Raw genomic sequence first — 57,671 nt, 5'->3', positions numbered from 1 at the left:
TATTATGTCACAGACCGCTATCACGCTGGCGTTTGAGCAGTGGAAAGCGCAGCAGGCTGCAACGGGTGAATCTGTTCTGCTTGATGAGTTCGTTTTTGCACTGGTGCCGGGGCTTGACCCGGATTTGCCTGTCGATCGTAGTGAAACGCTGCCACCTGCTGCGCAAATTGTTCACCGCGAATCAGTCACCCGTAAAGGGGTGGTAAATGAAAATGCTGTGGTGCATTCCGCTGTACTGGGCGCGGATGTGGGCGATTTCTCCTTCAACTGGATCGGGCTGACGAATAAGGCCAGCGGTACGCTGGCAATGATTGTTCATGCGCCGGAGCAGCAGAAATTAAAGACGAAAGAAGGGCAGCAGGGTAACGTTCTGACCCGTTCTTTCCTGATGGAGTTTGCTGGCGCACAGGCCGAAACGGCTATTAACACCCCGGCTGAGACCTGGCAGATTGATTTCACGGCACGTATGGCGGGGATGGATGAACGTCAGCGTCTTGAGAATATTGATATCTATGGTGCGGGAGCATTTTTTGATAATGGTTATCTGGTGGCTAAAAGTGGCGATCAGTACTTTGTTACTAAGGGGACGGGGTATGTTGCAGGGCTGCGTTCCGTGCTGGCAGCTAACCAAAATATCACTGTAACCACGAAACCGGTCAAAGTCTGGCTGGATGTGTGTTGGTCAGGCGCACTGACTAGCGTCTGGGCGGTGCAGAGCAAAGTGACTGTGGCCGCTAACCTGGTGGACTACGAGCAGAGCGGCGTGAAACATTATGTTTTTGCACTGGCCAGCATTGATGCCAACGGGAATATCACGGATTTGAGACCAAAAGGTACTCTTGATAACCAGCAGGCAAATAGTAGCTACCTGGTAAAGAGTAAAAACCTGTCAGACCTGGCTGATTCTGCAAAATCCAGAGATAATCTTGGTTTAGGCTCCGGGGCAACCGCTAATATTGTCACGTCCTTAACAGATGCTACGCCTAAACGCATTCCTGTTGTTGGCTGGATGGGACTGGGTGCGACCGCAGATACAGCAGCAGGGACGATGGGGTCGATAACCGTTACTCAGTTTGATTATTTTGACCCTGCTGATAACGTCGGAGCATTTCCCGGTGAATGGTCAGGCGGATTGTCTTTTGCCAACTCAGGCGCGACAGGCTGGCAAATGGTTGGATTATCACGTGGGGCCGTACCACGATTTAGATTTCGAACAAAAGCTAACGCCTCGGCATTTAGCGGATGGGTCGAAATGTATCATACCGGGAATAAACCATCCGCCAGTGATACTGGTGCACTTGCAATCGCGAATAATCTCTCGGATGTTGCTAGTACATCGGCATCGCGCAATAACCTGGGGCTAAAAAGCGCAGCGGTGCTGGATGTAGGAACGACAGCTGGCACTGTGGCTGCTGGTAATGATTCACGTATCGTCAATGCTTTGCAAAAAAGCAATAATTTGTCGGATTTAACCAACACTGCTACGGCCAGGAATAATCTTGGATTGGGGAGCGCTGCTACTTATGCTGCGGGTAAATCATCTGGTCAGATACCCGCGATGGAAACTGCGGGATTAGGTGGCTGGGGGCTTGGTGTTAACTCTGATAACGGTGTTACAGGGACACCAAATGCTGTTGGTGTAAACCGATTTGCGTGGTTTTTACCTTCTGAAAACTCAGGGCCATATGCGGGGGCATGGACAGTAGGGGCATGCTTTGGTTCGTCTGGTGTATTTGGCTGGCAATTAATGGGGAAATCCAACACGGATACTCCAGCCGTAGCTGTGCGTTCGCGAACAGCATCCGGAGGTGGGTTTACACCGTGGTATCCGGTCGTGCTGGGCATGCGGTGCGGTGCTGTTTCTCAGATGGCAACCAGCAATGTATCGACTGGTCAGATAAAAACGTATGACGTACCGGAAGGGCATTTTTTATCTGGTATCGTCCAGTCCAGTAATAACCAGTATATAACCGTTAACGCGATTCGCTATCGACCAGTTCAGCAGTTGGTTAATGGTTCATGGATTACACTGGCGTCATAACAGGAATATAAATAATGAGATTAAATAATTTTCAACGCTATTACCCTGAGAATAACAGCGGTGTGCCAATTGCCTATCTGCAATCTGACAGCGGTGCAGACTGGTATGATTCACAAAAATTATTTTCTGATGATACATGGAAAATAGTGTTTGATTCTGATGGCGTGATTGTCTCGTTTAGTAACGATATTTCCATGTTATTTCCTGTTGGAATGTCAGTTGCTGAGGTTGATGATATTCCTGATGGAGTCGATATTAATGGTGGATGGATGTTTGATGGGGAGTTTATAACACCAGTACCAGAGGGGGCTGATACTGCGGCTCAAAGAAAAACTGCACTAATGTCTGTCGCAACGGCTGTTATTGCGCCGTTACAGGATGCTGACGATATGGATATAGCCACAGATGAGGAAAGGGAAGCACTGCTGCTCTGGAAAAAATACCGTGTTCTTTTAAGCAGAGTTGATGTAAGCAAAGCCCCGAATATTAAATGGCCGGAAGTACCCGAAAATGTGGCGTGAAGCAAACCTGGTGTTTAATGACAGCGTAACGGCTATCAATTGTACGGTTGTGCCGGCGCATCCGTGGATATACGGACTGGGGCAGCAGACAGAGAATGGTGCATATCTCAGCCCGGTTAACGCCATTTCTTACCTGGCTGAAAAGCTGGCCGGGACGGGTGGAAACGCGGATGTGGTCATTATGATGGTTGCTGGTCAGACGCATGACAGTTTCATAAACAGTCTTAATCAGTTGGTTGATGTTTTTCCAGCGCCGGCGTTCACTCAGGTAAAGCGCCTGGCGCTTTCTGCGGCAGAACTGGTGATGGAAAAGATGCAAATTCCGGCAAAGTACAGCGCCGGGCTGGCTGATGTGCTTCCACTGTCAGTACCAACCAGTCGAACAGTTCTTGCCGCAGCGGCAGTCAGGAAAGCACAGGAAGAAGCGGCCGCAATGGTTGATGTCGGGGCGCTTAAGAAGCAACTCGACGACTTTACCCGTCTGCGCGATGGTCTGCTGAGCGATATTGCCGGTGGACTGGCTGATTTACAGGGGAAAAGCGCCAGAGCCTGGGTATTCACTGCCAGCGGTGATTTGGGTACCACATTGCTGGATCTGGTAAAAGGCATCCCGTTGCAATCGGCGGTTTACTCTGCGGCCATGATGCTGACTGGCGATAATCTCGATGGCATAAAAGGAATGATACATGACCTCGAATCCGACGCTGGCGCTTAACGGAGAAGCGATCCAGCTGAAAAACATGCGTGTAACGATAACGCAGCAGTTTCAGGACAAAGACCAGTCCGGACAGACCAGCTCTACCACGAAGTCCGAGCAGGGCATGAAAGGTAAAGAGCTGCGCGTATCAGGCGAAGTCCCTTTCAAGAATAAAGAGATATTGCGCCGCATCTTTGAGCTGGCCAGCGCTACAGATGCCAGCGGCCAGCGTCAGAAATACCGCGTCGCCCATGAGCAGGCGCGTGCTGTCAATTTTCGTGAAGCCACCTTCACCGGCACGCTGGATGCCCCGCAGCAGGACGGGAAAATGTCATGGCTGGTGACATTTACGCTGACCGAACATATCAGTGTTCAGGAAAAGCGTGAGGCGAGGGCAAGCAGTAAAGTGTCAGCGAAAAAGCAGGGAAACTCTTCCAGTGGCGCCCCCGGTGGGGCAGGTCAGTCCGCTGATGAAGATGATGAGAAAATGACGTGGTTTGAACGCAAAGTCCTGAAACCCGTTAACGATGCACTGGGGTAAGGATGAAACCGATAAAACGCCTGTACCTGTCAACGGACGAAGTGCATCTTGCTGATGCCAGTCTGGTGCTGGAGCTGAACACCTGCGGCCGGGGATTCATTACGGCCGAAACTGACCAGGACTATACCGGCAAGCTGGTACGACTTAATGTCGGGTATACCGACCTTCTTTTGCGGTGGTTTACAGGATATGTGGAACGGTCGCAGCCAGCTGATAACGGCTTCCAGCGGCTTTTTGTTCGTGAGCTGGTTGGTGTGTTTGAACGCCTGTGGCCATGCTCACTTCAGCACCCGACACTGCGCAGCGTGGCCAGCTGGCTGGAAGAGAACAGCGGCATTACGGTGATGGTACCCGATGCCGGTTACGCTGATAAACCGATCCCCCACTTTACCCACAGTGGCAGCGGGTACCAGCTGCTGAATAATCTGGGTAAAGCCTTTGGCATCACGGATTACATCTGGTACCAGTTACCGGATGGCGGGCTGTATGTGGGAGGTGCAGAAAAGTCCCTCTTTGCCGGTAAACCGGTGGATATCCCGGCCGGGTTCAGTCAGGGGGCTGCTGGCGGCAATACCATGACGTTGCCGGTTGTCCAGAGCCTGCGGCCCGGGGCTGAAATGAACGGCGAGCGCGTCACAAAGGTTCATCTGACCAATGACACGATGGCCGTTACCTGGACACCCCGCAACCGCGCCACCGGTCAGCCATTGCAGAAATCACCGGTACAGCGGCAGATTGAAAGTCATTTTCCGGAGCTTGCGTCCGGGTTACACCTGCCGAAGTTTGCCAGGGTCATTGCGCCGACAGAAGCCGTTAAGAGCGGCAACTTTGCGGATCCATTTCGTCCACGCTATGCCGTGGATGTGCAGCTGCTTGACGCAGACGGAAAGCCTGACGCACAGACGCCGACCTATTCCGCCGTACCGCTACCGGTGCCGATGGCCGGTAATGATTCCGGAATGTACCAGTTTCCACCTGAAGGAACGCTGGTAGAAGTTGCGTTTACTGACGGCCGGCCGGATAAGCCATTTATCCGTCAGACCGTGCCGGATGGTACCAGCCTGCCGGATATCAAACCCGGTGAGCAGCTCCAGCAGCAGCGAGCGGAAGTCTCTCAGCGCGTGACGCAGGCCGGGGACTGGGTGCGACAGACTGACCAGACAATCAGCGAAACATCGATGGCCAGAACCGTTAAGGCCGATACGGAAAACCGCGAGGTGGTAAGCCGCGAAACGACCGTTAAGGCTACGGATAAAACCAGCGTTATCGGTACGTCCACGCTGATGGCTGGAGCCATTCAGCAGGTCAGCGCCGGCAAATTTAGCCAGGCGATTCAGGGTAGTCGCCTGGCCACTATCGGCGGCAGTGATGAAATGGTCGTGACCGAAAACGCCACTGTTACGATCGGGAAGAACCTGACGGAGCAGATAGGCCAGATTCGAAAAAGCGTTGCGGCCGTACAGCAGCAGATTATCGCGCCGGTGGTGTGGATAGGTTCCGGCAGTATTAATGTGGCTCAGCTGATGCTGGATACGCTTGATGTGGTCAAGCAGCTGGCAGAACTGACTGCCAGCCATACGCACAGTAATACTGGCGCCCCGACGAACGCCGGCGAAATTCGCAGCACCGGCACGCAAGCCGATACGCTGAACGGTAAATACTCCCCCGTAATCGGTAAGTAAAACATCCTTCCTGCCCGCTCACTGTAGCGGGTTTTTTGTACCCTTCTCAAACGTCGCAGAACGCTCTCATAGCGTCGCGTTATCACGCCTGAGTAAATCCATCCCCTCATTCAGCACAGCGGCGCACGCTTGCGCCTGCGAATCCTGACGGTGACGAAATAACGGCGGAAGTGACGAAAACGGCGCTACACCGCACCCGCCTGCGGTTTTCGTGTTGAGAATGATTTCAGTTTTTCCGGTGGTACAAAATACATCGGCCGACCGCGCCAGCGCTGGGGCTTTGACGTCAGATCCTAAACTGAAATGTGTGAAACAGATTTCAACGATTTCAGTTTTTGTGCGATGGCCAGCTGGGCGTCACAGAAGGTAAAGCCTTGAGCCATGCGGGATGAGTTGTGATTACGTGATTTTTTACGTAATGGCCAGCGCGAGATCTCGTAAGCGTTTAAAAACAGAAAGCCGCTGCTGGCGCGGGTTTGCGGGGAGCCGTACGAACCGGCACAACTGAAATACTTTGCACAGATCCGTCTGCGCCCATCCCTGTGCACACATGCTGCCACCAGTGACCAAATCAGTAACAGAGAGAGATACAAACTCACCAACAAATCAGGGCGATTTCTGACCATCCTATGCTTTTTCAAAAATTGAAGGGGGGCATCGGAAAACCGTCACAAACGTCACAAGATTTAAAATTATTATCTATCTATATGATATTTAATAATAAATAAGCATATTACAAACCATCACAAAAGCATCACAAGAGCATCACAGTGTGACGGTCTATAATCATCACAATTCTGTTTTATAACTTACTGAATTTATTAGGTGTGACGGTTTGTGTTGCGTTTTGTGATGGTTTTACCGTCACAAGATTTATTTAGCTAAATCATATGGATAAGAGGTGTTTTTGCGGGGTGTGATGGTTGTGACGGTTTTCCGATGGCCGACTTAAATATGAGGTGAGGATAACTGCATAACTTTTAACATATTGTGGGAATTAAAAAGCCCCAGAAGTAACGCTGGGGCTTATGGTCGATGTGGACGTTTTGTGGACGTAAAATACAGTGAAAATATAATAAATTCAGATGGTTAGTTGTTGAGGAACAACACCATCCCTGTCTTCCCCCACATGATGTGGGGGTTTTTTTTGCCCAAATTTTACCATCGCCTCCGCTATACTAGCCGCAGAATGAATGGCAGGAGCGTTTATGAATCAATCATATGGCCAGCTCATTAGCCGCGCAGCACTTGCTGCGACGGTGATGGCCTCTGTGTTACTTTTGATTAAAATTTTTGCGTGGTGGTATACCGGTTCCGTCAGTATTCTGGCGGCGCTGGTGGATTCCCTGGTGGATATCGCGGCATCGTTGACTAACCTGTGGGTGGTGCGTTATTCGCTGCAACCCGCCGATGACGAGCACACCTTCGGCCACGGCAAAGCAGAATCGCTGGCAGCGCTGGCGCAGAGCATGTTTATTTCCGGTTCGGCACTGTTTCTTTTCTTAACCGGCATCCAGCATTTGGCTCAGCCGCAGGTAATGAATAAACCAGGCATCGGCATCATTGTGACGATCGTTGCGTTGGTGAGTACGTTAGTGCTGGTTTCTTTCCAGCGTTGGGTGGTGCGAAGAACGCAAAGTCAGGCGGTAAGGGCGGATATGCTTCATTATCAGTCTGATGTTATGATGAACGGTGCAATTTTGGTCGCACTGGGGCTCTCCTGGTACGGCTGGCATCGCGCAGATGCGCTGTTTGCTTTAGGAATTGGCATCTATATTTTATATAGCGCATTACGTATGGGTTATGAGGCGGTTCAGTCTTTGTTGGATCGCGCATTACCTGACGGAGAACGCCAGGAAATTATCGACATCGTGACCGCCTGGCCTGGGGTATGCGGTGCACACGATCTCAGAACGCGGCAGTCAGGGCCGACCCGCTTTATTCAGATCCATCTGGAAATGGAAGATAACCTGCCCCTGGTTGAGGCACATGTAATTGCCGAACAGGTGGAGCAGGCAATTTTGCGTCGCTTCCCCGGATCCGATGTGATTATTCACCAGGATCCGTGCTCGGTTGTTCCGGATGGTGGCAGGAGCGTTTGAACTTTCGTAAGTCGTTGTAAAAGTGTGGGGTCGATCGGCATTTTTTGTTCAAATAACCGCCATTCGGCCTGACCTGAATCAATTCAGCACGAAGCACTTGATATACTATCTGTAATAAGGTCGTTCTCTCCCTACAGGGAGCGCTTCGGGCAGAAGAATTAATTATTAGCATTCCTAAGTTCAGAGGTAGTCATGATTAAGAAAATCGGTGTGTTGACAAGCGGCGGTGATGCGCCGGGTATGAACGCTGCCATTCGTGGTGTTGTGCGCGCTGCGTTAACGGAAGGTCTGGAAGTTTTTGGTATCTATGACGGTTACCTTGGTCTGTACGAAGACCGTATGGTTCAGCTCGACCGTTACAGCGTCTCCGATATGATCAACCGTGGTGGTACCTTCCTCGGTTCAGCGCGTTTCCCGGAATTCCGTGATGAGAACATCCGCGCTGTGGCTATCGAAAACATGAAAAAACGTGGTCTGGACGCGCTGGTCGTTATCGGCGGTGACGGCTCCTACATGGGTGCCATGCGTCTGACCGAAATGGGTTTCCCGTGCATCGGCCTGCCTGGCACCATCGACAACGATATCAAAGGCACTGACTACACCATCGGTTTCTTCACTGCTCTGAGCACCGTGGTTGAAGCGATTGACCGTCTGCGTGACACCTCTTCTTCTCACCAGCGTATTTCCGTGGTGGAAGTCATGGGCCGTTACTGCGGCGACCTGACCCTGGCGGCAGCAATTGCCGGTGGTTGTGAATTCATCGTCGTACCTGAAGTTGAATTCAAACGCGATGATCTGGTTGCTGAAATCAAAGCGGGTATCGCGAAAGGTAAAAAACACGCTATCGTTGCCATCACTGAACACATGTGTGATATCGATGAGCTGGCGCATTTCATTGAGAAAGAAACAGGCCGTGAAACGCGTGCAACTGTTCTGGGCCATATCCAGCGCGGCGGTTCCCCGGTGCCTTACGATCGTATTCTGGCTTCCCGTATGGGTGCATACGCTATTGAACTGCTGCAGCAGGGCTTTGGTGGTCGTTGCGTCGGTATTCAGAACGAAAAACTGGTTCACCACGACATCATTGACGCTATCGAAAATATGAAGCGTCCGTTCAAAGGTGACTGGTTAGACTGCGCGAAAATGCTGTACTGATTCGCGTGTGTTGGCTACAGCCTGCATTGAGTAAAGCCTTCCCTGTCGGGAAGGCTTTTTAGATCAAGGGTTAGCGTTTACCGCAGAATCCAGAATAGTTTTGAAGGCCGCATAATCTTTTTCGAAGTTATCTTTATTGATAACTACCGTTAGCTGGATAACGCTTTCTTTATCCAGTAGATAGACATAGATAATCTCTTTTTTGTGTTGTTCTGACGACACGGCCTGGAAAGCGCAGCGAAAATTTTTCGCTGTACACTTATAGACCTGGTACAAATCCTCATCATATGCGTCGCCCAATAATTTCTTCGAGAATGCTTTGATATCGTTGAGGTTGTATATATTTAATTCAGCCTGCGAGTGCCGCTCAGCATAGATCGCGATACGATAGTTACCTGAAAAAAGCATCTTGACCTGACGACCATTACTTTTAGCTTCTTCAAGTTTCCAGCCGCGATCTGGAACGGTGAATGTGACCTGCGCCTCAGGGAGGGTTTTGTAATGAGGTGTGTTAAAGGTAAGTGCATACGAAATATTTGATAGCAACATAACGCCAAGCACCCAGTTGCTACAGCGTAGATAATTGGTTTCTTTATGGCGGCGAAAAATTTTCACGATGAAAAAGATAATCGTGGGAAGTATCAGTGGTGAAAGAAATACTGCACCAATATATTCACCAAACTGTCCAGGTTCGCTTTCCATTTCATGGAGTGAAATGCCACTTTTAAAATGCCCTACGACAAACGAAACTATCAGCAGAATAAAATAAATAACATAACGCATATATCGTCCTTGTATACTTGAGTGGTTTACTCTGCGATAGGTTTAGCAGAATTAAAAATCGTCATAACTTCTTCGTAATACTCATCAGCATATTTCTGATCGATAACCGCCGCCACCTGGATAAAATGGGTATTATCCAGCAGCGTCATCAAAATAGACCGTTTTTCATCGCCATCATCGGTTGTGGCGATATAGTCCTGATAGGCGCAGCGGAAGCCGTCAACCTGACAGGGAAAAAGCGTAAACGCATCCGCCTGATAGCTACTCTTGAAGCGAATCTGCTGTGATGTGAGTAATTCATCAAAGTTATGAACGTTACTGGCATCCTGCATGCTGGACATCACGGAGATCGCGACATGGGCATTTTTCATCACCACTGTCATACGGTAGCCACGAGGTGTGGTCACCGCCGTTTTCCACTCGTTACTCGGGAACGTCAGCGTGATGGGCGCATTCGGCGCGGTGTACTCCCAACTAAAGAATTGCCAGAAGTGTGTGGCGCAACTGAACAGAAGTATTATCCCCATCACCCAGCTTGTACCGTTAATAATTTGCTGCTGCGCCGTTTTACGAAATATCACACAAAACGCGGCGGCTACAAGACAAGCAGTCCCTAACGGATAAAAAAAGACGAGATTCACATAGGCGATAATATTACCTGTGTCGTCCGTAATCAGGTTTTTCCATTGCAGATGCTTGATAATAATAACTGCAATATATAAAACACCTAAAACTATAAACCGCATATATACATCCGTGTATAAAAAAAGGGGAAATAAATTTCCCCTTTATCATATGCGAATTATTTACTCGATATCCAGCGGATCTTCAGAAAGGATAATGCCGGTGTTATCAGCATAGAGATGGTCGCCGGAGAAGAAAGTTACGCCGCCGAAATTGACGCGTACGTCGCTTTCGCCAATGCCTTCACCTGCTGCGCCAACCGGAATGGCGGCAATGGCCTGGATGCCGATATCCAGCTCTTCAAGGTCATCAACCTGACGCACGGCGCCGTAAACCACAATGCCTTCCCATTCGTTCTGGGTGGCGATACGCGCCAGTTCCGCATCAATCAGCGCGCGGCGTACAGAACCGCCGCCGTCAACCAGCAGAATGCGGCCACGGCCATTCTGTTCGAGCAGATCATACAGCAACCCGTTATCCTCGAAACATTTCACGGTGGTGATTTGCCCACCAAACGACAACCGCCCGCCAAAGTTGGAGAACAGGGGTTCCACGACGTTGACATCTTCCTGGTAGATGTCGCAAAGCTCGGAAGTATCGTATTTCATAGGATTAACACTCAGTTGCTGCGAGTGATTTCAGTATATCGCGCTCTGTGCACTGTTGGCAAAATCATCAATTGTTAATTGATATTTGTCAGTTAACCCAGCGCCTTGCTCAGGATAATCCCAACGATAAACAGGACGTTAGTGAGCAGCGCGCCTTTGACCGTGCGTTCAAGCATTGGTCGCATCGCGACCGGTTCACGCTGCGTCATGACGTAGCGCGCCTGTTTGAACAGCAACGGTGCGGCGAGAATAAACAGCCAGCCCCAGAGACTTTGCAGTGAAATCAGGTTAAACAGCGCCAGACACACCAGCGTGCCGCCAAGCAGGCAAGCGTGATAGCGACGTGCACCGACCGGGCCTAAACGTACCGCAAGTGTGTTTTTGCCGTTTTCGCGATCGCTGTCGATATCGCGCAGGTTATTGATATTTAATACTGCCGTTGCCAGCAATCCGCACGCTGTGGCGGGAAGAATCAGCGTGGCGCTCAGCATATGCGCCTGTAAATACCAGCTGCCAATAACGCTCAGCCAGCCGAAGAAAATAAGCACAGAAATATCACCCAGACCGATATATCCGTAAGGACGAGTGCCCACGGTATAGGTAATTGCGGCGACAATTGAGAGCAACCCCAGCACCAGGAAACCGATAAAGTCACCGATGTTTTGATATGCCGCAAACAGCAGCCCAAGGCCGGAAAGACAGATGAGCGCGACGGTAATCATCAGCGCGCGTTTCATCTGCGGCTGGGTGATGGCGCCTTTTTGCATGCCGCGCAGCGGCCCGATGCGATCGGGTTTATCGCTGCCCTTCACCGCATCGCCATAATCGTTCGCGAGGTTGGAGAGGATTTGCAGCAGGCCCGCAGTCACCAGCGACAGCACCGCCACAGTTGCATCGAAGTGCCCTTGCCACCAGGCGAGCGTAATACCCACCAGGATAGAGGCGAAGGCCAGAGGTAACGTTTTAGGGCGCAGGCTCTCAAGCCATGCCTGGGTGCGGCTGATTTCAGTCATAGTGATTTTTTGCCAATAAAAATGGGGCTTTTCAGCCCCATCAACAGTGATGAATATGCATTGAACGCGATTATAGGATAAAACGGCTCAGATCTTCATCTGCAACAAGTGCATCCAGGTGTTTGCTCACGTATTCCGCATCAATTGTGATGCTTTGACCATTTAAATCACTGGCGTCATAGGAGATATCTTCCATTAAACGTTCCAGAACCGTGTGCAGACGACGCGCACCGATATTCTCGGTGGTTTCGTTAACCTGCCATGCGGCTTCGGCAATACGCTTAATACCGGATTCGGTGAACTCAATGTTCACGCCTTCGGTCGCCATCAGCGCTTTGTACTGAACGGTAACGGACGCATTCGGTTCGGTCAGGATGCGTTCGAAGTCGCTGGTGGTCAGCGCCTGCAGCTCAACGCGAATCGGCAGACGTCCCTGCAGTTCCGGGATCAGGTCAGACGGTTTTGCCACCTGGAATGCACCGGAAGCGATAAACAGAATGTGATCTGTTTTTACCATACCGTGTTTGGTGGACACGGTGCAGCCTTCAACCAGCGGCAGCAGGTCACGCTGTACGCCTTCGCGGGACACGTCCGGGCCGGAGGATTCGCCGCGCTTACAGATTTTGTCGATTTCGTCGATGAACACGATACCGTGCTGCTCAACCGCATCAATGGCATCCTGTTTCAGCTCTTCCGGGTTCACCAGTTTTGCCGCTTCCTCTTCAATCAACAGCTTCATCGCATCTTTGATTTTCAGCTTACGCGGTTTCTGTTTCTGCCCGCCGAGGTTCTGGAACATCGACTGCAACTGGCTGGTCATCTCTTCCATTCCCGGAGGCGCCATGATTTCAACGCCCATCGGCGCAGCGGCGAGGTCGATCTCAATCTCTTTATCGTCCAGTTGGCCTTCACGCAGTTTCTTGCGGAATGCCTGACGCGCGGCAGACGGTTCAGCCTGCTGCTCCGCCTGACCCCAGTTGTTCTTAGCCGGTGGGATCAGCACGTCGAGGATGCGCTCTTCGGCCATCTCTTCCGCGCGGAAGCGGTTTTTCTCGATGGACTGCACGCGCACCATTTTGATCGCGGAATCGGTCAGATCGCGGATGATGGAATCCACTTCTTTACCCACATAGCCCACTTCGGTGAATTTGGTCGCTTCAACTTTGATGAAAGGCGCATTAGCCAGCTTCGCCAGACGGCGAGCGATTTCGGTTTTACCGACACCGGTCGGGCCGATCATCAGAATGTTTTTCGGGGTTACTTCGTGACGCAGCTCTTCATCAAGCTGCATACGACGCCAGCGGTTACGTAAGGCGATCGCAACGGAGCGTTTGGCCGCGTCCTGACCAATAATGTGTTTGTTCAGTTCGCTGACAATTTCGCGTGGGGTCATTTCAGACATGGTCAATCCTTACGCTTTAGACGGTAATTCTTCAATGGTGTGGAAGTGGTTGGTGTAAATGCAGATATCGCCTGCAATATCCAACGCTTTCTCAGCAATGTCGCGCGCGCCCAGTTCGGTGTTTTCCAGCAGGGCACGGGCTGCGGCCTGGGCGTATGGGCCACCCGAACCGATAGCAATCAGGTCATTTTCCGGCTGAACGACGTCGCCGTTCCCGGTAATGATGAGGGATGCGGTTTCATCCGCGACGGCAAGCAGGGCTTCCAGCTTGCGCAGCATACGGTCGGTACGCCAGTCTTTCGCCAGCTCAACGGCGGCTTTCACCAGATGACCCTGGTGCATTTCAAGCTTACGTTCGAACAGCTCGAACAGGGTGAAGGCATCAGCGGTGCCGCCAGCGAAACCGGCAATCACTTTGTCGTTGTACAGGCGACGGACTTTCTTCACGTTGCCTTTCATCACGGTATTGCCAAGCGTAGCCTGTCCATCACCGGCGATTACGACGTGGCCGTTACGGCGAACACTTACTATTGTTGTCACGAGCAGACCCCTTGTTGCAAATACGGAATAGGGGCCCCGCAAGCTTTGCGGGGCAGAATGACATTATAGATGGGGGGTATTTCGGGGGTTTCAACCCCCGGAAGCGAGTCTTATGCAGTTTCCGTGACCGGCCATTTTCAGGCGGTTGAGGGTGCCATCGGCATTCTCTTTGCCTTTGATAGGCCCGATGACGACGCGGTTCCAGCCATTGTTGGTGGTAATGCGTGAATCAAACCCTTCGAACGCCAGCTGTGCACGCACGGTTTCGGCCTGCTCTGCACCTTTAAACGAACCACACTGTACCATCCAGCGGCGCTCGTCTTTTTTCTCGGTTGCCTTAGGTGGCGTGGTCTCACGCGTCACCGGCGCGGCGGCCTGCTGTTTAGGTGCAGACGTTGTGGTGTGCGCAGGCGTTTGCAGCAGATCCTGATACGGCTGCTGATTAGTGGCAGCCGCTTTTGGCTGCTGCGTCTGACGCGGCTGCTGCTGTGTGGTTTGCGCCTGGCGTACCGGTTGCTGTGTCTGCTGTTGCGCGCGCGGCTGCTGCACAGGTTGCGTTTGCGCCCATTGCTGCTGCTGTTGCGCTTGCTGAGCCTGCTGCGCTAAACGCTGACGTTGCAGCGTTTGTTGGCGTTGCTCTGGCGTTTGCTCGTTCCACGGCACTTCCGTCAGCTGCGTCGGCTGCTGGCGCATATCCGCCTGCATTTGCGCAAGCAGTTGGCGCTGTTCGTCGGTCAACTGGTTCGGATTCATCACTTCCCCGCCTGCAGACGGTTCCGTTGGCGCACGCACGCCTGGCTGGCGGCTTTCCAGCTCTTTAATGTAGCGCCAGCGCTCTTCCGGTTTCGGCGGTAGACCATTCCCTGTCATCTGACGGCTTTGCAGCGTTTCAGACTCTTCTTTTTTATGATGGGTAATAAAGTACAAACCACCGATAAAGGCGACGACCACCGCGGCGGCAATGGCCACCATCGCCGGTGATACCGCCGGGAAGCTACTTTGATTTTTCCGCGAACTCCGTGAGGTGCTCTTTTTGCGCCGCGAAGGAGCCTGTTGGCTGCGGCGTACATAATCTCGTTGTGCCACTATCGTTTCGCTGTATTTATTCGTTCGTGAACCCGACATGTTACTTAAGCGACGAGGCTTTGACCAGACAAGCAAGTCCTAAAGCCCCACACTTTTATGTCATATTTTTTGTGTGCTGCCGCGAATGACCAGTTCACAGTCCAGCAGACGCGAACCGCTGTCGACATATTGCCCACTTAGCTGATTCAGTAACAACAGCATCGCTTCCCGGCCAATGTCGAAACGCGGCTGAGAAATGGTCGTGAGCGGTGGGTCGCAGAACTCCGCAAGCGAAATGTTATCAAAGCCGATAATCGACAGGTCGTCCGGAATTTTCAGACCGTGACGTTTGGCGCAGGAGAACGCGCCGAGCGCCATGATATCGCTATGGCAGAACACGGCGGTCGGCGGTTGCGGCAGTGCCAGAAGCTGCTCAAGCGCTTTAGCGCCCGCTTCGTAAGTGAAGTTGCCGCGCGTGATGTAGGCCGGATCGACCGTGATACCGCTGCGGCGCATTGCCTGCACGTACCCCTGTAAGCGGTAGTGGCACAGCGGCATCTCTTCCGGCCCGGCGATGCACGCAATGCGTTTATGACCCAGCTCGTGCAGATAGTTTACGGCATTGAACGCGGCGGTAAGGTTATCGATGTGTACCGTCGGCAACCCTAGCTCTGGGGCGAATTCGTTGGCCATCACCATCGGTGGCAGATTGCGCTGCTCTTCAATACTGGCATCAAACGGCAACTGCGAACCGAGCAGTAACATACCGTCGATCTGCTTGGTAATGATTAAATCGATGAAGGTTTTTTCCTGCTGATTCTGATGCGCGCAGTCGCCAATCAGCACCAGATAACCCTGCGAAGCGGCGGTGACTTCGATTCCACGAATCACTTCGCTGAAGAAGGGGTCGCAGATATCCGGCACGATAACCAGAATGGTGCGAGATTCATTGCGTTTCATGTTACGCCCCTGCACCTGCGGGAGGTAACCGACTTCCAGTGCGGCCTGCTCAACGCGAGTTCTCGTTGCCTGTGAGACCTTCTCGGGGTTCATTAATGCGCGTGATACGGTTGCCGTAGAGACTTTCGCCTGCATAGCAACGTCTTTCATGGTTGCGGCCACAACCGGTTTTTTAGCCTTCACCTGATTTCTCCTCGCTGACTGGCGCAGACACCTCCCCTGTGTCTGACATCAGACACACTTTTATCAGATAGTTAATCCGATCTGTTACAGAATTTTCATAAAAAGTGTGACGATTGTTAGATTCCTCGATCTTGCTCGCAACCTGGGCATTAACCTTCAATCGGGTCAACGTCGAGGACCCACTTTACTTTGCGCGCTTCCGGCAGCGTATTGATGAGGACTAGCGCGCCGTTGACGATATGCTGCAGGCGCACGCGGGAAGGGTGTTGCAGCAAGATTTGCCAGCGATAACGTCCGCCGCGTTTCGGCGCGAGGGCGGGAACCGGGCCGAGAACCCACAGTTTGTCATCTGCCAGCGGGCTGGCTTGCAGCAGATTACGCAGTTGTTGCAGGAACACTGGCGCCTGCTGGTTGTTGTGATCTTCCGCGCGAATTAGCACGTGGCTGGTCCACGGCGGAAGCTGCATGGTCTGGCGCTCGGCCAGCGCCTGTTCAGCAAAAGCGTCGTAGCCTTTATAGAGCAGCGTTTGCAACAGAGGGTGATCCGGATGGTGCGTTTGTAAAACCACTTCGCCCTGCTTGCCCGCACGCCCGGCGCGCCCGGAAACCTGGGTATAGAGCTGGGCAAAACGTTCTGCCGAGCGGAAATCCGCCGAGAAAAGCGCGCCATCGACATCAAGCAGGGCAACCAGCGTGACGTCCGGGAAGTGGTGGCCTTTTGCCAGCATCTGGGTGCCGATCAGAATACGTGCGCCGCCGCGATGCACTTCCGCCAGATATTGCTCCAGCGCGCCTTTGCGGCTGGTGGTATCACGGTCGATACGGGAAAGCGGCACGCCGGGGAAAAGCGGGGCCAGTACCTGCTCCAGTTGTTCGGTTCCCAGGCCAACCGGCACCAGGTGTGTTGAACCGCAAGAAGGACACTGACGTGGAATCGGGCGCTGACTATCGCAATGGTGGCAGCGTAAATGGTGTTGCGATTGGTGTAGCGTGTAGTAGCTGTCGCAGCGCGGGCATTCGGCTATCCATCCGCAGTCGTGGCAAAGCAATGTGGGCGCGAAACCGCGGCGATTGAGGAAAAGGATCACCTGATTATCCGCCTGCAAATGCTGGCGCATACGGTTGATGAGTGCCGGAGACAGCCCCGCCTGCAACTGCTGACCTTTTAAATCGAGCACGTGCTGTGTTGCTGGCCGCGCATTACCGGCGCGGCGCGTCAGGCGCAGCATATGATATTTATGCTGGCGCACGTTGAGCAGGGTTTCCAGCGCAGGCGTCGCCGACCCAAGAATAATCGGGATTTGCTCGCTGTGCGCGCGCCAGACCGCTAAGTCACGGGCATGATAGCGCCAGCCTTCCTGCTGCTTATAAGAGCTGTCGTGCTCTTCGTCGATAACAATCACGCCGAGATTTTTAAACGGCGTAAACAGTGATGAGCGTGTGCCGATAACGATCGCCGCTTCGCCGCTTTTGGCTTTTAGCCAGGCGTTCAGGCGCTCGCTGTCGTTAAGCCCGGAGTGCAGCACTTCCACGGGCGCGTTAAAACGTTCACGAAAGCGAGCGATGGTCTGCGGCGTCAGGCCGATTTCCGGCACCATCACCAGCGCCTGTTTCCCTTGCGCCAGCACGTTTTCCAGCACGCTGAGATACACTTCGGTTTTACCCGACCCGGTTACGCCCGCTAACAGCCACGCAGAGAACCGGTCAGACGCGCTATGGATCGCGCCCACGGCGGTAGCTTGCTCGGTGTTAAGCCGTAGCCGCTCGCCGATGGCGGAGTAGCCTTCGCGCCAGTCGCTCAGCGCGGGGGCTTCGCTCGCCAGCTCGCTTAACCCTTTGCTGCGCAGAGACTGCAACGCCGCTTCGGTAAATTCCAGTTCAGCCACCTGATGACGCCAGATTTTCCCCTGACGCAGCGCAGCCAGCGCCTGTTGCTGCTTTGGCGAACGTTTAAGGCTGTTGATATCCACCGCCTGGCCCTGCTTGGTGGCAAACCAGTACCACAGCGGCGCGTGGTTGGCGGGTTTCCCCTGGCGTAACAAAATTGGAAGCGCATGGAACAGCACATCGCCAATCGGATGATGGTAGTAATCTGCCGCCCAGAGCAGCAATCGCCATACCGAGGAGGTAAATACCGGTTCGCTGTCGAGCACGTCGATAACCGGTTTCAGCTCATCCAGCGGTAGTTCGCTTTTTTCGCTGACTGACACCACCATGCCAACGCGTTCCTGTTTGCCGAACGGCACGCGTACGCGACATCCCGCTTTGGCGCTAAGGCCTTCAGGCAGCAGGTAGTCAAACGTTCGCGGTAGCGGAACGGGCAGGGCGACGTGGGCAACAGGCATTTTTTCTTCCTGGACTTGAAAAGGAGCGGGTTAGTATACACATTGTACTCAGGTGAAGAACGGATCAGTTTGCATACCCTGTTCAGATTCTGTATGATCCGCCGCCTTTGATGCAGAAAAAATGCGTCGAAAGCCGAGAAGTTTACTATCAACATCGCGTGGTGTCTGGCGTTAGGGCTGGAAGAGCGACGCGGCCTTAACTGAGGTTTCCCATGAAAAAAGGTATTCACCCGAATTACGTAGAAATTACTGCAACTTGTTCTTGCGGTAATGTTATCAAGACTCACTCCACTGCGGGTCATGATCTGAACCTGGACGTTTGTGGCGCATGCCACCCGTTCTACACTGGTAAGCAGCGTGACGTTGCTACCGGTGGCCGTGTTGACCGCTTCAACAAGCGTTTCAGCATCCCGGGCAGCAAATAAGTTTTGCTTCTCAGAAAAAGGCGCCGAAAGGCGCCTTTTTTGTATCTGTAAGAAATGAAAGTTACAACGTCGACTAAGGTGCACTTCGTCGGGTGGCGCTGCGCTTACCCGACCTACGGATTGCAGAATTTGTAGGCCTGATAAGCGCAGCGCCATCAGGCAATTTCTTCAGCGTGCACTACCACGAAAATAACGGCCACTTTTTATCAACCGTTTCCAGCCCCGGCGCATCAAACACGGCCTGCGGGGAGATAACGGTTTCATTGAGCGGCACATTCTTGCCGTAGCGTTCTTTCAGTTTGGCCTGCACCGCCGGATTACTGAGATCGAAATCCTTCAGTTTTTGCAGCTTACCCAATTTCATTCCCAATGCTTTGTCATACACCTTCCACACCACTTCAGAGCAGTACTGGCGGTCATCGCTCCAGGAAAAGGCCAGATCGTAAGGTTTACCGAGATAGCGCTTCGCGGTTTGTGCCAGCTTCTTTTTTTGCTGAGCTGATAACCCGCCGTCCACACGACGCACGATATATTTCCCGTCTTTTCCGTGCTTTATCCATTTTTGCAGCGGCGTATAGATAACCGGACCAACGGCCTCGAAGACATACGGTTTTTTCTCGCGGATAACAATCATGCCGGTGTGGCTATAGTCAGAATGGGTGGCCAACTGAATGGCTTTACTTTGTGAAGATTGAGAAATTTGAAAGATGATGTCGCCGGTTTGCGGCTCCCAGGCATAAGCCGGATAAGCCAAAACCAGGCCGAATGCCAGTAAACAGGGTTTCATGGCACAACCTCCGTGTCATCACATTAAAAAGCGCGGCTCGTACTCCGTGAGCCGCGCTCCCTGAATCAGTATTCCCACGTCTCCGGGTCAATCCCCAGCTCACGCATGATCTCTTTTGCCGCTTCCGGGATTTCATCGCTGCGCTCTTTCCGCAGGTCTTCGTCGTTTGGCAACGGTTGACCGGTAAAAGCATGCAGGAACGCTTCACACAGCAGTTCGCTGTTGGTGGCGTGACGCAGGTTGTTCACCTGACGACGCGTGCGTTCATCGGTGAGGATTTTTAACACCTTCAGAGGAATGGAAACCGTAATTTTTTTTACTTGCTCACTCTTCTTACCGTGCTCAGCGTATGGGCTGATATATTCGCCGCTCCATTCAGCCATGAGATACCTTAATCCTCTTTATCATTAATAAAAGGTCGAGCTTCGGCTCTGACCATAATCGCACATAGTTTACCGTAGTGATGCGGCCCTGACACGATATGAGCCGCCGCAGTTGTGCGCTAATGCATATAATTTTAACGGCTATTCGTCTTTTGCTCAATCTATACGCAAAGAAGTTTAGATGTCCAGATGTATTGACGTCTATTGTGACAATGTTTACTCTGATGCCTGACATTTCACCGATTAAGTCAGGAACGAATCACCATGACCCGTAAACAAGCCACCATCGCAGTGCGCAGCGGTTTAAATGACGACGAGCAGTATGGCTGTGTTGTCCCGCCGATTCATCTTTCCAGTACCTATAATTTCACCGGTTTTAATGAGCCGCGCGCTCATGACTATTCTCGTCGCGGCAACCCAACGCGTGATGTGGTGCAGCGGGCGCTGGCCGAGCTGGAAGGTGGCGCGGGTGCAGTGATGACCAATACGGGCATGTCGGCGATTCACCTGGTGACGACCGTGTTCCTGAAGCCGGGCGACCTGCTGGTGGCGCCGCATGACTGCTATGGCGGCAGCTATCGTCTGTTCGACAGCCTGGCAAAACGCGGCTGTTATCGCGTGAAGTTTGTCGATCAGGGCAACGAGCAGGCGCTGCGTGCGGCGCTGGAAGAAAAACCGAAACTGGTGCTGGTTGAAAGTCCGAGTAATCCGCTGTTACGCGTGGTGGATATCGCGAAAATATGTCGCCTGGCGCGTGAAGTCGGCGCGGTCAGCGTGGTGGATAACACCTTCTTAAGCCCGGCGCTGCAAAATCCGCTGGCATTGGGCGCGGATCTGGTGTTGCATTCATGTACTAAATATCTAAACGGCCACTCTGATGTGGTTGCCGGGGTAGTTATTGCAAAAGATCCAGAGACGGTGACGGAGCTGGCATGGTGGGCGAACAATATCGGCGTGACCGGTAGCGCCTTCGACAGCTATTTACTGCTGCGCGGTTTGCGCACGCTGTCGCCGCGCATGGAAGTGGCGCAACGCAATGCGTATGCGATTGTCGACTTCCTGAAAAACCAGCCGCTGGTGAAAAAACTGTATCATCCTTCTTTGCCGGAAAATCAGGGTCACGAGATTGCCGCCCGCCAGCAGAAAGGGTTTGGCGCGATGCTCAGCTTTGAACTGAACGGCGACGAACAGACGCTGCGCCGCTTCCTGAGCGGGCTGTCGCTGTTTACGCTGGCAGAATCGCTGGGTGGGGTTGAGAGCTTAATCTCCCACGCCGCTACGATGACCCACGCGGGCATGGCGCCGGAAGCGCGCGCCGCCGCCGGGATTTCTGAGACGCTGTTGCGTATCTCAACCGGTATTGAAGATAGTGAAGACTTAATTGCCGATCTGGAAAATGGCTTCCGGGTTGCAGCCGAGGGATAAAAATGAGTGTGATTGCGCAGGCAGGGACGAAAGAACGTCAACTGCATAAATTTGGTGGGAGTAGTCTGGCGGATGTGAAGTGTTACCTGCGTGTTGCCGGGATTATGGCGGAGTATTCTCAGCCAGGCGATATGATGGTTGTTTCCGCAGCCGGTAGCACCACTAACCAGTTGATTAGCTGGCTGAAACTCAGCCAGAGCGATCGTCTTTCTGCGCATCAGGTTCAACAGACGCTGCGTCGCTATCAGTCAGAGCTGATTAGCGGCCTGTTACCCGCTGAGATTGCCGACGGCCTGATTAGCGCATTTATTCACGACCTCGAACGTTTAGCCGTGTTGCTGGATGGTGGTGTCACCGACGCCGTGTATGCGGAAGTGGTGGGCCACGGTGAAGTGTGGTCCGCACGTCTGATGGCGGCCGTGCTGCAACAACAGGGGCTGGATGCGGCGTGGCTCGACGCGCGTGAATTCCTGCGGGCCGAGCGTTCTGCTCAGCCACAGGTTGATGAAGGCCTTTCTTATCCGTTACTGCAACAGCTTATGGCGCAGCATCCGGGCAAACGTCTGGTGGTGACCGGCTTTATCAGCCGCAGTAATGCGGGTGAAACCGTGCTGCTGGGGCGTAACGGTTCCGACTATTCAGCAACGCAAATCGGCGCGCTGGCGGGTGTTTCTCGCGTAACCATCTGGAGCGACGTCGCCGGGGTATATAGCGCCGACCCGCGTAAAGTGAAAGATGCCTGCCTGCTGCCGCTGCTGCGTCTCGATGAAGCCAGCGAACTGGCGCGTCTTGCCGCACCGGTGCTGCACGCGCGTACCTTACAGCCGGTTTCCGGCAGCGATATCGATCTGCAACTGCGCTGTAGTTATACGCCGGATCAGGGCTCTACGCGTATTGAACGCGTGCTGGCTTCTGGTACAGGCGCGCGTATCGTTACCAGTCATGATGACGTCTGCCTGATTGAATTCCGCGTCCCGGCAAGCCAGGACTTTAAGCTGGCGCATAAAGATATTGACCAGTTACTGAAGCGTGCGGGTATTCGTCCGCTGGCGGTGGGCGTTCATACCGATCGTCAGTTGCTGCAATTCTGCTACACCTCGGAAGTGGCGGATAGCGCGTTAAAAATTCTTGATGAAGCCGGGTTACCGGGCGAGCTGCGTTTACGTCAGGGCCTGGCATTGGTGGCGATTGTCGGGGCGGGCGTCACCCGTAACCCGCTGCACTGCCACCGCTTCTGGCAACAACTGAAAGGCCAGCCGGTCGAGTTTACCTGGCAATCGGAAGAGGGCATCAGCCTGGTGGCCGTGCTGCGTACCGGCCCAACCGAGAGCCTGATTCAGGGTCTGCATCAGTCCGTTTTCCGCGCAGAAAAACGCATCGGCCTGGTGCTTTTCGGCAAGGGCAACATCGGTTCTCGCTGGCTGGAGCTTTTCGCGCGCGAACAGAGTACGCTCTCGGCGCGTACCGGGTTTGAGTTCACGCTGGCCGGCGTGGTAGACAGCCGCCGCAGCCTGCTGAGCTACGAAGGGCTGGATGCCAGCCGCGCGCTGGCATTCTTCGAAGATGAAGCGGTCGAACAGGATGAAGAGTCACTGTTCCTGTGGATGCGCGCGCACCCGTATGATGATTTGGTGGTGCTGGATGTCACTGCCAGCCCACAGCTGGCGGATCAGTATCTCGATTTCGCCAGTCACGGCTTCCACGTTATCAGCGCCAACAAACTGGCCGGCGCAAGCAGCAGCCATAACTATCGCCAGATCCACGACGCGTTTGAAAAAACCGGGCGTCACTGGCTATATAACGCCACTGTGGGCGCGGGCCTGCCGGTAAACCATACCGTGCGCGACCTGATCGACAGCGGCGACAGCATTCTGTCCATCAGCGGGATTTTCTCCGGTACGCTTTCGTGGCTGTTTCTGCAGTTCGACGGCACCGTGCCGTTCACCGAACTGGTGGATCAAGCCTGGCAGCAGGGCTTAACCGAGCCCGACCCGCGCGACGACCTTTCCGGCAAAGACGTGATGCGTAAGCTGGTGATTCTGGCGCGCGAAGCGGGCTACGATATCGAGCCGGATCAGGTTCGTGTGGAGTCGCTGGTGCCATCGCACTGTGAGGATGGCTCGATCGATCACTTCTTTGAAAATGGTGATGAGCTCAACGATCAGATGCTGCAACGCTTCGAAGCGGCGCAGGAAATGGGCCTGGTGCTGCGCTATGTCGCGCGTTTCGACGCCAACGGCAAAGCGCGCGTCGGCGTGGAAGCCGTGCGCCCGGAACACCCGCTGGCGGCACTGCTGCCGTGTGATAACGTCTTTGCCATCGAAAGCCGCTGGTATCGCGACAACCCGCTGGTGATCCGCGGACCAGGTGCCGGGCGCGATGTCACCGCCGGGGCGATTCAGTCGGATATTAACCGGCTGGCGCAGTTGTTGTAATCCTGAGCCAGAGAAAGCAGTATTTTCGTTACGCGCCCTGCTGAAAGCGGGGTGCTGTGAGTAAATACGGCTTGTTTATGTAGCCAGTGGATAAAATGTCTGCTGGTTGCTAAAGAGAGCATTTCTGCTTTGCGACTCTTTCCGCCCGTTAATGCACATACCATTTTACGATTTTTTACCTGAACCCAGAGTTGCCACTGATTTTTCCACCAGCCGTGATAAGTTGTTCCCTGAAAACTCCAGGGCATATTATCGGTATCGTCAGCTATTTCCTCTTCAATAAACCAGATTTCACCTTGCTGTTGGCGAAACAGATCAGCCCAGGCCGTAATAATCGCACCTCTTAAAAAACACTCGTGTGAAATTACATGCGTTTTTACCGTAGGGAAGAGAATATTCAGTACCCTGAAATGCCCGTGTGCCGTGATAACCGGACGTAGAATAGCGCCTTTGGCATTGCGCTTGAGCGCTGCGCTGCCATACTGAATTTCATCGAACTGACTCCGACGTAGAAATTGTGCTTCGCGCATATCAACGCGTTGAACGATATGGCTCTCGTGTAATTCTGGTTCGGCATCTCCTCTGTATCGATAATGCAGACTTTCTCCAGCTTGATGCTGAGTGTAATTAGTAGAGAGATGAAGGATATTACCGCGAATAGCGTCGAAACTAATCAGAACATACAGTTTTTGCCCACTGCTGGTTCCCTGGAAGGGGACGAGAAAAGCAATGGTTTCGATTATTTCGGGAGCCGTTATTTCTTTTTGCAATTGTTTTGGCGTCCAGACTTTTTTGCATTTACGGCATTGAATACGTTGTGAACCCTGCGGATTGTGACCATAACAAATCGTCTCTGTGCCATAACATACCGGGCAAAAATGGCCTTTCTCAGTTGCAAAAGTAGATAAGTGAACTGACAGCCAGTCACGAAATTGTTGCTCGTCAAACAACGGCGGGTAACTGCCACATGCCCGACAGTGCAATGCCGGATAACCCAGTCGATAGTCGGGCCAGCTGTAATCTTTAGATGTTGGCTGCCCTAAATTACGGCAACCAAACGACTTGCAGGCATTAATCGTAAACAGAGTCGACATATATCACCAACGATTTCACAAGGTCGTTGATTTTGTCCGGCGACGCTCCCCTGTGGATGTGATTTCTCTCACATAAATAACTCTTTCAGAACGTAATGTAGCAATCCTTTATCTCACTGGAAGGGATTGTTTATGAAAATTAAAATGCTTGCTGCGGGTATCGCATTAACACTGCCGTTTTGGGCCTGCGCCAAAGATGTCACCATTATTTATACCAACGACCTCCATGCACATGTAGAGCCTTATAAAGTGCCGTGGATTGCTGACGGTAAACGGGATATTGGCGGCTGGGCAAATATCACTACGCTTGTTAAACAAGAAAAAGCTAAAAACAAAGCGACCTGGTTTTTTGATGCGGGTGACTATTTTACCGGGCCGTATATCAGCAGCCTGACTAAAGGCAAGGCGATTATCGATATTATGAATACCATGCCGTTCGATGCGGTCACTATAGGTAATCATGAATTTGATCACGGCTGGGACAATACGTTATTACAGTTGAGTCAGGCAAAATTCCCGATTGTGCAGGGTAATGTTTTTTATCAGAACAGCAGTAAATCATTCTGGGATAAGCCCTATACCATCATTGAAAAAGATGGCGTGAAAATTGGTGTTATAGGTTTGCACGGAGTATTTGCCTTCAACGATACGGTATCTGCTGCCACGCGAGTGGGTATCGAGGCGCGTGATGAAATTAAATGGCTACAACGTTATATCGATGAACTCAAAGGCAAGGTTGATTTAACCGTTGCCCTGATCCACGAGGGTGTACCGGCCCGCCAGTCCAGTATGGGAGGCACAGATGTGCGTCGCGCGCTGGATAAAGATATTCAGACGGCAAGTCAGGTGAAAGGGCTGGATATTTTGATCACCGGGCATGCACATGTGGGTACGCCGGAACCGATTAAAGTCGGCAATACGTTAATCCTCTCCACTGACAGCGGCGGGATTGATGTGGGTAAACTGGTTCTCGACTACAAAGAGAAGCCGCACACTTTTACGGTGAAAAACTTCGAGCTTAAAACCCTTTACGCCGACGAGTGGAAGCCTGATCCGCAAACAAAACAGGTGATTGATAGTTGGAATAAAAAGCTGGATGAAGTCGTGCAGCAAACGGTGGCGCAATCGCCAGTTGAATTAAAACGTGCCTATGGTGAATCAGCTTCTCTCGGGAACCTGGCGGCAGATGCTTTGCTGGCAGCTGCGGGTAAAAATACCCAGTTGGCGTTAACCAACTCTGGCGGGATTCGCAATGAGATCCCGGCGGGTGCAATTACGATGGGTGGCGTCATCAGTACCTTCCCGTTCCCCAACGAACTGGTGACGATGGATCTCACGGGTAAACAATTACGCAGTCTGATGGAACACGGCGCAAGTTTGAGTAATGGCGTTTTACAGGTATCGAAAGGCCTGGAAATGCAGTACGACAGCAACAAGCCGGTTGGTCAGCGGGTTATCTCACTGACGCTGAATGGCAAACCGATTGAAGATGCGACGGTTTACTCGATTGCCACCCAGAGTTTCCTGGCTGATGGCGGTGATGGTTTTACCGCCTTTATCGAAGGGAAAGCGCGCAACACAAACGGCGGTTATTACGTTTATCACGCGGTGGTCGATTACTTCAAAGCGGGCAACACCCATCACGGATGAACAGCTCAACGGTATGCGCGTGAAAGATATTAAATAAATTACGCCCTGGGGCTAACTTATCCGGCCTATGCACAAACGTAGGCCGAATAAGATATGTGTGCATCGCCATCCGGCGTTATCGCTGTTTAGCAAAGACCTCTTTTGCCGCGAACAAGCCATTCAGCGCGGCCGGAAAACCAGCGTAAACTGCCATCTGCATGATTACTTCAGTAATTTCTTCCTGCGTTAACCCAACATGAAGCGCCGCCGCAATATGCACTTTCAACTGTGGTGATGCGTTTCCTAATGCGGTCAATGCTGCGACGGTGGCGATTTCGCGGCTGCGTAAATCCAGACCCGGGCGGGAATAGATATCACCGAAGGGGAATTCAATCAGGTAACGGGCAAAGTCCGGAGCGATATCTTGCAGACTTTCGACAACGGCATTGCCGCCTTTACCATCCACTTTTTGCAGCATCTCCTGACCGGTAATAAAACGTTCTGAATGCATGGGGAAATCCTCGTTTATCTTAGGTGTGACGCGAGAATAAGCTGCCGGACATTATTTGGATAATACCGTTTCCGTGATACCTTTTCGGTATGACAAGCGCACAGATTTATTCACTCGATATTCGCCTGCTACGCTACTTTGCCGTGGTGGCGGAAGAGAACAACATGAGCCGGGCGGCCCAACGACTCTTTATGTCGCAACCGCCGCTCAGCCGTCATATTCGCCAGCTTGAGGAGCGTCTGGGGGTAACGCTGTTTGTCCGTCATACCCGTGGGCTAACCTTGACGGAGGAAGGGGCGCGGGTGCTGGAGATTGTGCGTCCGCTGCTGGCGTTGCAGGAGAAAACCTATGCTGCGCTTGATAAACTTGATCTGGAAAAAGGCCCGCTGCTGCGTATTGGGCTAACTACAGCATTTGAACAGGGTGCATTTACATCTTTAGAAGATAAGTTACGTGCGCAGGTCGATTCGCTGCGTATTGTGCGTCGTGATTCTCTGGAACTGGTACGTCAGGTGCAACGAGGGAAACTTGATGCGGCGCTGGTGGCGCTACCGCTTGAGGCTGGTGGATTGACCGTTGCCCCGCTTGACTGGCAAGAACCATTGATTGCTGCCTTACCTGCCATCTGGCCCGAGGCAGAATCTGTTTCTCTCTCTTTACTCTCGTTAAATTCGCGCCCTTTATTCTGGTTTAAGCGAGAACGCAATCCGGCTTTTTTTGATTTCACCCGACAGCGTTTCCAGCATGCCGGTTATATACCATCCTGCATTGAAGAGCCTCTTGAACATGATGTTCTGCTCGCCAGAATCGCAAATGGAGAGGGGCTGAGTCTGCTTCCGGCATCTTTCGCCGCGATTCAGCGCCAGGGCGTCGTTTTCCGACCATTATCAAACACTGGCCTGTGCGTTGGTGCAGGCGTTGTGGTATTGCCAGAAAAGCAGCCGAAATTTGAGTGGTTGATAACGCTTGTAAGGCGTCAGTTCACTGCGCCGCAGTAAGATGAATATTTTTCATCTTGCCTGAATATTCCTCACCGTTTACGCGGATCTTTCTATTGACCTTCCCCAACTTTTCCTTCATCTTTACTTCCAGACGTCTAAACGGATGGATGTTCACAACACAACAAACAATGACACGCGATTGATGAGGTAAGGTATGAGCTTTTTTCACGCCAACCAGCGGGAAGCCCTGAATCAAAGTCTGGCCGAAGTCCAGGGGCATATTAACGTTTCGTTCGAATTTTTCCCGCCGCGCACCAGTGAAATGGAGCAAACCCTGTGGAACTCTATCGATCGCTTGAGCAGCCTGAAACCGAAATTCGTTTCCGTCACCTATGGTGCCAACTCGGGCGAGCGTGACCGCACACACAGCATCATTAAAGGCATTAAGGATCGCACCGGCCTTGAAGCCGCGCCGCACCTGACCTGCATTGATGCCAGCCGCGATGAACTGCGTGCCATTGCTCAGGACTACTGGAACAACGGTATTCGCCATATCGTCGCCCTGCGCGGCGACCTGCCGCCTGGCAGCGGCAAGCCGGAGATGTATGCGGCTGATCTGGTTGGCTTGCTGAAGGACGTGGGCGATTTTGATATCTCCGTTGCCGCATATCCGGAAGTGCATCCGGAAGCGAAAAGCGCGCAGGCGGATCTGCTCAACCTGAAACGTAAAGTTGATGCCGGGGCGAATCGTGCAATTACCCAATTTTTCTTCGACGTGGAAAGCTATCTGCGTTTTCGTGACCGCTGCGTTTCTGCGGGTATTGATGTTGAAATTATTCCGGGCATCCTGCCGGTCTCTAACTTTAAACAGGCGAAGAAATTTGCCGATATGACCAATGTGCGTATCCCGCACTGGATGTCTACCATGTTTGAAGGGCTGGATGAAGACGCGGAAACGCGCAAGCTGGTGGGTGCATCTATCGCGATGGATATGGTGAAAATTTTAAGCCGGGAAGGGGTAAAAGATTTTCATTTTTATACACTTAACCGTGCTGAGATGAGCTACGCCATTTGCCATACGTTGGGTGTCAGACCCACCTTATAGTCAAAAAGCCCTCGCATGAGGGCTTTTTTGCGTCTACTTTGATCTACATCCCCGTAACCAAAAATATAAAAGTTTCCAACTATCGAATCTGTGGATTATTTCAATTATAACTTTACTCTGATGCTGTATATCGTAACGGTAACATTGTAGAGGGAGCATATTGATGAGTACGTCAGACGATATCGAGAATAAAACGTCCGCAGGTAAGTGCCCTTTCCATCAGGGCGGTCACGATCAGAGTGCGGGTGCAGGGACGACCAGCCAGGATTGGTGGCCAAAACAGCTTCGCGTGGACCTTCTCAACCAACATTCCAACCGTTCTAACCCGCTTGGGGAAGACTTCGATTACCGTAAAGAATTCAGCAAACTGGATTATGCTGCCCTGAAAGGCGACTTGCGCGCGCTGCTGAGCGAATCGCAGCCGTGGTGGCCTGCCGACTGGGGTAGCTATGCCGGTTTGTTTATCCGTATGGCATGGCATGGCGCAGGTACCTATCGTTCCATTGATGGACGTGGTGGTGCGGGCCGTGGTCAGCAACGTTTTGCGCCGCTGAACTCCTGGCCAGATAACGTCAGCCTGGATAAAGCACGTCGCCTGCTGTGGCCAATCAAACAGAAATATGGCCAGAAAATTTCCTGGGCTGACCTGTTCATCCTGGCGGGTAACGTGGCGCTGGAAAACTCCGGCTTCCGTACCTTCGGCTTTGGTGCCGGTCGTGAAGATGTCTGGGAACCGGATCTCGACGTAAACTGGGGTGATGAGAAAACCTGGCTTGCTCACCGTGACCCGGAAGAGCTGGCGAAACGTCCGCTAGCGGCCACTGAAATGGGCCTGATCTACGTCAACCCGGAAGGTCCGAACGCCAGCGGTGAACCGCTTTCTGCGGCAGACGCGATTCGAGCCACCTTCGGCAACATGGGCATGAACGACGAAGAGACCGTGGCGCTGATCGCCGGTGGTCACACCCTTGGTAAAACCCACGGCGCAGGCCCGGCAACCCACGTTGGCCCGGACCCGGAAGCCGCACCGATTGAAAACCAGGGGCTCGGCTGGAAGAGCGATTTTGGCACTGGCGTCGGTAAAGATGCGATTACCTCCGGTCTTGAAGTGGTGTGGACGCAGACACCAACTCAGTGGAGCAACTACTTCTTCGAGAACCTGTTCAAATACGAGTGGGTTCAGACTCGCAGCCCGGCTGGCGCAATTCAGTTCGAAGCCGTTGATGCGCCGGAAATCATTCCTGACCCGTTCGACCCGTCGAAAAAACGCAAGCCGACCATGCTGGTCACTGACCTGACGCTGCGTTTTGATCCGGACTTCGAAAAAATCTGCCGTCGTTTCCTGAACGATCCGCAGGCGTTTAACGAAGCATTCGCGCGTGCATGGTACAAACTGACCCACCGTGATATGGGGCCGAAAGCGCGCTATATCGGGCCGGAAGTACCGAAAGAAGATCTGATTTGGCAGGACCCGCTGCCGCAGCCGACTTACCATCCGACGGAAGAAGATATTCTGAACCTGAAAGCGGAAATCGCTGCTTCAGGTCTCTCGGTGAGTGAACTGGTTTCTGTCGCGTGGGCCTCCGCGTCTACCTTCCGCGGTGGCGATAAACGCGGCGGCGCCAACGGTGCTCGTCTGGCGCTGAATCCGCAACGTGGCTGGGCGGTGAACGCTACAGCAGCACGCGTGTTGCCTGTACTGGAAAAAATCCAGCAAGCCTCTGGCAAAGCCTCACTGGCGGATATCATCGTCCTGGCAGGCGTTGTGGGCGTTGAGAAAGCAGCGAGCGCGGCAGGTGTCAGCATTCATGTTCCGTTCACGCCGGGCCGCGTAGATGCGCGCCAGGATCAGACAGATATCGAGATGTTTGAACTGCTCAAACCGATCGCTGATGGTTTCCGTAACTATCGCGGCGAACCGGGGGCGGCAACCACCGAATCCCTGCTGATCGACAAAGCTCAGCAATTGACTCTGACCGCGCCGGAACTGACGGTGCTGGTGGGCGGTATGCGCGTTCTGGGCGCGAACTTCGACGGTAGCAAGCATGGCGTCTTTACTGACCGCCCGGGCGTGCTCAGCAATGATTTCTTCGCAAATCTGCTGGATATGCGCACCGAATGGAAAGCCACCGATGACACCAGCGAGCTGTTCGAAGGCCGCGACCGTCTGAACGGCGAAGTGAAATATACCGCCACCCGCGCGGATCTGGTATTTGGCTCTCACGCGGTACTGCGCGCGCTGGCCGAAGTGTACGCCAGCAGCGATGCTCACGTGAAGTTTGTGAAAGACTTCGTGGCGGCATGGGTGAAAGTGATGGAACTGGACCGTTTCGACCTGCAGTAATCTAAGCCCTTAATCCGTCAGCGATTGCTTTGCAGCAGTCGCTGACGTTTTTTTGGCTCAACGCTTGTAATATCGATAGTGCCCCACAATCCGCCAGCTAAATAACACATCCTCTTCCTGCGCGCCTGCGCCGATGTTGTGTACCATCAGCGGCGTGCCGTCGTACGCGCGGTTCAGAGAAACCACACCAATATGCGCCAGGCCATTGTTTAATCGCCAGGAGACAACATCACCCGGCTGATAGTCGCTGTATTTATCAGTAATAGATAAGGCTTTGTCGTGGCGTTGAAACCAGGTTTCCAGATTGGGTACGCGGCGATGGTCGATGTTGCTGTCCGGGCGTTTTAGCTTCCAGTTTTGCGGGTAGGCCGCAAAATCCGCCAGCATGTCTTCATGCAATAATTTCTGCAAATCAACCTGTTGAGTTCGTAACGCGCGTATCACCACATCGGCACACACGCCGCGTTCCAGCGGGATGTCGCCGTTGGGATAGGCCAGTCGAACATAGGCCGCGTCGTAATACAGCGTTTTGCCGATTTGTTGTACTGCGCCCTGAGCGATAGCGGCATTAGTTTGCGGTTGTACAGTGATGGGTTTGGTATCAAGAGGTGGCGAGTGATGAATAAAAGTAGCGGCAAAAAGAGTGATAAGTGCCAACAAGAGTTTCATTCGCGTCGTCCATGAAGAGTGTCTGGCGATTTGACCTTCAGCAGAGAAAATGGTGCGTGACAGAAAAGGTTCGTTTCCGGACAGGCGCAAAGAATCGCCCGGTGGCGCTGCGCTTACCGGGCCTACAGTCGGATGTTTGTAGGTCGGGTAAGCGTAGCGCCACCCGACATACCACGGTCAATCAGGCTTTCTCAGCCGTTATTCCCACTCATGCAGAAAACGCTGACCGTACTGGTCGGCAACCAGCAGCGCCGCGTAAACGCGGTCCGGATCTGCGCCGCCAGGCATATTGTGGATAGTTTCGCCTTCCGCACAGGACGCTTCAGCTACTTTGCGCATTTTCGCCGGGATATCCTCTTTGATATCCAGTTGCGCGAGGGTAATCGGCAGGCCGACGGAGTGGCACAGGGCGGCGACGGTTTCAATCTCTTCTACCGGCGCGTTCTCGAAGACCAGTTGCGTCAGCGTACCGAACGCCACTTTCTCACCGTGATAGTAATGGTGCGCATCCGGAATCGCGGTCAGACCATTATGGATGGCGTGTGCAGCCGCCAGGCCACCGCTTTCAAAACCGACGCCGCTCAGGTAGGTGTTAGCTTCGATCACGCGCTCCAGCGCCGGGGTGACGACGTGTTGCTCTGCCGCCAGCATCGCTTTCTCGCCTTCTTCAATCAGCACGTTATAGCACAGTTCAGCCAGCGCCAGTGCGGCCTGAGTGCATTTTCCACCCGCCATGGTGGTGGCGCCGCTGCGTGAACAGGCGCGCGCTTCAAACCAGGTCGCCAGCGCGTCGCCGATACCGGCGGCCAGCAGACGAGCCGGGGCACCCGCGACAATTTTGGTGTCTACAATGACCATGTTCGGGTTGTGCGGCAGCATCAGGTAACGGTCGAATTCACCGTCATCGGTGTAGATGACAGACAGCGCGCTGCATGGCGCATCGGTAGACGCTATGGTCGGCGCGATAGCAACGGGAACGTCCATGAAATGTGCCAGGGCTTTGGCGGTGTCGAGCGTTTTGCCGCCGCCGATGCCCAGTACAGCGCCGCATTGTGCTTTTTCAGCCACGCCGCGCAGACGGTTGATTTCGTTTTGTGAACATTCGCCGCCGAACGGGGCGATTTCCAGCGCCAGACCTGCATCGCGGAAGCTTTTTTCCAGCGCGGCCTGGGCGAAGCCTAAGACAAATTTGTCACCGACAACCAGCCAGCGCTCTGCCATCGGTTTCAGGTAGTCGCCCAGACGGGTGATGACATCAGCACCCTGGATGTATTTACCAGGTGATTGAATAATGCGATCCATACTTTATTTCCCTCAAAGGTTGATATGACCAAATGCGTTATGCCAGTCCTGCTCAAACTTCTCTATGGCTGACTCTACCGCAGGGGTAGTGATTATTTGTTGCGCTACGTCTAAAGGAAGTGTGATTGCCTCGCACCCGGCCAGTAAGCAATCCAGCGCCTGGCGCGGTGTTTTAAAACTGGCGGCCAGTACTTTGCTTCCCGGGGCATGCAACTCAAGCAGTGTCTGAAGTTCCTGTACCATACGGATGCCGTCGCCGCCCTGGGCATCAACGCGGTTAACATATGGCGCGACATATTTGGCGCCAGCCAGCGCCGCCAGTAACCCCTGCGAGGCGCTGTAGACAGCGGTGCCGAGTGTTGGAATATCCTCTTTTTTCAGCAATTTGATCGCCGCGAGACCTTCCGCGGTGACGGGGATTTTTACCACAATGCCGGGAACGGCGTTGCTCAGGCGTTTCGCTTCCGCCACCATGCCCGCAGCATCACGACTCATGGTCTGGGCAAACAGAATGCCTTCCGGCCCAATCGCTTTTTGCAAACGCGGCAGCACGTCCCAGATGGATTCCTTGCTGGCGGCGACGATACTCGGGTTAGTGGTGACACCCGCCAGCGGGAAAATACGCGCCAGACGTTCAACTTCTGCCACGTTGGCAGTATCCAGATACAGTTCCATGATTCGTCCTCTTACAGTTCCAGTTCGTGTTGCAGCAGGCTGGCGATGGCGTCGGCAGATGCCGCGTTCACCAGCGCGTTACGGAATTCTTCATGCATAATGCGGCGCGCCAGGCGGGAGAAAATCCGCATGTGCTGGTCGCCCGCGGCGTGTTTGTTGAGCGTCAGCATAATGATGAACTGCGCTTCGTCGTCGCCCCAGCGTACCGGCGCGTTCAGGCGCGCGACGCTAATGGTCGATTGCTCAATATGTTCTGATTTGCTGTGTGGAATGGCGAAGCTGAAACCCAGCCCGGTCGAGAACACCGCTTCGCGCGCCCAGAGGTCGGCTTCCAGCTTGCGCGGGTAACGGCAGCGTCCGGCCAGCAGCAGGTTGTCGGTCATGCCTTTGATCACTTCTTCTTTGCTCTGCCAGTCGTTATCGAGCGAGATACAGGAAGTGGCGATCAGCGGCGCGTCCTGCTGGCTCATGCGGAATTGCGCCAGCAGATGCTCCACTTCCAGCGAGGTGCGGCAGGCCATTGCCTGATTGAGCAACTGACGGCAGGCGCGGCTGTCAAGTTGTGCCAGACGTGCTTTGGTTGCCGGAATAGACGGCGCGCTCATGCTCAGTTCATCCAGCCCCAGGCCAACCAACAGCGGTAGAACAGACCCTTTCGCACCCAGTTCACCACACAGGCCAATCCATTTACCCTGGCGATGTACCGCCTGCACCGCGTAATCGAGTGCGCGCAGGAACGCTGGGTTCAGGCTATTGTAGTGGCGGGTGACTTTGGCGTTATCGCGGTCGACTGCCAGCAGATACTGGGTTAAATCGTTGCTGCCGATGCTGAAGAAGTCGATCTCTTCGCAGCACTGATCGATGATGAACATCACCGACGGCACTTCCAGCATAATGCCGAGCGGAATACGCTCATCGAATGGAATGTGTTCATTGCGCAGTTGTTGTTTGGCTTCGGCGAGCTTCTCTTTGACCCACAAGATCTCTTCCATTGAGGAGATCATCGGGATCATGATCTTCAGCTTTCCGTGCGCCGAGGCGCGCAGGATCGACCGCAACTGGGTGGTAAACAGCGCGGCATATTCTTCATAAATTCGCACCGCGCGATAGCCGAGGAACGGGTTGTTTTCTGCCGGAATATTGAGGTAATCCACCGGCTTATCGCCGCCAATATCCATGGTGCGCACGATAATGCTACGGCCATTGGCGGAACCCAGCGCCTGGCAGAAAATGTTATACAGCTCGTCTTCGCCCGGCGCGCAGGCGCGGTCCATGTAGAGCATTTCAGTGCGGAACAGGCCGACGCCTTCCGCACCGTTGCCGAAAGCGGCCTGCGCTTCGACGGAGTGCGCGATGTTAGCGGCGACTTCAATGCGTAAGCCATCGGCGGTACGCGCTTCCTGGTTCAGCCAGACGCTCTGTTGCTGGCGCAGTTGTTCCTGTACCCACTCTTCCTGGCGATAGTAGCGGGAGACCGCTTCATTCGGCGCAACGATAATCGCCCCGGCATTGCCATCCAGATAGATTTGCTGCCCCTGCCAGGTGTTGAGGGCGTCAATATCTACGCCGACCAGCGTTGGGATATTAAAAGAACGCGCCAGAATCACCGTGTGTGAGGTAGTGCCGCCGCTTTGCAGCAGCAGACCTTTAAGCAGCGTTTTATCCAGCTCGAGAAACTGGCTTGGGGTGAGTTCTTCCGCCATACAGATGGTCGGCTGCGTGAGCTTGCCCGGTGCCGGGAAACGCTGTTCACCATAAATTTGCTGTAACAGTTGATAGCCGACGTCGCGCACGTCCAGCGCGCGTTCCTGTAAATAGCTGCTGCTGGAGCGGGCAAACTCATCGCAGAAATGGTTGGCGCTGCGAACAATCGCGTCGGCACAGCTCAGGCCATCGTTTACGCCAGCCAGAAGATGCTGGCGCAGGGAGGTGTCGCTTGCGAGCGAACGATGAGCTTCCAGAATCGCGCTGGCGGTGGTGTCGCTGTCCAGCAGATGCAGTTCCAGCATTTTTGTCAGCCGCGCCAGGCCGCTATCCAGCGCCTGCTGCTCCTCTTCCACGCTGCGCGAGGCAGGCAAATCGCCCAGACGATTTAAATCAAGCGAGGCAAGACGCGTTAAAACGCCGCCTGCGCTACCGCTACACACGGGCTGTGCGCGAAACAGCGTTGGATTGAGATGGGTGAGCGATTCCGGCAGTGGTGCTTGTTCAACCGTAGCAGCTTGCGCCAGCGGCGCATCGCACAGGGGAAATTCTTCACGGATCCAGCGGGAGAGATGCTGCCAGGCGGCCTGTTCATCCTCGCCGGAAATCAGCAACTGGCAGGCATCGTTCACCAGGGTATCGGTGCCGATCAGCGCCAGCGCGCTTTTGGCGTTGCCTTTGCGGTCGGTGCGCAGGTTATGCCATTCAATGGTGCTGGTGAATGTATTGCACTGCGTTTCAACGTGGCTGGCGGGGCGTGCATGGACGCCATTAGGTAATTCACAGACAAACTCTACAACCTGAGCCATCACTTTATCTCCCAAATCATTCGATATGGGGAACAGGATGGAGGGTTGAGCGCAGGCCCGCTATCTGACAAATCTGTCAAAAACTGGATAAATGTAATATCCGCCTAAAAGTGAGAGATTCCTCACATGTTCCCGGCTGGTGGGCGATAGCAACGAGTCGCGAACTTTTGAGACCGATCGCATTTTTCTGATGCGATCACAAATATCCAGTAAATGCCCCTTTTATCCACTGTCTGTCACTTCGTCAATTGCCTATCGTTTCCACAACCTCGTTATGGATATGGGCACGAAATGCCCGGGAGCAACTGATGAAAGAGTTGGTGCAGATTTTAAAAAACACCCGTCAGCATTTAATGACCGGTGTGTCGCACATGATCCCGTTTGTTGTGGCGGGTGGGATCCTGCTGGCGGTTTCCGTCATGTTATACGGCAAGGGCGCAGTGCCGGATGCCGCCACCGATCCAAATCTTAAAAAGCTGTTTGATATTGGCGTGGCCGGCCTGACGTTGATGGTGCCTTTTCTGGCGGCGTACATCGGTTACTCCATCGCCGAACGTTCAGCGCTGGCACCCTGTGCAATTGGCGCGTGGGTGGGGAACAGCTTTGGCGCAGGCTTCTTCGGCGCGTTAATCGCCGGGATTATCGGCGGGATTGTGGTCTATTACCTGAAAAAGATCCCGGTGCATAAAGTGCTGCGCTCGGTGATGCCGATCTTTGTGATCCCGATTATTGGCACCCTGATCACCGCAGGCGTAATGATGTGGGGGCTGGGTGAGCCGGTCGGCGCGCTGACGGTAGGCCTGACGCAGTGGTTACAAGGCATGCAGCAGGGCAGCATTGTGGTGCTGGCGGTGATCATGGGCCTGATGCTGGCGTTTGATATGGGCGGCCCGGTGAACAAGGTGGCCTATGCGTTCATGCTGATCTGCGTCTCGCAGGGTGTGTATACGGTGGTGGCGATTGCTGCCGTCGGGATATGCGTACCGCCTCTGGGGCTGGGCCTCGCAACGCTGGTTAATCGTAAAAACTTCAGTAGCGAAGAGCGCGAAGCCGGTAAAGCGGCGCTGGTGATGGGTTGCGTGGGCGTGACGGAAGGGGCGATTCCCTTTGCGGCGGCTGACCCGCTGCGTGTGATCCCGTCCATTATGATCGGCTCCGTTTGTGGCGCGGTAACGGCAGCGCTGATGGGCGCACAGTGCTACGCCGGATGGGGCGGGCTGATTGTGCTGCCAGTAGTGGAAGGCAAGCTCGGCTACATCGTGGCGATTGCCGTTGGCGCGGTGGTAACGGCGGTGTGCGTGAACCTTCTGAAAAGCCTGGCGCGTAAAAATGCAAAACCGGTCGCGGAAAAAGAAGACGACCTGGATCTGGATTTCGAAATTAACTGATTGAAGAGGTAACGATTATGACCATGATTATCGCGGTAACTGCTTGTCCGTCTGGCGTCGCACATACTTATATGGCGGCGGAAGCGCTGGAAAGCGCGGCGAAAGCCAAAGGCTGGGATGTGAAGGTGGAAACGCAGGGGTCCATTGGCCTCGAAAATGAACTGACGGCAAGCGACGTTGCTGCTGCGGATATCGTGATTCTGACCAAAGATATCGGCATCAAGTTTGAAGAGCGTTTTGCGGGTAAAACCATCGTGCGGGTTAACATTAGTGATGCGGTAAAACGCGCCGACGCGATTATGGCTAAAATTGAAGCGCATCTCGCACAAACGGCGTAAGCGCGAATACCAGGCTGGCGGGGAGACTCGCCAGCATCCATGAAACCAGAAGCAGGAGAAGACGATGACGGTATCCCCCGGTAGACGATTAGTCGCAGTCACCGCCTGCGTGAGCGGCGTGGCGCATACCTATATGGCCGCTGAGCGTCTGGAAAAACTGTGCCAGCAGGAAAAATGGAGCATCAAGATTGAAACCCAGGGCGCGCTGGGGATTGAAAATGCGCTTACCCTTGAGGATGTTCATCGTGCTGACGCGGTGCTGTTGATCACCGATATCGAACTGAGCGGCGCAGAACGTTTTATCAACTGTCGTTATGTGCAGTCGGGTATTTCCGCGTTTCTGCGTGAGCCGCAGAAAGTGATGAGCGCAGTGCGTAAACTGCTCTGTGCACCGCAGGATACGCATATTATTCTGGGGTAGTGTGCTTTTCCGTAAGCTGGCTGTGGTACTGGCGACGGTATTCTGACGGCGAGCGTTCAGTATTTTTGCGAAACAACCGGCAGAAGTAGTTACTGTCGACAAAGCCGCAGGCGTGCGCAATCTCTTTTACCTTCAGGTCGTAACCCTTCAGCAGCATTCTGGCGTGTTCCAGCCGAGTATGATTCAGATATTCGTTAAATCCCACCGCACCGGTTTTCTGAAACAGGTGTGAGAGATAGTTGGGCGAGATATAAAACGCCTGCGCGACGGATTCACGGGTGAGCGGCGAGGCGTAATGTTCGTCGATATAGTCGCGAATGGCGTCGAAAAGCGCCTGACTGCGCGAAGCCGTTTGAATCTGACTGCCCAGCAGGTCACAGCAGTGGCTTAACAGGCTGGCGACAATCAACCGTGCGGTGTGTTGTTCCTGAGGCTGCATCTGCATTTCATGCAGTGTTTGCAGCAGAAAAGAACCGATACGCGGCCCCCGCCGGGCAACGTGCTGGCGATTGAGACTGTGTGAATGGCTGCCGTCCCAGTGCACCAGGCTAAAGCCGAGCTGCTGCTTGCCAAACAGAATGCTGAGGGTGGTCACCGGCGATTGCCATTGCGGGAAGTTCCATCCGCCTGCGGGTACAAACAGGACATCATGACGCTGCATGCGCGCGACTGCGCCGGCATCGGTAAACTCACCTTCCAGCACGATTTCCAGACGCGGGAAATCCACCTGATACGCCAGTTCAGGTGCCGGGCTGGTGGCGCTGGCAAAGTGAATGTTTTGCAGTTCAGACGGCGTATTGATTAGCCGGGTGAGCAGTTGCGTGATGTCGTGATGCATAGCGATCCCTTCTCTGTTGCATTGCTCGCCACATTAACGGGATGCGTAAAAAAAGGCCACTCCTGAATGAAGTGGCCTCAAAGATTGCAGACAACGTGCGCTTTGTTTTGCCGGATGCGGCGTAAACGCCTTATCCGGCCTACATTCAATAAATTGCAGAAAACCTGTAGGCCTGATAAGCGGAGCGCATCAGGCAATTCTCACTGATTACCCTGGAGTTCTCCGTAAGGCAGTGAATCGTAATCTTTTAAGCCGTTTTTCTTGTACGGGTTGCCAATCCAGCGCGTCATAGGCGTGAACTGCGGGCTGGTGATGGAACGCGTCGCATCATAACCGTCATAACTCAGCCCCGCTAAATCGGACCAGGTATGGATCAGCTCCGAACTGCTGTACTTACGGTTTACGTCCTGCGAGAAATCGCGCGGATGTGCAGCCTGCCATTTATCTGACGTCCACAGCATAAACGGTACGGTATACATGTGGCGCGTTGGCGCCAGTTCGTTGCGCCCCTGAATGTTATGCGGCGGCGTGTCGTAAACCTCTTCACCGTGATCGGAGAAGTAGAGCAGGAATCCGTTCGGGTCCGTGGCTTTGTACTCTTTGATCAGGCTGGCGACAACGTGGTCGTTGTACAGGTTCGCGTTATCGTAGGCGTTGTATTCGTCCTGCTGTTCCTGCGATAACCCGGCAGGCAGATTGTCGGTTTTGCCGTCAAACTTGCCCCATTTCTCCGGGTAGCGATACTCATACTTGATATGCGTACCCAGCAGGTGAACGATGATCAATTTCTTCGGCGCCGGGTCAGCCATCACTTCTTTGAAGGGGTCCAGCACGTTGGTGTCGTATTCGCGCGCGCTCTGCGTACGCTGCTGGTTCATGTAGAACTGTTTGTCCGTTTGCTTCGAGAACACCGTCAGCATGGTGTTACGTTCGGTCATCGTCTGCTGATTAGTTATCCAGAACGTTTTGTACCCGGCCTGTTTCATCATGTTCATCAATGATGGTTTGGTCAGATAGAGGTCCGGATTTTTTTCGTTCGCAAAGGTCAGCGCCTGTTGCAGGATTTCGATGGTATAAGGGCGAGACGTGACGACGTCGTTGAAGACGGTCAGGTTCTTATCGTTCTTATGCAGGGCATCCAGTTCCGGCGTGGTTTCACGCGGGTAGCCATACAGACTCATACGGCCACGTTGGGTCGATTCCCCAATCACCAGCACCAGCGTACGCGGTGCATTACCGGAGCTGTCTTTTAAATTCGCCAGTGGCGGTAATGCATTGTTAGCGTTTAACAGTTTGTTCAGGCTGGTTAATTGCTGGCGATATTGGTAGTAGCCAGTAATAAACTGCCAGGGCGCGGCGGGCTCCATACGGGAGGCCATACCGTTCAGCGTTTTTTCCAGCGGTTTATCACCAACAACGCTTCCCGCCACAATAGGATTAAGAATTAATCCATACAGCAGCGCAAAAGAAACCAGCCAGCGGCCCAGGTGCGGGATATAGACAGGCTTCAGTCTGGACCACAGGAAAATCGCCACCGCGGTATACGCCACCGTCGTTAGAACAATCTTCAGGCTGAAATACTGACTCAGGTATTCGCTGGCTTCATTGGCGTTCGATTCGAACATAATGAACAGCACGCTTTGTGAGAATTCCTGCCCGTAGATCACGAAATAGCACAGCGTCGCCAGCGAGGCGGCCCACAGCACTATCCCAATAATGGCAGCGATGATGCGCGTTTTACTCGGGAACAGAAAAATGGGAATCAGCCACAACGAGCTGAATAAGAGAGAGTCACGAAATCCGTTCGTACCGCTATAGCCCGTTAAAAGAATAATGGCCTGCAGCAGGGTAGAGAAAAACCAAAAGTAGAGCAGCGCCCAACCAAGGGCCTTCCAGCTAAACTTAGTTTCAGCCGGGGTTGTAGTGGAGAGCATAAATTAAGCCTGTCAGAATTCGTGGTGCCAACCGTAACAATTTTTTATTAAGTGAACCTTAAGGTCACTCCAGCAGTTATTGTTGCGGCAGTAAAAAGTCACGTCGAGCACATTGATAGACAGAGCGAATATGAAAAGGTTTTGCGGCGAAATCAAAAAAAATAAGTGCGCTTATTTCGGCGTGAGCCAGCGCACTTATTTCATTGAGACTTAACTTAGATTGATTAGCCGGTGTTACGCATGCCTGCCGCAACGCCTGCGATGGTGACCATCAGCGCCTGCTCCACGTTAGGATCCGGCTCTTTGCCTTCTTCTTCCGACAGACGAGAGCGATGCAGCAGTTCAGCCTGAAGCACGTTCAGCGGGTCGGTATAGATGTTACGCAACTGAATAGACTCGGCAATCCATGGCAGGTCGGCCATCAGATGCGCGTCGTTGGCAATTGCCAGCACCACTTTGATGTCCGCTTCCAGCAGATTGCGTAGCTCTTCACCCAGGCCCCACAGCTCTTTTTTCACCAGACGCTGATCGTAATATTCCGCGAGCCACAGGTCCGCTTTTGCGAACACCATTTCCAGCATTCCCAGACGCGTGGAGAAGAACGGCCAGTCGCGACACATGGCTTCAAGCTGGCTCTGTTTGCCATCTTCCACCACTTTTTGCAGCGCCGCGCCCGCGCCCAGCCAGGCGGGAAGCATCAGGCGGTTCTGCGTCCAGGCGAAGATCCACGGAATGGCGCGCAGGGATTCCACGCCGCCGGTTGGGCGACGTTTTGCCGGACGCGAACCGAGCGGCAGTTTGCCCAGCTCCTGTTCCGGCGTCGCGGAACGGAAGTAAGGCACGAAATCTTTGTTTTCACGCACATAGCCACGATACATCTCGCAGGAGATATCGGACAGCTCGTCCATGATGCCGCGCCACTCGTCTTTCGGTTCCGGCGGCGGTAACAGGTTCGCTTCCAGAATCGCGCTGGTATACAGCGATAGGCTGCTGACGGTGACTTCCGGCAGGCCGTATTTGAAGCGGATCATCTCGCCCTGTTCGGTCACACGCAGGCCGCCTTTCAGGCTTCCCGGCGGTTGTGAGAGCAGTGCCGCATGGGCTGGCGCGCCGCCACGGCCAATGGAGCCGCCGCGACCGTGGAACAGAGTCAGTTCGATACCGGCTTTTTCGCAGGTTTTGATCAGCGCGTCCTGTGCCTGGTACTGCGCCCAGGAGGCGGCCATCACGCCCGCATCTTTCGCGGAGTCGGAATAGCCAATCATCACCATCTGTTTGCCCTGAATAAAGCCGCGATACCAGTCGATATTCAGTAACTGCGTCATGACATCGTTCGAGTTGTTCAGGTCATCAAGCGTTTCGAACAGCGGCGCAACCGGCAGGGCAAACGTAATGCCGGCTTCTTTCAGCAGAAGGTGTACAGCCAGCACGTCAGAAGGTGTCTTCGCCATCGAAATGACATAGGCGGCAACGGAGCCAACGGGCGCATCGACAATCGCTTTACAGGTATTGAGGACTTCGCGCGTTTCGTTGCTTGGCTCCCAGCTACGCGGCAGCAGCGGGCGCTTGGAATTCAGTTCACGGATCAGGAACGCCTGTTTGTCGGCTTCGGACCAACTTTCGTAGTCGCCGATGCCCAGGTAGCGGGTCAGTTCGCCGAGCGCTTCAGTGTGGCGAGTGCTCTCCTGGCGAACATCAATACGCACCAGCGGCACGCCAAAGCACTTCACGCGGCGCAGGGTGTCGAGCAGTTCGCCGTTGGCGATAATGCCCATTCCGCAGGCCTGCAATGATTTATAGCAGGCGTAAAGCGGGTCCCACAGCTGTTCGTTCTGGCTGATTAAACCCGCCGGCTTCGGCAGACGTTGGCCTTTCAGGCGCGCTTCCAGCCAGGACTGGGTCGCCATTAACTGGCTGCGAATGTTTTTCAGCAGATAACGGTACGGTTCCTGTGCGCCTTCTTCGCCCACCAGGGCGCGCAGTTCGTCGGTGCATTCCACCATCGACAGTTCGGAGATCAGCAACTGAATATCTTTCAGGAACAGATCGGTCGCTTTCCAGCGGCTTAGTAGCAGGACGTGACGCGTGATTTCAGCGGTAACGTTCGGGTTGCCGTCACGGTCGCCGCCCATCCAGGAGGTAAAGCGAACGGGGACGAAATCGACCGGCAGGCGGTAGTTCAGGTTCTCTTCAAGCTGTTCGTTAAGCTCGCGGAGATAATTGGGCACGCCTTCCCACAGGCTATTTTCCACCACGGCGAAGCCCCATTTGGCTTCATCCACCGGGCTTGGACGGTGCTTACGAATTTCATCCGTATGCCACGACTGCGCAATCAACTGGCGCAGGCGGCGCATCAGCTGGTGGCGTTCATAATCGGCGATGTCTTTGTTATCCAACTGCTTCAGGCAGCCGTTAATTTCGCCCATTTTGTGGATGAGCGTGCGGCGCGTGATTTCGGTCGGGTGCGCGGTCAGAACCAGCTCCAGCGACAGCGATTCGACGGCTTGTTTAATAGTGGCTTCGGTGAGATTGGGTTGGTCTTTGAGTTTACGCAGCGTACGCGCAATCACTTCCGGGTTGCTCGCGGCTTCGCCTTTTGGCGAGATGCTGTGATACTGCTCGGCGGTATTCGCCAGGTTCAGAAACTGGCTGAAGGCACGCGCCACCGGCAGCAGTTCATCATTGGAGAGGTTTTGCAGCGTTGTCAGCAGTTCCTGACGGTTGGCTTCATTGCCAGCGCGGGAGGATTTCGACAACTTACGGATAGTTTCTACACGGTCAAGAATGTTCTCACCAAGCGCATCCTTGATGGTATCGCCTAGCACTTTACCGAGCATACTGACATTACTACGCAACGCGGAATATTGTTCGTTCATGTTAACCCAGACACCCCATCTCATTTTATTTTGTTATACCCCAGGCTTCGGAACGCAAAGCCAGGATAAGCAACCTCCTTTATAAAGCCACGTAAAAACCCCCACGTCAATTGCTGCGAAATCGCTTCAGCAATCGAGTAAATAGCGGCAATTTACGAAATTTAATTCGCATCGTGTCAGATAAGTAATGCTTATGGAAATGTGCGCGCGGATGCCCTCACCCCGGCCCTCTCCCACAGGGAGAGGGAGAAAAGCAGACCGCACGGACAGTCCCCTCTCCCTTGAGGGAGAGGGTTAGGGTGAGGGGGACATATCAATGCCAGCAGAAGTGATGCACAACCTGGGTAATCAATTCACGCGTCGGCTTAATAAACCGCGTTTCCAGATATTCATCCGGTTGGTGAGCCTGGTTGATAGAGCCCGGTCCGAGTACCAGCGTTGGGCACAGGGTCTGAATGAACGGCGCTTCGGTGCAGTAGTTCACCACCTCGGTTTGCGCACCGAGCAGTTTTTCCACCACCTGAACCAACTGGTGGTCCGGCGGGCATTCGTAACCCGGAATCGGTGGGTGCAGTTCAGAGACGGTCAACCGGCCAGGCCACTGGGCACTCACCGGTTCCAGCGCGTCATCCAGTAAACCGTTTAGATCGTTGAGTGTCATCCCCGGCAGTGGGCGAATATCCATATGCAGCTCGCAGCAGGCGCAAATGCGGTTTGAGGCATCGCCACCGTGAATGGCGCCGAGGTTGAGGGTCGGGTAAGGTACGGTGAACGCCTCATAGTGATAGCGCGCTTTCAGTTCGTCGCGCAGTTGCATCACGCGACCAATCGCGTCGTGCATAATTTCAATCGCGTTGACGCCGCGCGCCGGGTCGCTGGAGTGGCCCGATTGCCCCATCACGCGAATGGCGCTGGAGATGTGGCCTTTGTGCGCGCGTACAGGCTGCAATGACGTTGGCTCTCCGATGATGGCGCAGTCCGGACGCAGGGCGGTGGTTTCCGCGAAGTAGCGTGCGCCTGCCATGCTGGTCTCTTCATCGGCAGTCGCCAGAATGTAGAGCGGCTTTTTCAGCGTCGTGACGTCCACGTCGCGCAGGGCATCGAGAATAAAGGCGAAGAAGCCTTTCATGTCGGCGGTACCCAGACCGTAAAGCTTGTTTTCATGCTCTGTCAGGGTAAAGGGATCGCGCGTCCAGCGGCCATCGTCAAACGGGACGGTATCGGTGTGACCAGCAAGCAACAGGCCACCTGCACCGTTTCCTGTGCTGGCCAGCATATTGAATTTATTGCGCGTGCCGGGAACCGGCTGGATCTCAACGTTAAAGCCTAACGAAGCAAACCAATCGCCGAGCAGAGTGATTAAAGACGCATTACTTTGATCAAGCGCTTCTTCGGTTGCGCTGATGGAAGGTGTGGCGATCAATGCTCGGTAAATCTCGATAAATGGCGGTAAATTGTTTTTCATTGTTGACACACCTCAGGTCGTGATAGTATCAATATTCATGCAATATTTGTGAATAAAAATACAATATCGTTGAGCGTAAGAAAACCCTTAAACCGTAGGGTGAAAGGCAAAAGTCGCTCAACAGGGTGAGGAAGATAAGCATTCTTCCCAGGCATATGACGTAAGAAGGTGAACAGCCCCGATGTTGAATACGCTGATTGTAGGTGCCAGTGGCTATGCTGGCGCAGAGCTTGTGACCTATGTAAATCGCCATCCGCATATGAACATAACCGCTTTGACGGTCTCAGCGCAAAGCAATGATGCAGGAAAGTTAATCTCTGACCTGCATCCGCAGCTGAAGGGCATTGTGGATTTGCCGTTGCAGCCGATGTCGGATATCAGTGAATTCAGCGCCGGTGTGGATGTGGTTTTCCTCGCCACTGCGCACGAAGTCAGCCACGACCTGGCGCCGCAGTTTCTGGCCGCCGGTTGCGTGGTATTTGACCTTTCCGGGGCGTTTCGCGTCAATAACGCGCCCTTCTACGAAAAATATTACGGCTTCACCCATCAGCATCCTGAATTACTTGAGCAGGCGGTATATGGCCTCGCCGAGTGGTGCGGCGACGCGCTGAAAGAGACCAACCTGATTGCCGTGCCGGGTTGCTACCCGACGGCGGCGCAGCTCTCGCTTAAACCGCTGATTGATGCCGATCTGCTGGATCTCACCCAGTGGCCGGTGATCGACGCTACCAGCGGCGTGAGCGGTGCCGGGCGCAAAGCGGCGCTCTCTAACAGCTTCTGCGAAGTGAGCCTGCAACCGTATGGCGTGTTTAACCATCGCCATCACCCGGAAATTTCAACCCACCTGGGGGCGCAGGTGATTTTTACCCCACACCTGGGTAACTTTAAACGCGGCATTCTCGAAACCATCACCTGCCGCCTGAAACCGGGCGTGAATGCAGACCAGGTGGCGGCGGCTTTCCAGCAGGCGTATGCCCATAAACCGCTGGTGCGTCTCTATGACAAAGGTGTTCCGGCACTGAAAAACGTGGTCGGTTTACCGTTTTGCGATATCGGTTTTGCCGTGCAGGACCAGCACCTGATTGTGGTGGCCGCGGAAGATAACCTGTTAAAAGGCGCAGCGGCGCAAGCCATTCAGTGTGCCAATATCCGTTTCGGCTTCGCCGAAACGCAGTCTCTTCTTTAAGGTGTGATGACGATGAATCCATTAATTATCAAATTAGGTGGCGTGTTGCTGGATAGCGAAGAGGCGCTGGAGCGTCTGTTTACCGCACTGGTGAATTATCGTGAGTCACATCAGCGCCCGTTGGTGATTGTGCACGGCGGCGGCTGCGTGGTGGATGAGCTGATGAAACAGCTTAATTTGCCGGTGAAAAAGAAAAATGGCCTGCGTGTGACGCCTGCTGACCAGATAGACATCATCACCGGCGTGCTGGCGGGTACGGCCAACAAAACGCTGCTGTCATGGGCAAAGAAACATGATATCGCCTCTGTGGGCCTGTTCCTGGGCGACGGCGATAGCGTCAAGGTAACGAAACTCGATGAAGAACTGGGTCATGTCGGCCTGGCGATGCCGGGTTCGCCAAAACTCATTAACCTGCTGCTGGACGGCGGCTTCCTGCCGGTTGTCAGCTCAATTGGCGTGACGGCCGAAGGCGAACTGATGAACGTCAATGCGGATCAGGCGGCGACGGTGCTGGCGGCGACGCTGGGCGCGGATCTTATTCTGCTTTCTGACGTTAGCGGCATTCTCGACGGTAAAGGCCAGCGTATCGCCGAGATGACGGCGGAAAAAGCAGAGCAACTGATCGAGCAGGGTATTATTACCGATGGCATGATTGTGAAAGTGAATGCGGCGCTGGATGCCGCGCGTACGCTGGGTCGCCCGGTGGATATCGCTTCATGGCGTCATGCGGAGCAATTGCCGGCGCTGTTTAACGGCACGCCGATTGGCACGCGGATTCTGGCTTAATATTTTCCCTCACCCTAACCCTCTCCTACAGGGAGAGGGGATCGATAGGTGCATGAGGGTAGCTTTCAGGCAACATTAAACGAATTTTAAGGAAACGAGTTATGGCACTTTGGGGCGGGCGTTTTACTCAGGCAGCGGATCAACGGTTCAAACAGTTCAACGACTCGTTGCGCTTCGACTATCGCCTGGCGGAACAGGATATCACTGGCTCTGTCGCCTGGTCTAAAGCGCTGGTCACGGTCGGCGTGCTGACGGCTGAAGAGCAGTTGCAGCTGGAAGAGGCACTGAATGTGCTGCTGGAAGAGGTTCGTGCAAACCCGCAGCAAATTCTGCAAAGCGATGCCGAAGACATTCATAGCTGGGTGGAAGGCAAGCTGATCGACAAAGTTGGCCAGTTGGGCAAAAAACTGCATACCGGGCGCAGCCGTAACGACCAGGTGGCGACGGACCTTAAACTGTGGTGCAAAGATACCGTTGCGGAACTGCTGTCGGCGAATCGTCAGTTGCAGAGCGCGCTGGTGGAAACGGCGCAGCAGAATCAGGATGCGGTGATGCCGGGTTACACTCACCTGCAGCGTGCGCAGCCGGTGACCTTCGCGCACTGGTGTCTGGCCTATGTTGAGATGCTGGCGCGTGATGAAAGCCGCCTGCAGGATGCGGTAAAACGCCTTGACGTTAGCCCGCTGGGTAGCGGTGCGCTGGCGGGGACGGCCTACGAAATTGACCGTGAACAACTGGCTGGCTGGCTGGGTTTTGCTTCTGCCACCCGCAACAGCCTGGACAGCGTTTCTGACCGCGACCACGTGCTGGAACTGTTGTCCAATGCGTCTATCGGCATGGTGCACTTGTCGCGCTTTGCTGAAGATTTGATCTTCTTTAACTCCGGTGAAGCGAATTTCGTCGAGTTGTCTGACCGCGTGACCTCAGGTTCTTCCCTGATGCCGCAGAAGAAAAACCCGGATGCGCTGGAGCTGATTCGCGGTAAATGTGGCCGTGTGCAGGGCGCGCTGACCGGCATGATGATGACGCTGAAAGGTCTGCCGCTGGCATATAACAAAGATATGCAGGAAGACAAAGAGGGTCTGTTCGACGCGCTCGACACCTGGCTGGATTGTCTGCATATGGCGGTGCTGGTGCTGGACGGTATTCAGGTGAAACGTCCGCGTTGCCAGGAAGCAGCGCAGCAGGGTTACGCCAACGCCACCGAGCTGGCGGATTATCTGGTCGCCAAAGGCGTTCCGTTCCGCGAAGCACACCACATTGTGGGCGAAGCGGTGGTTGAAGCTATCAAACAAGGCAAACCGCTGGAAGCGCTGGCGCTGGCCGATCTGCAAAAATTCAGCAGTGTTATTGGTGATGACGTGTATCCGATTCTGTCGCTGCAATCGTGCCTGGATAAACGTGCGGCGAAAGGCGGTGTGTCACCGAGGCAGGTGGCGCAGGCGATTAGCGATGCGAAACAGCGTTTGATTTAACGATTTTCCCCCTCATCCCTCACCCCAACCCCTCTCCCACCGGGAGAGGGGCTAGTCCGTGTAACGTTTCGCTCGATCGGTTCCCTCTCCCTCCGGGAGAGGGCTAGGGTGAGGGGTATTCGTACAAAAAAAAAGCGGACCTGAGGGTCCGCAAAAGTTCACGTTGGCTTTAGTTATTTCGAGTTTGAGAGAAACTCTGCGAAACATCACGGTGACTTCAAGGGTTAAGGAGGTACCGTTCCGTTTCTGTGTTGCATTATTGAACAGAAAGCTTGATAGGGATAATCGTTCATTGCTATTCTATCTATCGCCGCGAACTATCGTGGCAATGGAGGATGAATAATGAATATTCGTGATCTTGAATACCTGGTCGCGTTAGCCGAACACCGGCATTTCCGTCGGGCGGCAGACTCGTGCCACGTCAGTCAGCCAACGCTGAGTGGGCAAATCCGCAAGCTGGAAGATGAGCTGGGCGTGATGTTGCTGGAGCGCACCAGCCGTAAAGTGCTTTTTACCCAGGCAGGTTTGCTGCTGGTGGATCAGGCGCGCACGGTGCTGCGTGAGGTCAAAGTGCTCAAGGAAATGGCAAGCCAGCAGGGAGAGACCATGTCTGGTCCGCTGCATATCGGTTTGATTCCGACGGTCGGCCCGTACCTGCTACCGCACATTATCCCAATGCTTCACCAGACTTTCCCAAAACTCGAAATGTACCTGCATGAAGCGCAAACGCATCAACTGCTGGCACAGCTCGATAGCGGTAAGCTGGATTGCGCCATTCTGGCGCTGGTGAAAGAGAGCGAGGCGTTTATCGAAGTGCCTCTGTTTGATGAGCCCATGATGCTGGCGATCTATGAAGATCACCCATGGGCCGAGCGCGATCGTGTGCCGATGTCCGATCTGGCGGGTGAGAAGCTGCTGATGCTGGAAGATGGTCACTGTCTGCGTGACCAGGCGCTGGGCTTCTGTTTTGAAGCGGGCGCTGATGAAGATACGCATTTCCGGGCAACCAGCCTCGAAACGCTGCGTAATATGGTGGCGGCAGGCAGCGGCATTACGCTGTTACCGGCGCTGGCTGTGCCGAAGGAGCGTCGCCGCGATGGCGTGATCTACCTGCCATGCATTAAGCCAGAACCTCGCCGCACCGTGGGCCTTGTTTATCGTCCGGGATCACCCCTGCGCAGTCGCTATGAGCAACTGGCAGAGGCTATCCGTGGAGCGATGGAAGGTCACTTCGACGAGAAAGCGTTACCAAAGGCGGTTTAAGCCATTAAGCGCTGCTACCCGATAGGCTTCGGCCATGGTCGGGTAGTTAAAGGTGGTGTTAACAAAGTACTCGATAGTGTTACCGCCGCCTTTTTGCTCCATGATTGCCTGGCCGATGTGAATAATCTCCGCCGCGCGTTCGCCAAAGCAGTGAATCCCCAGAATCTCTTTTGTCTCCCGGTGGAACAGAATTTTCAGCGTTCCCACATTCATGCCGACAATCTGCGCGCGCGCCAGGTGTTTAAACTGCGCCCGACCGACTTCATACGGCACTTTCATCGCCGTCAGCTGCTGTTCGGTTTTACCCACAGAACTGATTTCCGGAATGGTGTAGATCCCGGTTGGAATGTCTTCCACCAGGTGCGCCGTCGCTTCGCCTTTTACCATCGCGTGCGCGGCAATGCGGCCCTGATCGTAAGCGGCTGAGGCCAGGCTTGGATAGCCAATGACGTCGCCCACTGCGTAAATGTGCGGCAGCGCGGTCTGGTACATGCTGTTCACTTTTAACTGACCACGGCTGTCACATTGCAGGCCGATGTTCTCCAGCGCCAGTGAATCGGTATTCCCGGTGCGCCCGTTGGCGAACAGCAGACAGTCGGCTTTCAGTTTCTTGCCGGATTTCAGGTGCATGATGACGCCGTCGTCCAGGCCTTCAATTTTCTCGTACTCTTCGTTGTGGCGAATCACCACACCGCTGTTCCAGAAATGATAGGAGAGCGAGTCCGACATCTCCTGGTCGAGGAACGCCAGCAGACGGTCGCGGGTGTTGATTAAGTCAACTTTGACGTCCATTCCACGGAAAATGGAGGCGTACTCACAGCCAATCACCCCAGCGCCGTAGATAATGACGTGACGCGGTTCGTGATGCAGGCTGAGGATGGAGTCGCTGTCGTAAATGCGCGGGTGGCTGAAATCGACATCGGCAGGGCGGTAGGGGCGCGAGCCGCAGGCGATGACGAATTTTTCCGCCGTCAGCGTTTCGACCGAGCCGTCCGGGCACTCCAGCGCCAGCGTGTGTTCGTCAACGAAATGCGCGTTGCCCTGCAAAATTTCGCAGTGATTACGCTCATAAAAGCCCTGACGCATGCGAGTCTGCTGATTAATCACGCTGTCAGCATGGTTCAGAATATCGGCGAAAGAGGAACGGAGAAGTCGGGTGTGGTCGCTGTAAAGGGGGTTCTGGTTGAATTCAATAATACGACTAACGGCATGACGAAGTGCTTTTGAGGGGATGGTGCCCCAGTGGGTACATCCGCCGCCGACATTATGATAACGCTCAATAACGGCGACACGCGCTCCCTGTTTCACCAGACCCATCGCAGCGCCTTCGCCGCCGGGGCCGGAACCAATTACTATTGCATCATAATCGTAGGAATTTGGCATGGTAAGGCTTACCTGTTCTTATACATAAAAGCAACAGAATCATAACATCTTCACCGGGATAACCCAATTATCATTGTGCTTTTTTCATGCAAAAGAGCATAAATCGCCCGTAAACAAGCATTCACAAAGCTATGTATACTCAAAATCATTCGCGTTTCATCAAGGCGGCAAGGGAGAGAATCCCCGGAAGCTTACTGAAGTAAGCGACTGGGGTGAACGCGCGCAGCCAACGCAGGAGAAACGTGAAGGATGAAGAGTATAAGTCGATTAGTTTTAATCTCTGGTATAGTGCCAACAAGGCATTTGGAAGGATTCAATCATCGTGATGGGCGTTAGAGCGCAACAAAAAGAAAAAACCAGGCGTTCGCTGGTGGAAGCAGCATTTAGTCAACTGAGTGCTGAGCGAAGCTTTGCCAGCCTGAGTCTGCGTGAAGTGGCTCGCGAAGCGGGCATTGCGCCAACCTCCTTTTACCGACATTTTCGTGATGTCGATGAGTTAGGGTTGACGATGGTGGACGAAAGCGGCCTGATGCTGCGTCAGTTGATGCGTCAGGCGCGTCAGCGTATCGCTAAAGGCGGCAGCGTGATCCGCACCTCCGTGTCGACATTTATGGAGTTCATTGGCAATAACCCTAACGCTTTTCGCCTGCTTTTGCGCGAACGCTCCGGCACGTCTGCGGCGTTTCGTGCTGCGGTCGCGCGCGAAATTCAGCACTTCATTGCGGAACTTGCCGACTATCTGGAAATCGAAAACCATATGCCGCGCGCGTTTACCGAAGCGCAGGCGGAAGCGATGGTGACGATTGTCTTTAGTGCAGGCGCGGAAGCGTTAGACGTCACGCCGGAACAGCGACGCCAGCTGGAAGAGCGGCTGGTGCTGCAATTACGCATGATCTCGAAAGGGGCGTATTACTGGTATCGTCGCGAACAGGAAAAAACGACACATCATTCCGAATAAGGTGAAAGACGAGCAATGAAACAGTCAGGACAAGATAAAGGAACGCTGTTGCTGGCGCTGATCGCTGGCTTATCAATTAACGGAACTTTTGCGGCGCTGTTTAGCTCCATTGTGCCGTTCTCTGTATTCCCGATTATTGCGCTGGTGCTGACGGTGTACTGTCTGCATCAGCGGTATCAGAATCGCACGATGCCGGTGGGGTTGCCTGGCCTGGCGGCGGCCTGCTTTATTTTGGGCGTGCTGTTATACAGCACTGTGGTGCGCGCGGAGTATCCGGATATCGGCTCTAACTTCCTGCCAGCGGTGCTGTCGGTGATTCTGGTGTTCTGGATCGGCGTGAAAATGCGTAATCGCAAGCACGAGATTTCTGAATAGCGCAATGCTGTATGCCGGATAAGACGGTGACGCCGTATCCGGCAAGACAAAGAGTCTATTTCTTTGTCAGCAGTACCCCACACTCCATATGGTGCGTATACGGGAACTGATCAAACAGCGCCAGGCGCTCCACATTATGCGTCTGGCTTAATGTTTCCAGATTCTGACACAGCGTTTCCGGGTTGCAGGAGATGTACAGAATACGTGGATACGCCTGCACCATTTTCTCGGTTTCGCTATCCAGCCCGCTGCGCGGCGGATCGACAAAAATCGTTTCACACTGATAGCTTTTTAAATCAATTCCCTGCAAGCGGTTGAATTCCCGCACGCCGTTCATCGCCTGGGTAAACTCTTCCGCCGACATGCGAATAATCTGCACATTATCAATGTGGTTAGCCGCAATGTTGTATTGCGCGGCGGCGACGGACGGCTTGGCGATTTCGGTGGCCAGCACGCGGTCAAAGTTGCGCGCCAGCGCCAGCGAGAAGTTGCCGTTCCCGCAGTATAGTTCCAGCAAATCACCGGTTGAGTTTTCCGTGGCGTTGAGCGCCCACTCCAGCATCTGCACGTTCATTGCCGCGTTCGGCTGGGTGAAGCTGTTTTCCACCTGGCGGTAGATCATCTCTTTCCCGGCGACCGGCAGTCGCTCGTCGATATAGTCCTGATCCAGCGCGATTTTCGTTTTCGTCGCGCGGCCGATGATATGCACATTGAGGTTCTGCGCGCGTAGTGCATCCCGCAGCGCCTCCGCTTCCGCACGCCACGCATCGTCGAGCTTCTTATGGTACAGCAGAGAGACAATCGCCTGATTGCTTTGCGTAGAGAGATAATCAATCTGGAACAGCTTGTGACGCAGCGTGTGGTTATTACGCACACCGTCCAGCATGGCGGTCATCAGCGTATTGATGAGCTCGCTGGCTGCCGGGAAGGAATCGACGCGGATGCGGCTTTTGGTCTGCTGATCGAAAATGATGTGATACAGGTCGTCCCCATCATGCCAGATACGAAATTCCGCACGCATGCGGTAATGACTGACTGGCGAGCGAAACACCTCCGGAACCGGCGCGTTGAAAGGGGCCATCATCGTTTGCAGACGGACCACTTTCTCGGCCAGCTGCGCTTCGTATTGCTCGGTAGGAAGGTGTTCGGGGGTCATGATGCATCCTGAATAATAAAAGTACGCGGGGATTGTAGGGCCTGTTCAGGGGATGTCCAGCGATTGATGTTTTCCTAAATCGTGATGGCAGTCTGGACATCTATATGTAACTAAATGTAGCATCCGGGTTCCGGTCCTGTGAGTTAAAAGGGAATCCAGTGAAAATCTGGGGCTGACGCGCAGCGGTAAGGAGTGGTGGGATGAACGCATTTTGCAGACACTGCCTGAAAAGGTGGGAAGTCTTCATCCGCTAAACGCCCCCGAGCCCGAAGACCTGCCGGGTGACGTCGCACTGGGTTTTCATCATCGCGGGCTATCGATGAAACCGGCGGCATCCTTTTTCTATTGTGGATGCTTTAACAATGATTAAAAAAACTTCGCTGATGACGGCGCTATCCGTCTCGGCTTTTTCCGTTTGGGCGCAGGACAGCACTTCAGATACCCTCGTCGTAACCGCCAGTCGTTTCCAGCAGCCGGTCAATACCGTCCTCGCGCCGATGGATGTCGTTACCCGAGATGACATCGACCGCTGGCAGGCCAAAAATCTTAATGACGTCATGCGTCGCCTGCCGGGCGTGGATATCGCGCAATATGGCGGGATGGGGCAGAGTTCTTCACTCTTTATTCGCGGTACTGAAACGAAACAGGTTTTGGTGCTGGTCGATGGCATTCCGATGACCCGCCCCGGTATCTCTAATAACCCGGACCTGAATCAGATCCCTCTCTCATTAGTTCAGCGCGTGGAGTATATCCGTGGGCCGCGCTCGGCGATTTATGGTTCCGGCGCGATGGGCGGGGTTATCAACATCATTACCCACTCTGACGAGGAACAATCGAAAATTTCCGCCAGCATGGGCTCTAAAGGCTATCAACAATACGATGGCACGTTGCGTCAGCGTTTTGGCGACACGGTAGCGACGGTGGCGGGTTCTTATGAAACCACTAAAGGGTTTGATGTGCAGCCGGGCTCGACCTGGAGCCACGACAACGACCGCGACGGCTTCCGCAATAAAACTTTCTGGGGTAGCCTGGAGCATAAGTTCAACGATAACGTCGATGGCTTCTTCCGTGGCCGCAGCTATACCAATAATGTTGATTACGATCTGGGTAGCCCGCCGTACTCCCCGGCGTATAGCGCCGATGAAGAGCAACTTTATAATCAGACATGGGATACCGGATTGCGATTCCATTCCGGAATCTACTCTTCTGAGCTTATCGCCAGCTATCAGAAGGTGAAGGACTATAACTACAGCAGCATTTATGGTCGATATAAAGATGGCACGACGCTTGACCGCATGACCCAGCGTAACCTCCAGTGGGGGAACAACCTGATCGTCGGGCATGGCTCGGTAAGCGCCGGGGTAGACTGGCAGCAGCAGCGTTTGACTTCGTCGGATACGGCGATATCCGATACCTATAAGCGCGATAACACCGGGCTCTATCTTACCGGGCAGCAGCAGTTTGGCGACGTGACGCTGGAAGCCTCTGGCCGTGAAGATCACGATGAGCAGTTCGGCTGGCACGGGACATGGCAAACGGCGGCAGGATGGCAGTTCGTTGAGAACTATAAAGTGACGTTATCGTACGGTACCGGCTTCCTGGCGCCATCGTTAGGTCAGCAGTTTGGTTCTACACGCTTTGGTATCAGTTCGAATCCTGATCTGAAACCGGAAGAATCGAAACAGTGGGAAGCTGGCCTGGAAGGTCTGACGGGCCCGCTGGACTGGCGTTTGTCGGCGTATCACTACAAGATCTCTAACCTGATTACCTACTATTCCGACCCGGTTACCTATGACGGCGAATACGCCAATATCAACTCGGCGACCATTAAAGGCGTGGAGTGGACCGGCAGTTTTGATACGGGGATCTTTAATCACCGCGTGACGCTGCAATATATGGACCCGCGTAACGACGAGAATGATGAGGTGCTGGCACGCCGCTCTAAGCGTCAGGCGAAATACCAGCTCGACTGGACAATGTTTGATGTGGACATGGATGTGTCGTGGCAGTACTACGGTCGTCGCTACGATAACAACACGTCACAATACAACCCGAAACAGCAGGTTTTACCGAGCTACAGCACGGTTGATATCTCTGCGTCATATCCAGTCACCTCACAGCTCACAGTTCGTGGTAAAATAGCCAACCTGTTCGATAAAGATTACGAGACAGTTTATGGCTACCAAACTGCAGGACGGGAATACACCTTGTCTGGCAGCTACACCTTCTGAACCACGGCCTACCGTACTGGTGTTTGACTCCGGTGTCGGTGGGCTGTCGGTCTATGATGAGGTCCGTCAACTTCTGCCGGACCTTCACTACATCTACACCTTCGATAACGTTGCCTTTCCTTATGGGGAAAAAAGCGAAGAGTTTATTGTTGAGCGCGTGGTTGAGATTGTGACCGCTGTCCAGCAACGTTATCCACTCTCCCTGGCGATTATTGCCTGCAACACCGCAAGCACCGTTTCATTACCGGCCCTGCGCGAGAAGTTTGGCTTCCCGGTGGTCGGTGTGGTGCCGGCCATTAAGCCGGCGGCGCGTTTATCGGCGAACCGTATTGTCGGCTTGCTGGCAACGCGTGGCACGGTGAAGCGTCCTTACACGCATGAGCTCATCGCCCGTTTTGCTAATGAATGCAAAATCGAAATGCTGGGCTCGGCAGAACTGGTGGAGCTGGCAGAAGCGAAACTGCATGGCGATCCTGTTTCGCTGGATGAGCTGCGTCGTATTTTGCGCCCGTGGTTGAGGATGCAGGAGCCGCCAGATACCGTAGTGCTTGGTTGCACACATTTCCCGCTGCTACGCGATGAACTGCTGCAGGTGCTACCGGAAGGTACACGGATGATCGATTCCGGCGCGGCGATCGCCCGTCGAACGGCCTGGCTGCTTGAACATGAAGCACCCGATGCGAAATCGACAGAAGAAAATAAAGCATTTTGCATGGCGTTGACGGCGGAGACTGTACGACTTTTACCCGTTTTACAGCGCTATGGCTTCGAAACGCTTGAAAAACTGCCAGTTTAAGGCGGTTTTGCTCAAAAAAGAGACGATTGAAAAGTTTTTTTTAAACAGGGGTTGTCAACGTCTCAGAACTCCCTATAATGCGCCTCCACTGACACGGAACAACGGCACGCAAGCCGCCGGGTCAGCGAGGTTCTTAAGAGAACTTCAGCAGAGAAAAGTGAAATAAAAACTTGACTCTGTAGCGGGATGGCTTAATATGCACACCCCGCGCCGCTAAGAAAAAGCGAAGCGGCACTGCTCTT

General features: G+C 53.8%; 47 protein-coding genes, 1 pseudogene and 1 riboswitch. Of the genes and pseudogenes, 25 read left to right on the top strand and 23 right to left on the bottom strand.

Annotated features, from left to right (window positions below; genetic code table 11):
* Positions 1-4: 4 nt before the first annotated feature.
* The 7 genes from NMC31_RS17580 (at position 5) to pfkA (ending at position 8,739) form a co-directional block, all read left to right on the top strand.
* On the top strand, positions 5-2,041 hold the full coding sequence (locus NMC31_RS17580; RefSeq protein ID WP_253898653.1) for a phage tail protein: 2,037 nt from the start codon (positions 5-7) through the stop codon (positions 2,039-2,041).
* Between the two features lie 14 nt (positions 2,042-2,055).
* Positions 2,056-2,562, top strand: a complete 507-nt coding sequence (locus NMC31_RS17575) for a tail fiber assembly protein (RefSeq protein WP_253898652.1) — start codon at positions 2,056-2,058, stop codon at positions 2,560-2,562.
* On the top strand, positions 2,552-3,277 hold the full coding sequence (locus NMC31_RS17570; protein ID WP_253898651.1) for a hypothetical protein: 726 nt from the start codon (positions 2,552-2,554) through the stop codon (positions 3,275-3,277). The genes NMC31_RS17575 and NMC31_RS17570 overlap by 11 nt, the downstream gene beginning before the upstream one ends.
* The gene (locus tag NMC31_RS17565) at positions 3,249-3,800 is read left to right on the top strand and encodes a baseplate complex protein (RefSeq protein WP_253898650.1); all 552 of its coding nucleotides are present in this window, start codon (positions 3,249-3,251) and stop codon (positions 3,798-3,800) included. Before NMC31_RS17570 ends, NMC31_RS17565 begins: the two co-directional genes overlap by 29 nt.
* A 2-nt stretch (positions 3,801-3,802) precedes the next feature.
* Positions 3,803-5,482, top strand: coding sequence for a hypothetical protein (locus NMC31_RS17560; RefSeq protein WP_253898649.1), 1,680 nt, complete (start codon positions 3,803-3,805; stop codon positions 5,480-5,482).
* 1,208 nt (positions 5,483-6,690) lie between these two features.
* Positions 6,691-7,584: a CDF family cation-efflux transporter FieF gene (gene fieF / locus NMC31_RS17555; RefSeq protein WP_149464225.1), complete on the top strand. Its 894-nt coding sequence runs from the start codon at positions 6,691-6,693 to the stop codon at positions 7,582-7,584.
* Positions 7,585-7,776: 192 nt separating this feature from the next.
* Positions 7,777-8,739, top strand: a complete 963-nt coding sequence (gene pfkA, locus NMC31_RS17550; RefSeq protein ID WP_149464224.1) for a 6-phosphofructokinase — start codon at positions 7,777-7,779, stop codon at positions 8,737-8,739.
* A 63-nt stretch (positions 8,740-8,802) separates the two neighbouring features.
* On the opposite strand, the gene NMC31_RS17545 is transcribed toward pfkA, so the two are convergent.
* The 9 genes from NMC31_RS17545 to priA form a co-directional block, all read right to left on the bottom strand.
* Complete coding sequence (locus NMC31_RS17545) at positions 8,803-9,522, bottom strand: hypothetical protein (protein WP_149464223.1); 720 nt, start codon at positions 9,520-9,522, stop codon at positions 8,803-8,805.
* A 26-nt stretch (positions 9,523-9,548) separates the two neighbouring features.
* Positions 9,549-10,268: a hypothetical protein gene (locus tag NMC31_RS17540; protein WP_253898648.1), complete on the bottom strand. Its 720-nt coding sequence runs from the start codon at positions 10,266-10,268 to the stop codon at positions 9,549-9,551.
* Between the two features lie 60 nt (positions 10,269-10,328).
* Positions 10,329-10,814 carry a ribonuclease E activity regulator RraA gene (gene rraA / locus NMC31_RS17535; protein WP_015966507.1) on the bottom strand — a complete coding sequence of 162 codons (486 nt, stop codon included), beginning with the start codon at positions 10,812-10,814 and terminating at the stop codon, positions 10,329-10,331.
* Between the two features lie 92 nt (positions 10,815-10,906).
* A complete protein-coding gene (gene menA, locus NMC31_RS17530; RefSeq protein WP_253898647.1) occupies positions 10,907-11,827 on the bottom strand; it encodes a 1,4-dihydroxy-2-naphthoate polyprenyltransferase in 921 nt (306 codons plus the stop codon).
* 70 nt (positions 11,828-11,897) lie between these two features.
* Positions 11,898-13,229 (bottom strand): ATP-dependent protease ATPase subunit HslU, encoded by a 1,332-nt coding sequence (gene hslU, locus NMC31_RS17525; protein ID WP_015966505.1) that lies wholly within the window; start codon positions 13,227-13,229, stop codon positions 11,898-11,900.
* A gap of 9 nt (positions 13,230-13,238) precedes the next feature.
* Positions 13,239-13,769, bottom strand: a complete 531-nt coding sequence (gene hslV, locus NMC31_RS17520) for an ATP-dependent protease subunit HslV (protein ID WP_015966504.1) — start codon at positions 13,767-13,769, stop codon at positions 13,239-13,241.
* Between the two features lie 90 nt (positions 13,770-13,859).
* The gene (ftsN, locus tag NMC31_RS17515; RefSeq protein ID WP_149464220.1) at positions 13,860-14,855 is read right to left on the bottom strand and encodes a cell division protein FtsN; all 996 of its coding nucleotides are present in this window, start codon (positions 14,853-14,855) and stop codon (positions 13,860-13,862) included.
* A gap of 99 nt (positions 14,856-14,954) precedes the next feature.
* On the bottom strand, positions 14,955-15,977 hold the full coding sequence (gene cytR / locus NMC31_RS17510; protein ID WP_149464219.1) for a DNA-binding transcriptional regulator CytR: 1,023 nt from the start codon (positions 15,975-15,977) through the stop codon (positions 14,955-14,957).
* Positions 15,978-16,126: 149 nt separating this feature from the next.
* Positions 16,127-18,322, bottom strand: coding sequence for a primosomal protein N' (gene priA, locus NMC31_RS17505; protein WP_253898646.1), 2,196 nt, complete (start codon positions 18,320-18,322; stop codon positions 16,127-16,129).
* Between the two features lie 212 nt (positions 18,323-18,534).
* Between priA and rpmE the strand changes: the two genes are divergently transcribed.
* Positions 18,535-18,747, top strand: a complete 213-nt coding sequence (rpmE, locus tag NMC31_RS17500; protein ID WP_015966500.1) for a 50S ribosomal protein L31 — start codon at positions 18,535-18,537, stop codon at positions 18,745-18,747.
* A 178-nt stretch (positions 18,748-18,925) separates the two neighbouring features.
* On the opposite strand, the gene NMC31_RS17495 is transcribed toward rpmE, so the two are convergent.
* A complete protein-coding gene (locus NMC31_RS17495; protein ID WP_253898645.1) occupies positions 18,926-19,534 on the bottom strand; it encodes a YiiX family permuted papain-like enzyme in 609 nt (202 codons plus the stop codon).
* A gap of 65 nt (positions 19,535-19,599) precedes the next feature.
* Positions 19,600-19,917 (bottom strand): met regulon transcriptional regulator MetJ, encoded by a 318-nt coding sequence (gene metJ / locus NMC31_RS17490; protein WP_012907792.1) that lies wholly within the window; start codon positions 19,915-19,917, stop codon positions 19,600-19,602.
* A gap of 264 nt (positions 19,918-20,181) precedes the next feature.
* On the opposite strand from metJ, the gene metB reads away from it, so the two are divergent.
* Both metB and NMC31_RS17480 read left to right on the top strand, forming a co-directional pair.
* Positions 20,182-21,342 (top strand): cystathionine gamma-synthase, encoded by a 1,161-nt coding sequence (gene metB, locus NMC31_RS17485; protein WP_253898644.1) that lies wholly within the window; start codon positions 20,182-20,184, stop codon positions 21,340-21,342.
* Positions 21,343-21,344: 2 nt separating this feature from the next.
* Positions 21,345-23,777 carry a bifunctional aspartate kinase/homoserine dehydrogenase II gene (locus tag NMC31_RS17480; protein ID WP_253898643.1) on the top strand — a complete coding sequence of 811 codons (2,433 nt, stop codon included), beginning with the start codon at positions 21,345-21,347 and terminating at the stop codon, positions 23,775-23,777.
* Here the strand turns inward: NMC31_RS17480 and NMC31_RS17475 are convergent.
* Positions 23,741-24,871, bottom strand: coding sequence for a cytoplasmic protein (locus tag NMC31_RS17475; protein ID WP_253898642.1), 1,131 nt, complete (start codon positions 24,869-24,871; stop codon positions 23,741-23,743). The two genes, NMC31_RS17480 and NMC31_RS17475, sit on opposite strands and share 37 nt — an antisense overlap.
* Positions 24,872-25,003: 132 nt before the next feature.
* Here NMC31_RS17475 and NMC31_RS17470 point away from each other — a divergent pair.
* Positions 25,004-26,558 (top strand): annotated as a pseudogene (locus NMC31_RS17470) (bifunctional metallophosphatase/5'-nucleotidase).
* 78 nt (positions 26,559-26,636) lie between these two features.
* Here NMC31_RS17470 and NMC31_RS17465 read toward each other — a convergent pair.
* Complete coding sequence (locus NMC31_RS17465; protein ID WP_253898641.1) at positions 26,637-27,011, bottom strand: carboxymuconolactone decarboxylase family protein; 375 nt, start codon at positions 27,009-27,011, stop codon at positions 26,637-26,639.
* A gap of 89 nt (positions 27,012-27,100) precedes the next feature.
* On the opposite strand from NMC31_RS17465, the gene NMC31_RS17460 reads away from it, so the two are divergent.
* From NMC31_RS17460 to katG, 3 genes are all read left to right on the top strand, one after another.
* Complete coding sequence (locus NMC31_RS17460) at positions 27,101-28,009, top strand: LysR family transcriptional regulator (RefSeq protein ID WP_253898640.1); 909 nt, start codon at positions 27,101-27,103, stop codon at positions 28,007-28,009.
* Positions 28,010-28,166: 157 nt separating this feature from the next.
* Positions 28,167-29,057: a methylenetetrahydrofolate reductase gene (gene metF / locus NMC31_RS17455; protein ID WP_253898639.1), complete on the top strand. Its 891-nt coding sequence runs from the start codon at positions 28,167-28,169 to the stop codon at positions 29,055-29,057.
* A gap of 163 nt (positions 29,058-29,220) precedes the next feature.
* Positions 29,221-31,401: a catalase/peroxidase HPI gene (gene katG / locus NMC31_RS17450; protein WP_149464212.1), complete on the top strand. Its 2,181-nt coding sequence runs from the start codon at positions 29,221-29,223 to the stop codon at positions 31,399-31,401.
* Positions 31,402-31,458: 57 nt separating this feature from the next.
* On the opposite strand, the gene NMC31_RS17445 is transcribed toward katG, so the two are convergent.
* The 4 genes from NMC31_RS17445 to ptsP all read right to left on the bottom strand — a co-directional run bounded on the left by NMC31_RS17445 (position 31,459) and on the right by ptsP (position 36,560).
* Positions 31,459-32,070 carry a DUF1287 domain-containing protein gene (locus NMC31_RS17445; protein WP_253898638.1) on the bottom strand — a complete coding sequence of 204 codons (612 nt, stop codon included), beginning with the start codon at positions 32,068-32,070 and terminating at the stop codon, positions 31,459-31,461.
* A gap of 198 nt (positions 32,071-32,268) precedes the next feature.
* Entirely contained in the window at positions 32,269-33,372 is a 1,104-nt protein-coding gene (gene gldA, locus NMC31_RS17440; protein ID WP_253898637.1) for a bifunctional L-1,2-propanediol dehydrogenase/glycerol dehydrogenase, read from the bottom strand.
* A gap of 12 nt (positions 33,373-33,384) precedes the next feature.
* Positions 33,385-34,047, bottom strand: a complete 663-nt coding sequence (fsa, locus tag NMC31_RS17435; protein ID WP_149464209.1) for a fructose-6-phosphate aldolase — start codon at positions 34,045-34,047, stop codon at positions 33,385-33,387.
* An 11-nt stretch (positions 34,048-34,058) separates the two neighbouring features.
* Positions 34,059-36,560: a phosphoenolpyruvate--protein phosphotransferase gene (gene ptsP / locus NMC31_RS17430; protein WP_253898636.1), complete on the bottom strand. Its 2,502-nt coding sequence runs from the start codon at positions 36,558-36,560 to the stop codon at positions 34,059-34,061.
* A 308-nt stretch (positions 36,561-36,868) separates the two neighbouring features.
* On the opposite strand from ptsP, the gene NMC31_RS17425 reads away from it, so the two are divergent.
* The 3 genes from NMC31_RS17425 to NMC31_RS17415 all read left to right on the top strand — a co-directional run bounded on the left by NMC31_RS17425 (position 36,869) and on the right by NMC31_RS17415 (position 38,707).
* Entirely contained in the window at positions 36,869-37,948 is a 1,080-nt protein-coding gene (locus NMC31_RS17425; RefSeq protein WP_253898635.1) for a PTS fructose transporter subunit EIIC, read from the top strand.
* Positions 37,949-37,965: 17 nt separating this feature from the next.
* Positions 37,966-38,286 carry a PTS fructose-like transporter subunit IIB gene (locus NMC31_RS17420; protein WP_253898634.1) on the top strand — a complete coding sequence of 107 codons (321 nt, stop codon included), beginning with the start codon at positions 37,966-37,968 and terminating at the stop codon, positions 38,284-38,286.
* Between the two features lie 64 nt (positions 38,287-38,350).
* Entirely contained in the window at positions 38,351-38,707 is a 357-nt protein-coding gene (locus tag NMC31_RS17415; protein WP_253898633.1) for a PTS fructose-like transporter subunit IIB, read from the top strand.
* On the opposite strand, the gene NMC31_RS17410 is transcribed toward NMC31_RS17415, so the two are convergent.
* The 4 genes from NMC31_RS17410 to argE all read right to left on the bottom strand — a co-directional run bounded on the left by NMC31_RS17410 (position 38,694) and on the right by argE (position 45,820).
* On the bottom strand, positions 38,694-39,545 hold the full coding sequence (locus tag NMC31_RS17410) for a helix-turn-helix transcriptional regulator (RefSeq protein WP_253898632.1): 852 nt from the start codon (positions 39,543-39,545) through the stop codon (positions 38,694-38,696). The genes NMC31_RS17415 and NMC31_RS17410 overlap by 14 nt on opposite strands.
* Before the next feature lie 200 nt (positions 39,546-39,745).
* Positions 39,746-41,479, bottom strand: coding sequence for a phosphoethanolamine transferase CptA (locus tag NMC31_RS17405; RefSeq protein ID WP_149464203.1), 1,734 nt, complete (start codon positions 41,477-41,479; stop codon positions 39,746-39,748).
* Between the two features lie 224 nt (positions 41,480-41,703).
* The gene (gene ppc / locus NMC31_RS17400) at positions 41,704-44,355 is read right to left on the bottom strand and encodes a phosphoenolpyruvate carboxylase (protein ID WP_253898631.1); all 2,652 of its coding nucleotides are present in this window, start codon (positions 44,353-44,355) and stop codon (positions 41,704-41,706) included.
* Between the two features lie 313 nt (positions 44,356-44,668).
* On the bottom strand, positions 44,669-45,820 hold the full coding sequence (gene argE / locus NMC31_RS17395) for an acetylornithine deacetylase (protein ID WP_253898630.1): 1,152 nt from the start codon (positions 45,818-45,820) through the stop codon (positions 44,669-44,671).
* A 181-nt stretch (positions 45,821-46,001) separates the two neighbouring features.
* On the opposite strand from argE, the gene argC reads away from it, so the two are divergent.
* The 4 genes from argC to oxyR all read left to right on the top strand — a co-directional run bounded on the left by argC (position 46,002) and on the right by oxyR (position 50,530).
* The gene (argC, locus tag NMC31_RS17390; protein WP_253898629.1) at positions 46,002-47,006 is read left to right on the top strand and encodes an N-acetyl-gamma-glutamyl-phosphate reductase; all 1,005 of its coding nucleotides are present in this window, start codon (positions 46,002-46,004) and stop codon (positions 47,004-47,006) included.
* Between the two features lie 12 nt (positions 47,007-47,018).
* Entirely contained in the window at positions 47,019-47,792 is a 774-nt protein-coding gene (argB, locus tag NMC31_RS17385) for an acetylglutamate kinase (protein WP_253898628.1), read from the top strand.
* 101 nt (positions 47,793-47,893) lie between these two features.
* Positions 47,894-49,267, top strand: coding sequence for an argininosuccinate lyase (gene argH / locus NMC31_RS17380; RefSeq protein WP_253898627.1), 1,374 nt, complete (start codon positions 47,894-47,896; stop codon positions 49,265-49,267).
* Positions 49,268-49,609: 342 nt separating this feature from the next.
* Positions 49,610-50,530, top strand: a complete 921-nt coding sequence (gene oxyR / locus NMC31_RS17375) for a DNA-binding transcriptional regulator OxyR (protein WP_253898626.1) — start codon at positions 49,610-49,612, stop codon at positions 50,528-50,530.
* Here the strand turns inward: oxyR and sthA are convergent.
* Positions 50,513-51,913, bottom strand: a complete 1,401-nt coding sequence (gene sthA / locus NMC31_RS17370) for a Si-specific NAD(P)(+) transhydrogenase (RefSeq protein ID WP_149464197.1) — start codon at positions 51,911-51,913, stop codon at positions 50,513-50,515. The two genes, oxyR and sthA, sit on opposite strands and share 18 nt — an antisense overlap.
* 322 nt (positions 51,914-52,235) lie before the next feature.
* Here sthA and fabR point away from each other — a divergent pair, with 322 nt between their 5' ends.
* Together fabR and NMC31_RS17360 are read left to right on the top strand one after the other, a co-directional pair.
* Complete coding sequence (gene fabR, locus NMC31_RS17365) at positions 52,236-52,871, top strand: HTH-type transcriptional repressor FabR (RefSeq protein WP_015966476.1); 636 nt, start codon at positions 52,236-52,238, stop codon at positions 52,869-52,871.
* A 15-nt stretch (positions 52,872-52,886) separates the two neighbouring features.
* Positions 52,887-53,246, top strand: a complete 360-nt coding sequence (locus NMC31_RS17360; RefSeq protein ID WP_015966475.1) for a YijD family membrane protein — start codon at positions 52,887-52,889, stop codon at positions 53,244-53,246.
* 55 nt (positions 53,247-53,301) lie between these two features.
* Here the strand turns inward: NMC31_RS17360 and trmA are convergent, their stop codons facing one another.
* Positions 53,302-54,402 carry a tRNA (uridine(54)-C5)-methyltransferase TrmA gene (gene trmA / locus NMC31_RS17355; protein ID WP_149464196.1) on the bottom strand — a complete coding sequence of 367 codons (1,101 nt, stop codon included), beginning with the start codon at positions 54,400-54,402 and terminating at the stop codon, positions 53,302-53,304.
* Positions 54,403-54,516: 114 nt separating this feature from the next.
* Positions 54,517-54,698, top strand: a riboswitch (cobalamin riboswitch).
* A 66-nt stretch (positions 54,699-54,764) separates the two neighbouring features.
* Between trmA and btuB the strand changes: the two genes are divergently transcribed.
* Together btuB and murI are read left to right on the top strand one after the other, a co-directional pair.
* On the top strand, positions 54,765-56,633 hold the full coding sequence (gene btuB, locus NMC31_RS17350) for a TonB-dependent vitamin B12 receptor BtuB (protein WP_253898625.1): 1,869 nt from the start codon (positions 54,765-54,767) through the stop codon (positions 56,631-56,633).
* A complete protein-coding gene (gene murI / locus NMC31_RS17345; RefSeq protein ID WP_015966472.1) occupies positions 56,578-57,429 on the top strand; it encodes a glutamate racemase in 852 nt (283 codons plus the stop codon). The genes btuB and murI overlap by 56 nt, the downstream gene beginning before the upstream one ends.
* Positions 57,430-57,671 lie beyond the last annotated feature (242 nt).

The sequence above is a fragment of the Pseudocitrobacter vendiensis genome (assembly GCF_943590815.1).
GTDB lineage: Bacteria > Pseudomonadota > Gammaproteobacteria > Enterobacterales > Enterobacteriaceae > Pseudocitrobacter > Pseudocitrobacter vendiensis.
The sequence above is the reverse complement of the archived record's forward strand: the minus strand, read 5'-3'. Positions and strand labels throughout refer to the sequence as shown.

What these genes read in the sequence shown, in the direction of transcription:
- ptsP (WP_253898636.1), bottom strand. Translation starts at nt 36,560, where the DNA reads ATGGCTCAGGTTGTAGAGTTTGTCTGTGAATTACCTAATGGCGTCCAT.
- argB (WP_253898628.1), top strand. Translation starts at nt 47,019, where the DNA reads ATGAATCCATTAATTATCAAATTAGGTGGCGTGTTGCTGGATAGCGAA.
- ppc (WP_253898631.1), bottom strand. Translation starts at nt 44,355, where the DNA reads ATGAACGAACAATATTCCGCGTTGCGTAGTAATGTCAGTATGCTCGGT.
- btuB (WP_253898625.1), top strand. Translation starts at nt 54,765, where the DNA reads ATGATTAAAAAAACTTCGCTGATGACGGCGCTATCCGTCTCGGCTTTT.
- NMC31_RS17465 (WP_253898641.1), bottom strand. Translation starts at nt 27,011, where the DNA reads ATGCATTCAGAACGTTTTATTACCGGTCAGGAGATGCTGCAAAAAGTG.
- pfkA (WP_149464224.1), top strand. Translation starts at nt 7,777, where the DNA reads ATGATTAAGAAAATCGGTGTGTTGACAAGCGGCGGTGATGCGCCGGGT.
- sthA (WP_149464197.1), bottom strand. Translation starts at nt 51,913, where the DNA reads ATGCCAAATTCCTACGATTATGATGCAATAGTAATTGGTTCCGGCCCC.
- NMC31_RS17405 (WP_149464203.1), bottom strand. Translation starts at nt 41,479, where the DNA reads ATGCTCTCCACTACAACCCCGGCTGAAACTAAGTTTAGCTGGAAGGCC.
- argH (WP_253898627.1), top strand. Translation starts at nt 47,894, where the DNA reads ATGGCACTTTGGGGCGGGCGTTTTACTCAGGCAGCGGATCAACGGTTC.
- NMC31_RS17565 (WP_253898650.1), top strand. Translation starts at nt 3,249, where the DNA reads ATGACCTCGAATCCGACGCTGGCGCTTAACGGAGAAGCGATCCAGCTG.
- NMC31_RS17580 (WP_253898653.1), top strand. Translation starts at nt 5, where the DNA reads ATGTCACAGACCGCTATCACGCTGGCGTTTGAGCAGTGGAAAGCGCAG.
- NMC31_RS17420 (WP_253898634.1), top strand. Translation starts at nt 37,966, where the DNA reads ATGACCATGATTATCGCGGTAACTGCTTGTCCGTCTGGCGTCGCACAT.
- NMC31_RS17480 (WP_253898643.1), top strand. Translation starts at nt 21,345, where the DNA reads ATGAGTGTGATTGCGCAGGCAGGGACGAAAGAACGTCAACTGCATAAA.
- rraA (WP_015966507.1), bottom strand. Translation starts at nt 10,814, where the DNA reads ATGAAATACGATACTTCCGAGCTTTGCGACATCTACCAGGAAGATGTC.
- NMC31_RS17545 (WP_149464223.1), bottom strand. Translation starts at nt 9,522, where the DNA reads ATGCGTTATGTTATTTATTTTATTCTGCTGATAGTTTCGTTTGTCGTA.
- NMC31_RS17495 (WP_253898645.1), bottom strand. Translation starts at nt 19,534, where the DNA reads ATGAAACCCTGTTTACTGGCATTCGGCCTGGTTTTGGCTTATCCGGCT.
- NMC31_RS17445 (WP_253898638.1), bottom strand. Translation starts at nt 32,070, where the DNA reads ATGAAACTCTTGTTGGCACTTATCACTCTTTTTGCCGCTACTTTTATT.
- NMC31_RS17570 (WP_253898651.1), top strand. Translation starts at nt 2,552, where the DNA reads ATGTGGCGTGAAGCAAACCTGGTGTTTAATGACAGCGTAACGGCTATC.
- argE (WP_253898630.1), bottom strand. Translation starts at nt 45,820, where the DNA reads ATGAAAAACAATTTACCGCCATTTATCGAGATTTACCGAGCATTGATC.
- NMC31_RS17360 (WP_015966475.1), top strand. Translation starts at nt 52,887, where the DNA reads ATGAAACAGTCAGGACAAGATAAAGGAACGCTGTTGCTGGCGCTGATC.
- argC (WP_253898629.1), top strand. Translation starts at nt 46,002, where the DNA reads ATGTTGAATACGCTGATTGTAGGTGCCAGTGGCTATGCTGGCGCAGAG.
- NMC31_RS17415 (WP_253898633.1), top strand. Translation starts at nt 38,351, where the DNA reads ATGACGGTATCCCCCGGTAGACGATTAGTCGCAGTCACCGCCTGCGTG.
- NMC31_RS17410 (WP_253898632.1), bottom strand. Translation starts at nt 39,545, where the DNA reads ATGCATCACGACATCACGCAACTGCTCACCCGGCTAATCAATACGCCG.
- metF (WP_253898639.1), top strand. Translation starts at nt 28,167, where the DNA reads ATGAGCTTTTTTCACGCCAACCAGCGGGAAGCCCTGAATCAAAGTCTG.
- metJ (WP_012907792.1), bottom strand. Translation starts at nt 19,917, where the DNA reads ATGGCTGAATGGAGCGGCGAATATATCAGCCCATACGCTGAGCACGGT.
- NMC31_RS17560 (WP_253898649.1), top strand. Translation starts at nt 3,803, where the DNA reads ATGAAACCGATAAAACGCCTGTACCTGTCAACGGACGAAGTGCATCTT.
- katG (WP_149464212.1), top strand. Translation starts at nt 29,221, where the DNA reads ATGAGTACGTCAGACGATATCGAGAATAAAACGTCCGCAGGTAAGTGC.
- hslU (WP_015966505.1), bottom strand. Translation starts at nt 13,229, where the DNA reads ATGTCTGAAATGACCCCACGCGAAATTGTCAGCGAACTGAACAAACAC.
- NMC31_RS17475 (WP_253898642.1), bottom strand. Translation starts at nt 24,871, where the DNA reads ATGTCGACTCTGTTTACGATTAATGCCTGCAAGTCGTTTGGTTGCCGT.
- priA (WP_253898646.1), bottom strand. Translation starts at nt 18,322, where the DNA reads ATGCCTGTTGCCCACGTCGCCCTGCCCGTTCCGCTACCGCGAACGTTT.
- metB (WP_253898644.1), top strand. Translation starts at nt 20,182, where the DNA reads ATGACCCGTAAACAAGCCACCATCGCAGTGCGCAGCGGTTTAAATGAC.
- rpmE (WP_015966500.1), top strand. Translation starts at nt 18,535, where the DNA reads ATGAAAAAAGGTATTCACCCGAATTACGTAGAAATTACTGCAACTTGT.
- NMC31_RS17460 (WP_253898640.1), top strand. Translation starts at nt 27,101, where the DNA reads ATGACAAGCGCACAGATTTATTCACTCGATATTCGCCTGCTACGCTAC.
- NMC31_RS17540 (WP_253898648.1), bottom strand. Translation starts at nt 10,268, where the DNA reads ATGCGGTTTATAGTTTTAGGTGTTTTATATATTGCAGTTATTATTATC.
- fsa (WP_149464209.1), bottom strand. Translation starts at nt 34,047, where the DNA reads ATGGAACTGTATCTGGATACTGCCAACGTGGCAGAAGTTGAACGTCTG.
- murI (WP_015966472.1), top strand. Translation starts at nt 56,578, where the DNA reads ATGGCTACCAAACTGCAGGACGGGAATACACCTTGTCTGGCAGCTACA.
- trmA (WP_149464196.1), bottom strand. Translation starts at nt 54,402, where the DNA reads ATGACCCCCGAACACCTTCCTACCGAGCAATACGAAGCGCAGCTGGCC.
- menA (WP_253898647.1), bottom strand. Translation starts at nt 11,827, where the DNA reads ATGACTGAAATCAGCCGCACCCAGGCATGGCTTGAGAGCCTGCGCCCT.
- NMC31_RS17425 (WP_253898635.1), top strand. Translation starts at nt 36,869, where the DNA reads ATGAAAGAGTTGGTGCAGATTTTAAAAAACACCCGTCAGCATTTAATG.
- gldA (WP_253898637.1), bottom strand. Translation starts at nt 33,372, where the DNA reads ATGGATCGCATTATTCAATCACCTGGTAAATACATCCAGGGTGCTGAT.
- oxyR (WP_253898626.1), top strand. Translation starts at nt 49,610, where the DNA reads ATGAATATTCGTGATCTTGAATACCTGGTCGCGTTAGCCGAACACCGG.
- NMC31_RS17575 (WP_253898652.1), top strand. Translation starts at nt 2,056, where the DNA reads ATGAGATTAAATAATTTTCAACGCTATTACCCTGAGAATAACAGCGGT.
- fieF (WP_149464225.1), top strand. Translation starts at nt 6,691, where the DNA reads ATGAATCAATCATATGGCCAGCTCATTAGCCGCGCAGCACTTGCTGCG.